The organism is Nonomuraea gerenzanensis, assembly GCF_020215645.1.
Classification (GTDB): domain Bacteria; phylum Actinomycetota; class Actinomycetes; order Streptosporangiales; family Streptosporangiaceae; genus Nonomuraea; species Nonomuraea gerenzanensis.
Genome location: NZ_CP084058.1, coordinates 8434806 through 8490555 on the forward strand (window position 1 = coordinate 8434806; position 55750 = coordinate 8490555).

The following is a 55750-nucleotide window of genomic DNA, read 5'->3' on the forward strand; positions in this document are numbered from 1 at the left end:
TCACGGAATTCGAGGGTCCCGGGGCCGGGCGGGAGGGTGCGGGTGCCGTACCGGACGGGTGGCAGGTCGAGCACCTCGGCCACCCGTCCGGCGGCGGCGCGCGCCCTGGCCAGGCCGCCGATGTGGCCCAGCGCCGTGCTGAGTGAGGCCCCGAGCACGGCATAGCGCGCGGCGGCGTAGAGCTCGCCGATGGTGAGGTCGCCGGCGGCGAGCAGGAGCCCGCCCACGGCGAGCACGGCGACCTCCAGCAGCGGCACGACCACCCCGGACCGGACGGTGGCCGAGGCGTTGGCCCGCCACAGCGCCATCCCGTGCGCGCGCAGCCGGGGCAGCGGCGCGAGCACGCGGCGCGACTCGCGCTCGGCCGTGCCGGCGGCGGCGATCGTGCGGGCGCCGCCCAGCGCCTCCACGAGGCGGGCGGCCAGCTCGCCCTGCACCTCCTGGTAGCCGCCCGCGATCGTGGTCGTGGTGCGCAGGAAGGCACGCAGGACGAGGAGGATGACGACGATGCCCGCCCCGAGCGTCAGCGTCAGGACGGGAGCGATGAGGGTGAGCGCGACCAGCGCGCCCGCCGTCGGTACGAGAAGGGCGAGCGCGCTGGTCACGGTCTCGGGCGCCCTGCCGACCTCCTCGGCGTTCAGGCCGGCCCGGGTGACGAGCTCGCCTTCCGGGAAGCGGCGGGTGGCCGCCGAGCCGGAGCCGAGGACGTGGCGCAGCACGCCGGAGCGCAGGGTGGCGGCGGCGTGGGCGCCGCTGGCGCCGCGCGCCCACACGCCGAGGCTCTCGCAGAGCATGACGGCGGCGACCGCGCCCGCGCAGAGCGCCAGCCAGGGGGTGCCTGCCGGCTGGCGCGTCACAAAGGCGTCCACGGTGGCGTCCACGGTGCGGCCGATCAGGTACGGGATGGCCAGCTCGGCGGCCGCTCCGACGATGGCCGTGCCGGCCAGCACGGCGGGCCACGGGCCGCTGCGCCGAACGGCGGCGATCACCAGCCGGTCTCCTGCCCGCACGTGACGCCTCCTTGTCGTTCATGTCCCCGCGGTCGTTCATGTCCTCGCGGTCGTTCATGTCCCCGCGGTCATTCATGTCCCCGCGCCGTCGGTGGACGGCGCGGGGACTTTTATGCGCATATCAGTGGCAGAGAGCGACACTGAGGTTGCTGGGCGCGCCAGAGTGGCAGGAGAGAACGGTCAGCGTGCTGCCGCCGCTGGCCACGTCGCTGGCCGCGGGAGCCTCAAGACCCTGCAGGTCGAGAAGTACCATGTCGTACACCTCCTTCCGTGGTGTCGTCGGGGAGAGGCCGCTCGGGTGCGGCCCCGAGGAACGGCAGATGGCAGGGTTTTTCGCCCAGTACCACACCGAGGGCGAAGAGCACGCCGGCCGTTCCGGTCGCGAAATCCATGGACAGGCGCAGGAGCTGGTCGCCGGGGAAAGCCAGGCCCCCGGCGTACGGCAGCGCGTGCCACCGCAGCCCCCTCACCAGTTCGGGCACGTTCCCGGCGCCCGCCGCGATGATCCCGGCGCGTCCGGTGAACAGCCCCGCTTGCACGAAGTAGCCCGCGCGACCGGCGAGCCGCAGCTCGGCCAGCGCCGTCGCGAACGCCTCGTCGTGCCGGTGCCGCAGGTAGCGCGCCAGCACGAGGGCGATCCCCGCGGACCCCTCGTCGAGGTACGGCAGCAGCCGCCACCCCTGGTTGACCTGCAGCGAGCCGTCCTCGGCGTGGCGGCAGCGCCGCAGGTCCTGCCGGAGCGCGGTGGCCGCCAGGTCGAGCAGCGCCGGGTCGCCGGTGTGCTCGTAGGCGTGCAGGAACAACAGCGCGGGCCCGGAGGAGCCGTGCATGAGCCCGGCGCGCGGGTTGGTGCCGCCGCTGATCTCGGACACGGAGGCGTCGAGCCGCCCGGCGCAGATGTCCACCGCGCGCAAGGCGAGGTCGGTGTGCCCGAAATGGAGGAGGTTCAGCCCGATGCCCGACAGGCCGGAGATGAGCGCCGATTCCAGGCTGTCCCATCTCTCGCGCAGGCAGACGTCGATGAGGTCGTGCGCGTCCTCCCGGTGTCCGAGCAGGTCGAGCACGTACGCGATGCCGTGCAGCCCGTCGTACAGGCCGAGCCCCGAGCCCTGGACGGGGCGGCGGACCCGCTCGCGCAGCCAGCGCTCGTACTCGGGGAAGGGCCCGAGGCCGGTGCTGTGCAGGGCGAACAGCACTCCTGCGGCGCCGTGCGCGAGGTCGAGCCCGCCGCCGGGCCTGAACTGGGCCACGTCGCCGGGGAAGAGCCGGTCGTCCCGGCCGGGCGTGGCGGCGGCCGTGATCGCCTTGGCCAGCCGTCCTCGCAGGTCGGGCCAGTCGATGTCGTGCGGCTCCGGCCAGATCGCCGCGGCCGTCGCGGTGTCGTGCCCGCCGCCGGCGATGGTCGCCACGGCGTCGTCGATCACGCGGTGCGGCACGGGGAACGTCTCCTTGACGATCTCCCCGAGGTGGGCCACCTTCGGCCGATGCAGCGGCAGCATGATCGTGCATTGCGGCGCGAACAGCCCCAGGCGCAGGCAGGCCAGCGCGTACCGGTCCACGTCCACGCCCTGGCGGTCGGCCGGGGCGGCGAAGGCGGGGTGGGCGAGCGCGGCGCGCGCCCTGTCGTCGGCGAGCGTGGCGACCTCGTAGTCGATCAGCGCCACCCGGCCGTCGTCGGTCAGCAGGATGTTGTCGGGGTGCAGGTCGCCGAAGACGACGCCGCGCTCGTGCAGCGAGCGGACCGCGCGCGCCACCTCCTCCAGCGTCTCGACCGCCCACTCGGTGTACTCGGCCAGGTCCTGCTCGGTGCAGGTGGCGCGGGTCAGCGGGTAGCGGTGCACGAGCCGCCGCTGCAGCGGCGTGCCGTCCACGAACTCCTGGACGAGGAAGTGGTGCTCGCCGAGCGTGAAGTAACCGAGCAGCGCGGGGGCGGCTGGCAGGCCCGCGAGGCGTTCGAGGATGTCGCGCTCGTGCTCGATCCTGGCCACCGCGTCGCGGCCGGCCGCGTCGAGCCCGGCGTGCGGCCTGGCCTCCTTGAGCACCACGCGCTCGCCGGTCCGCTTGTCGCGGCCCAGGTAGACGCCGCCGCCGTTGGAGAAGTGCAGGACGCTCTCGATGGTGTACGGCAGCTCGTTCGTCGTCACCGAGTTGCGGGCGGCGAGCTGCGGCTCCAGGAACGCGGGCAGCGTCGTCCACGGCGGCACCGAGAACGTGGCGCCCCGCACGTCCGGCACCAGCGTGCCGTCCTCGTCCGCGACGGCCAGCACGCGCTCGCCCGCCGGGGTCAGGCAGTGGCGCTCGGCGAAGCCGCCGTACCGGACGAACAGCGGGCCGTCGTTGTAACGCAGATCGCTGAGGATGTACGGGCCGCGCACGTCGCGCAGCAGCTCGTCGAGCTCTTTGAGCACCAGCTCCAGCTGCGCCTCGTCCCGCGGGTAAATGGTGACGAGCTTGCCGCTGGAGGCGCGGGAGGCGGCCTTGGAGTTCACCATCACGAGCACCGGCATGCCACGCAGGAACTTGAACGCGATACCGCGCGGCAAACAGTATTCCCAAACGGCGGCAATGGCCTTCTCGGCGTCCTCGACGCGGGCGGAAACGTGAATCTTCCAGCCTTGGGAGGGCAGCGGCGGCTCATTCTCCGGAGCCAGGTAGCACCACGTCTCGGTGCGCGCCGTGGCCCAGCCGGCGGGCAGTGACCTGCGCAGAATGGGAAAGTCGGCGTCTGCTGCCGTGCTGTGCTCAAGAGTGTCGTAGAAACACGGATCCACTAGGCAATAGAGCTCGTACTTGTCCATCTGGCCGGGACCTCCAGGGCGGTGTGCTCAGTAGCTTCCCGCCGTGGGGCGTCATCCGGCTAGTCACATTTTTCAGCACCCGTACATGGCTATTTAAATCGCATTCGTGAGATCCACATCATTGACCGGTAGACGATTATTTCTTTCGTGGCACGTACACGCTGAAGGTGAATTGACCGGTCCTGGAGGAGGTCGCCTCCAGCCAGCCGCCGAGGCTGGAGACGCGGTCGGCCAGGTTCAGCAGGCCCTGGCCCGCGTCGCCGGGGCGGCGGGGCGGGCGGACGCCGTCGTTCCTGATCGTCAGCCGCACCATCTGGTCACGTTCCAAAAGATGCACCGAGCACTGGCGGGCCTCCGCGTGACGCAGCACGTTCGTGACGCCCTCGCGTAGGGCGTGCGTGAGCGCCTCCTCCACGTCGCCGGGCAGGTCGCGGCAGGACACCCTGATCTGGCAGCGCACCCGCGCCGACTCCAGCAGCGACCGCGCCGAGCCCAGCTCGGCCGCCAGTGAGGAGCTGCGCAGGCCGTGCGCGACCGCCCGCACGTCGGTCGACAGGTTGCGCAGCAGCTCCAGCGTCTCGCTGATCTCGGTCCGGGCCTTCTCGTCCCCTTCTGCGACCAGCCGCTCCAGGAGCTGCACCTTCAGCACCAGCACCGTCAGCCGGTGGCCGACCAGGTCGTGCAGGTCGCGGGTGAAGCGGCGGCGCTCCAGCGCGACGGCCCTGCGCATGACCTCGGTCCGCGCCTCGCCCAGCTGCCTGGCCCGTCTGGTCAGCGTGACGAGGGCGTACTCCGACATGCCGACCAGCGAGGCGGCCAGCGCCCAGAGCGGGTCGATCATCGACCGGTCGGGGGACGCCAGCACCACCGGCCCGCACGCCAGGGCCAGCAGCACCAGCACGATCGAGCGGATCCGGCCCGCCATCACCAGCAGCGCGCCCGCCAGCAGGCCGCAGACCGGGGTCCACGCGGCGCCGAACACGGTCAGCGGCAGGTACGTCAGCCACGCCTGCACGGCCACGATCCACCACGCGCCCGCACGGCGCACCGGAGTCTCGGTGATGAACCTGACGTGCAGCGCCACCAGCACGAGCAGCGTCACGGCGCCCCCGGCGAGCGCCCCCGACCCCGACAGCCCGAGCAGGACCGGCACCGACAGGCCGGCGATCCCGGCCGCCACCCCGAGCCCGCCCACCCACGAGGGGGACGAGAGGTCCTTCAGCCTGGCGCGCAGCCCCTTCGGCCCGGCACGCAGGCTCGCCCGCCTGGCCCGCATGCTCTTCCGCCGCCGGGCACGCTGCTCCTTGCGCCCGGCGAGCGCCCTGGACAGGCGTCCACGGAGTGTGTCCTTCACCTCACCCCCGGTATGCGTTCGGGTTCTTCTCAAACGAGCACGTCGCCAGGGCGCCCACCGTTTTGCAACGTTCCTCTAATCGACCCGATCAGCGTCACCCGTGTAAAGGTCATTTCCGCTTTTGGACAAGCCTGACTTCCCGTCCACCCGACCAGTAACTAGTGCATATCTGGTCATATGGTGTGCTCCATGGAGTACACGCGACTGGGCAACTCAGGCTTGAAGGTCTCCCGGCTGTGCCTGGGCATGATGAGCTACGGCGACCCCGCCACGCAGCAGTGGGCGCTGGCACAGGACGAGGCGGAGCCCCTCGTCCGCAGGGCCGCCGACGCCGGGGTGACGTTCTTCGACACCGCCGACGTCTACAGCGAGGGCGCGAGCGAGGTCGTGACCGGCAACGCGCTGCGGGCGATCTTCCCCCGGCGTGAGGACTACGTGCTTGCCACGAAGGTGTACTTCCCGATGGGCCGCGGCCGGTCGGTGGGGCCGTCCGGCCCGTCGAGCCTGATCACGGCGTGGAAGTGGACCAGGCCGCGTGCTTGGTACTCGGCGACCTTGGCATAGGAGAGGCGGACCGTCCGGCGCAGTTCCTTCCGGGTGAGGCCGAGCAGGCGGGCGAGCACGCTCGGCATGGTCTTGGTGAACTCCCGCCAGAGTGCCCCGCGTGAGCGTTCCACAGGACGGCTCCGGTGTAGTCGTAACAGTCCACGCACAAGGGTTGCCCGACCTGAGGATCCTCACGGTCGTGCCGCAGCCCGCAACCCGCCGGCCGCCCGTGCGCGCAGACAGGGCGGTCGCGTCGCGGGCGGCAGGGCAGAGTGCGGCCGGCATTCTGCCGGTGAGCATGAACGGCACCGAAAGACGGCGCGGTGAAGGTGACGAACACGCGGGGATGCTGACTGACCTCCTCCGGAACGCCCTTGCCACCACGGAGGCCAGCGATGATCAGGTGGTAGGTGTCGTCCTTGTAGACCGCCGAGCAGGCCGGACATCTGGACGCGCGCCGGTTGCCGCATGCGGTGAGCAGGAAGCCGGTCGGCTCGTCGGCGGTCCGGTACACGTCGAGCACCTCACCCGTCCTGCTGTCGAGCGTGTACCTCTCACCGTGTAGCCGGACCGGTTGGGCGCAGCCGCCCGTGGCGTAGACCATGCTCTGCCAGCGGGTGAAGTCGGGCATGGCCGCGCGTTGGACGGCGGCCAGCATGTCGGGTGACAGGGATGGGAGGTCGTTCATGCGGCGTCTCTCCCGTCCGCACGAGACATGGTGGTGTCCGGGTCAGAGACGACCTCCATGTGGAAGACGGCGGCGACGCGCCGCCACTTGTCGGCTTGCCACCGGGGAGACTCGGCGGCCTTGCGCTTGCCCCACTCCTGGGCTTGTGCGAACAAAGGTGTCAGGGGGACTCCTCTCCTCGGAGGGAAGTCACCGTCCATGAGCACGGTCCAGGTCAGCGAGAGTTATTTGGAGTGTTTTCTGTTTTTAGCGCGACTTCTTGTATACCGGATGGCGTGGTACGGATTGCCCGTTTGTTGTCATGCCTGCACGGGTCGCGTTCCGGTCCTCGCTGCCCTTGCCGTCGGTCATGTCCGATGACCGTCTATGGCACCAGTAGTACCACTAGAACAACGGATCCATGCAGGTCATAGGTTCCACACCATGACAACGAAGATGTGCCACCAGATGTCCGGCGAGGTCCAGCAGAGTCCATAGACGTCCGGCCGTGTGCAGCCATTCCCAGACAAAGGAAAGGGGACCATCCCCTGAAAGTAAGGGGTGGCCCCTCTCCTGAGCAGGAAGACGTCTCGGACGTCCTGAATCAGTTTTCCCGCCAAATAGGGTCGAGCTTGTCGGGGTCGAACTTCTTGTTTCCTTTGCCTGCCGGATACATGATCACGGCGTGCAACGCCTCCCGAATGTAGGCCCGCTTGGTCGAGATCGGCAGGCCGCCCTCGTCCTCGGGCAGGTACCACCTCTTCCGGATCTTCTCGAAGTCGGTCACCGTTCGTGACTGCCGGAGCTTGGCAGAGGCGTCGCGCTTGCTCTTCTCGGCGCGGTAGTCGGCGATCTCCTTCTCCAAGCCGGGTGCGAGCGAGAAGAACAGTTCGTTACCGATCGCCTTCGCCTGCCACTGCCTGGTCAGTTCCTCCAAGCGGCTGACCGAGTCCTTCAACAGCTCTTCCTTGCCCCACCCCCCATCGTCCGACGCATCGACCAGCGTGCCCTCTTCGAGCTTCGCCAGGACCGCCTCGGAGACGAAGAGGTCCACCAGATCACCGCGCCTGGAAACGCCCCCGCAACCTCCTTCGGCCTTGCTCAGGCACGTGTACACGTGGTGGAGCGCGTCCTTGCCCCGGTTGACCCTCAGAGGCGTGTTGCAGAGATTGCCGTCTGGCAGTGTGTTGCCGCAGCGCAGGATGCCTGACAGCAGGTAGGTGGGGTCCCGGTAGTCGGTGGGATGCCGCTTCCCGATCTTCCCGTCCCTCCCTATGAAGTGTCCCCTGCGTGCGCCGAACACGGCTCGGATCGCGTTCCACTCGTCGCCCGTGATGATCGGAGCCCATTTGCCTTGCACAGGTTCGCCGCTCGCGTCCCGAACCAGTTCCCCATCCAGTTCGCGCCAGCCGCAGATACGAGGGCTCAGCAACGCCACCTTCAAGGACCGCACGCTCCAGTCGTTCCCGAGCGAGGTCTTGATGCCCTTGCCCTGCCACTCCATGACGATCGAGTGCAGAGAGCGCCCGGTGAGGAAGTCGGCAGCCGCCCGCCGCAGAAGATCGGCCTCCACCTTGTCGAGGGTCAACCGGTCGGACTTCCAGCCGAACGGACGCGGCCCGCCCGAGGGCCTGCCCTCTTCCGCCCGAGCCCGGTGTGAGCGGCGCATGCGGCGCTGCATCTTGCGGACCTCCATCTTGGAGATGACGGCCCCGAACAGGCCCATGCTCTCCACGTCCTCGCTGTACAGGTCCTTGGTGCCCCGTGCGTCGGCGAACACGCGACCGTCCCGGTACGTGAACGCCTCCACGAACCGTTCGTAATCGCCTGGACGGCGGGTCAGCCGATCGTCGGCCAGCACCACGACGCCTGAGACCGTCCTACCGTCGGGCAGCTTGCCCGCCTTCAGCGCCTTCAGCATGGCTTCGAAACCGTCGCGCACGACGTCGGCCTTCGCCGCCGACTTGTCGTTGTCGGTGAACTCGTGGACGACCGTCCATCCGTACCTCGTGGCGGTCTCACCGTTGACCTTGTGTTGGTCGCGTACTCCGTGTTCGTCGCCCCTGCCGTCCGCTGAGATGCGAGCGTAGGAGACGACGGAGATGGGGGATGCTGTCGGGCTCATGGACAACATCCTGCATGAAATACAGAGCTAGAACCTCCTCTACCGCGAGGAGGAGCGCGAGATGTTGCCGCTCTGCGCCGACCAGGGCGTGGGCGTGATCCCGTGGAACCCGCTGGCCCGGGGCGTGCTGGCCAGGGCCGGCTCCGTCACCGCGACGGCCAGGACGGGCTCGGACGAGCGGATCGACTATCTGTACGACCCGGAGAACGACAAGCTGATCATCGACCGGGTGGCGCAGGTGGCGGCGGAGCGGGGGTTGCCCGCGGCGCAGGTCGCGTTGGCGTGGGTGCTGCATCGGGCCGAGATCACCGCGCCGATCGTGGGGGCCACCAAGGAGCGGCATGTGGATGATGCGGTGGCGGCCGTTTCGGTGAGGTTGTCCGCGGAGGAGGACCTCGCCTCATGGGACCTCGCCTTATGAGGACCTCGCCTCATGGAACCTCTCCTCATGAGGACCTCGCCGGAGTACGGCGGCGGCGACGGGACGGGGGCCAGGCCGGAATGTCGGTCCCGGCCCCTAAGGTATGGACCATGCGGGCAAACGAGGAAGCGGCGGCGGCGCTGCAGGAATACGCGGAGCTGTTCGCGCTCTGCGGCGGTGACGCGTTCCGGGTGCGGAGCTACCAGAAGGCGGCCAAGGCCATCGCCGGGTACCCCGAGGACATCTCGGTCGTCGACGTACGTTCCGTGCCCGGCGTGGGCGAGGCCATCGCCAAGAAGATGGAGGAGTTCCTGCAGCGCGGCAGCTTCCGGCAGCTCGACGACCTGCGGGGCCGCGTCCCCGACGGCGTGCGGCGGCTGACCAGGGTGCCGTCCCTGGGCCCCAAGACAGCGATCATGCTGTTCGAGGACTACGGCATCGACTCCACCGCGGCGCTGGGCGAGGCGATCACCTCCGGCCGGCTCGACGGCGTCAAGGGCCTGGGCCCGAAGACCCTGGCCAACCTGCTCAAGGGCATCGAGCAGCTGGAGCAGTCGGGCCGCCGGGTGCACATCGGGGTCGCGATGTCCCTGGCCGAGCAGGTGATGGGCTCGCTGAAGGCCGAGCGCATCGCCTACGCGGGCTCGCTGCGCCGGATGCGCGACACGATCGGCGACATCGACATCCTCGCCGTGGCGCCCGAGTCCATCATGGAGGGCTTCCGCGCCCAGCCGTACGTCGCCGAGGTCATCGCCGCCGGCGACAAGAAGACCTCGATCCGCACGACGTCCGGCATCCAGGTGGACCTGCGCGTGGTGCCGGCCGGCTCGTGGGGCGCGGCCATGCAGTACTTCACCGGCTCCAAGGAGCACAACGTCGCCATCAGGGAGATGGCGGTCAAGAAGGGCTGGAAGCTGTCCGAGTACGGGCTGTTCGAGGGCGAGCGGGTGATCGCCGCCGAGTCCGAGGAGGACATCTACGACGCGCTCGGCATGCAGTACGTACCGCCGCCGATGCGCGAGGACGGCGGCGAGGTGAAGGCGGCGCTCGCCGGCGAGCTGCCCGTCCTGGTGGAGCTGACCGACCTCAAGGGCGACCTGCACACCCACACCGACCTGACCGACGGCATCGCCTCGCTGGAGGATATGGTGGCGGCCGGGCATGCCCGCGGCTACGCCTACTACGCGGTCACCGACCACGCGCCCGACCTGGCGATGCAGCGCATGACCCTGGACAAGGCCCTCGAACAGCGGGGCCGGGTGGCCGAGCTGCAAGCGAAATATCCCGACATGCGGCTCCTGCACGGCACGGAGCTCAACATCGCCCCCGACGGCTCGGTCGACTGGCCCGGCGAGATCCTGCGGGAGTTCGACGTGTGCGTGGCCTCGGTGCACTCACACTTCGGCATGTCACGCGACGAGATGACCCGCCGCTTCATCACCGCCTGCGAGAACCCGTACGTCGACATCATCGGCCACCCCACCACCCGCAAGATCGGCAAGCGCGAGCCCGTGGACGCCGATTGGGACGCCGTCTTCCGCGCCGCCGCCCGCACCGGCACGGCCATGGAGATCGACTCCTTCCCGGACCGGTCCGACCTGCCGTCCGACCTGGTGCGGCTGGCCAGGCATCACGGGGTGAAGTTCTCGATCGACAGCGACTCGCACGCGATCCCGCACCTGGCCAACCAGCGGTTCGGGGTGGGGATCGCGCAGCGCGCCTGGCTGACGACGGACGACGTCATCAACACGTGGCCGCTGGAGCGGCTGCTTGCCTTCCTGGGGCGGTGATCACTCCCCCGTCCAGGCCTGGAGGCGGTCGCGCCAGATCCAGTGGCCCTTCTGGTCGCCGGCCTTGATGCGCACCCAGTGCTCGGGGCCGCGGCCTCTGGCGGCGCAGGTCGCCTTGATGGGGGTGCCGGACGGGGGAAGGTCGGCCGCCTTGCGGTGTTTCTTGCCCGGGCCGAGCCTGATGGGGGCGGTGTCCTTCGTCTGGTTGACGTAGTGGCAGGTCGGGGAGCGGTGCCCGGCCTCCGCGGCGGCCGGGGTCGCGGCGGCCGGGGTCGCGGCGGCCGGGGTCGCGGCGGCCGGGGTCGCGGCGGCCGGGGTCGCGGCGGCGGGAGTCAGCGGGGTGACGGCGAGTGCGGCGCCCACCAGGAGGCGGGTTGCGGCTCCCATGAGTGATCCCCTTTCGACGGGACGGTTGTGTCCGTGGCCCCCTGCTCTCTAATCACGACTTAACGCCATATAAGCGGATATTTTGGGACAGTTTTGGCAGGCGCCCGGCGTCATCGCCCGCTCCTCCCACCCGGCCAATCCACCCATGCCAATCCACCCAGGGAATGACAGACCCTGAGCCGATGTGCCCACCCCCACAAGTACGAGAGAGTGTCCTCACCCCCGCTCCCCCACCACCGAGGAGGCCCCCAGGATGCACTCCGCCCGCAAGAACCCCCGCAAGCTGTGGGCACGCATCCTCGCCGTCCTGACGGCACTGCTCACCGCCGCCCTCGCCGGAGTCGTCCTGGCCTACCCCTCCCTGGCCGCGACCACCTGCCCCGGCTGCTACGGCCTGACGGAGCTGGAAGCCTCCGTCCACACGGAAGCCGACCTGTCCCAGGCGCAGAAGGCCCAGATCCAGCGGACGGTCACCGAGGCCCGCCGCCGGATCACCACCTTCTACGGCTCCCGGACCAGCTCCCCCACCCTCCTCGCCTGCGCGACGGAGAGCTGCTACCAGCGGATCGGCGGCGGCCGGGAGCGCGGCATCGCCGTGCTCAACCGAGCGGTGATGTTGTCCCCGAAGGGCCTCGACGCGGTGATCGCCTCGCACGAGATGTCCCACGTCGAGCTGCACACCAGGCTCACCTCGGGTGAGGAGGTGCCACAGTGGTTCGACGAGGGCCTCGCGGTCGTGGTCTCCGACGACCGCCGCTACCTCGCCCCCGCGACGTCCGCCGACCGCTGCCTGACGTCCCCGACGGGCCCGCTCCCGGTGACTCTGGACGAATGGTTGAGCGCCGCGAGCAAGGACGCTGGCACCTACGCCAAGTCGGCCTGCCAGGTGAGCCGCTGGCTCCGCGACAACGGCGGGCGCACGGGCCTGCTCTCCTTGATCGACCACCTCAACGCCGGCACCCCTTTCACCACCCTCGTCCCATCCCCCTGAGCCTTAGCCGTAACGCCGCCTGCACACCGGGCTCCACCTACGCACCTGCGCCACCTCGAGGGGTCCCGGTAGCAATGAAGAAATTTCCAACGAAGTAGCACCTGACCTGCGATAACGGAGCGTCGTCCGACTGACGTCTCGGTTCGATCACGGCGTTGGATCATCCTGCGCGATGCTGGGTTGGTGGAGTTCAGCGACCCCGGACTCGGGTTCGTGGTGGAGGGCGACGCGATGGCAGCGTCCTAAGCCCCACTCGAGTCCACGTCACCCAGCCGCAAAGTCGCGCTGCGTAATCGCCGCTACTTTTTGTGATTATGAGATTGATCGTCTCAGTGTCGAGTAACGACCGTCTTTCGACACTTGCCGAGTCGATCGCGGAACCGCAGGTGGATCCTGTCGACAACTCGTGTCGAAAATCAATGTCGGTGAACGGTGCGTGGAGTAGATTTCGACAGTGCTCTTCGGCTACGCGCGGATCAGTACCGCCGACCAGAACCCCGACCACCAGATCGACGCGCTGCTGCGCGCGGGCGTCAACCGCAACGACATCCATCTGGACAAAGCCAGTGGCGCCAAGGACTCCCGGCCCAGCCTCGACCTGGTCCTCAAGCTGCTGCGCGAGGGCGACACGCTGAAGGTCACCCGGCTGGACCGGCTGTCGCGCTCACTGGTGCACCATCTTCTTGTCGGTAGTTGAGAGACTGCTGATGCACCCGAGGTGCCGCCGGGTCACCGCCCCGCTCGCTCGACCGATCAAAGGTCCAGACTGAGTTCTGCGGGATCCGGCGGCTGCTCGGGACGTGCCGACCGTCGACAGGGCTGAGCGCCACCGAGCGCCGAACAGTGAACTGACTGGCTGCCGCGTCCCGACACCGGCAAAGGGTGCCTCCCCACTGGGTCTAGCAGCGGAGAGGCTGTCATGCAGTATGCCCCCACCACGTCCCTGCCCGCCACCGCGCCGAACGGCGTCACCGCCGGCCTCGACTGGGCCAGCACCGACCACGTGGTCTGTGTGGTCGATGCGGCCGGAAAGGTGACCGGCCGCTTCACCGTCGAACACACCGGCACCGGGCTCAAGAGCCTCACCCGCCGCCTGGCCGAGACCGGCGCATACGAGGTCGCCATCGAACGCGGCGACGGCCCGGTCGCCGAGGCCCTGCTCGCCGCCGGTCTGACCGTCGTGGTGATCAGCCCGAACCAGATCAAGCACCTGCGCAAGCGCTACGGTTCGGCCGGCAACAAAGACGACCGGTTCGACTCCTACGTGCTGGCCGACACCCTGCGCACCGACCGGGCCCGGCTGCGTCCCCTCACGCCTGACCACCCGGCCACCGCCACGCTGCGGGCCACCGTCCGCGCCCGACGTGACCTGGTCGCCCACCGCGTCGCGCTGTGCAACCAGCTGCGCGCGCACCTGGCCACCGCCTTCCCGGGCGCCGTCGGCCTGTTCGCCGCCCTGGACAGCCCGATCAGCCTGGCCTTCCTGGCCCGCTTCGACTGCCAAGACCGCGCCGACTGGCTGTCCGAACGCCGCCTGACGGCCTGGCTCAAAAGCGCCGGCTACTCCGGCCACAAGGACCCCGCCGTGCTGCTGGCTCATCTCAAGGACGCACCACGCGGCGCGAGCGGCGACGACGGTGCGGCCCGCGCACACTCCACCCGCGCCATGCTCACCGTCCTGGCCAGCCTGGCCGAGCAGATCAAGGCGCTGGAGGCGCAGATCAGCGAGCAGCTCGCGCTGCATGCCGACGCGCACGTCTTCACCTCGCTGCCACGCTCCGGCACCGTGCGCGCAGCCCGGCTGCTGGCCGAGATCGGCGACTGCCGGGCCCGCTTCCCCGATCCGGCTGCGCTGGCCTGCCTGGCCGGTGTCGCGCCCTCCACCCGCCAATCAGGCAAGCACAAGAGCGTGGCCTTCCGCTGGGCGGTCAACAAGCACCTGCGCGACGCGGTCTGCGACTTCGCTGCCGATTCCCGCCGCGCCAATCCCTGGGCCGCCCAGCTCTACAACGCCGCGATCGCCCGCGGCAAGGATCATCCACACGCCACCCGCATCCTGGCCCGTGCTTGGCTGTATGTGATCTGGCACTGCTGGCAGGAGAGGGCCGCCTACGACCCAGCCAAGCATGGAGCCCTTCAGGCCCTCCTCAACCAAGATCCACCGACAGCGGCTTGACACAGGGCTACTCAGTCCTGCACTTGGTCACCCTCGGGGCGGACCTGCGCGAACGCGGGGTGGGACTGCATGTGATCGAGCAGGGCATCGACACCGACACGATGGAGGGTCGCGCGATGTTCGGCATGCTGTCGGTTCTGGCCGAGCTGCAGCGCGAGCTGATCGTCGCCAACACGATGGACGGCCTGGCCTCCGCCCGCGCCCGCGGCCGGGTCGGCGGCCGCCGACCTAAGCTCACCGCCGACCAGGCTGCCCTCGCCCAGGAGCTGTACGACGCGCGAGTCAAGACCGTCCAGCAAATCGCTGACCTGTTCGGTGTGCCGCGCTCGACGGTGTACGGGCATCTGAAGGGCGACACCGTGCTCCGCCAAGTGAAGGAGGCCCGGGTAAGGTTGTAGTCGGGATGCGGGATTGGCCCACCGGTCCCGAGTGACTGCCCGCCTTGCGTTCAGGCGAAGCCAAGACACTTGGCCGCATGCCCCTTCGGCGAATGCGCGCGATGCCTGCGCCCTGGGTTTGACCTTGACCCTAGGTCAGGGTGCACGCTGAACGGGTGAGCAACATCAACTCCTCCTGGACCGGCATGGTGCCGATCGACGACACCGCGCTGGCCGTGACCGACACCGGCGGGCCCGGCCACCCCGTGATCTACCTTAATGGCCAGTTCGCCAGTCAGGCGTACTGGCGGCAGGTCATCGCCGAACTCGGCAGCGACTACCGGCACATCACCTACGACATGCGGGCCCGCGGCCGATCGAAGCGTTCGGCCGCAGCCGCTTCGTTCGAGACGCACGTCCGTGACATCGACACCGTCCTCGCGGCCAGGGGCGTGGACCGGCCGCTTGTGGTCGGCTGGTCCTACGGCGCGGCGGTCGCGGTCCACTGGGCCGCCCGCAATCCGGACCGCGCCCTAGGCGTGGTGCCCGTGGACGGCGCCTACCCGCACGACTACCCCGACGCACCCCCGGAACAGGTTCGGCAGTTCTGGAGCCGGATGCGCCTGCTGCTGCCGGTGCTCGCCCGGCTGGGCATGGCCGCGAAGATGTCCGCCGAGCAGCATGCCCAAAGCAACATCGAGCTCATCGAGATCAGCGCCGCCCTCGGCCCGATCCTGGACGGTGTGACGGTCCCGGTCCGGTACGTGGTCGCCACGGGTGCCAACCTCGGGGGCGGCCATGATGAAATGGAAAGCGCGCGCGCCACCCTCACCCCGGTGCTCGCCCGCAACCCGAACATCAAGGTGAGTGCGAAGGTCGCCAGCAACCACAGCAAGATCGTGCGCAAGGACTTCCGCGCGATCGCGGACGCGGTTCGCGAACTCACCGGCGCCCCACGATCACGGGGCCGGCAGAGCAGATGACGGACGGCGTCACGATCGGCCAGGCGGCGGCATTCGCCGACGTCACGGTGAAGGCCATCCGGCACTACCACCGGCACAGGCTGATCGACGAACCCGCGCGCGACAGCTCCGGCTATCGGCGCTACGAATCGGCCGACCTGCTGCGGCTGGTCCAGATCCGGACACTGGCCGGCGCCGGCGTGCCGCTGGCCGAGATCGGGGCGATCCTCGACGCCGATCCCGACCGGTTCGCCACCGCACTCCTCGACGCCGAACGGCGCCTCACCGACCGGATCGACGATCTGATCGCGCGGCGTGAGACGCTGCGCCGGCTCGCCACCGGCGACCGGGCGCTGCTGCCCGATCGGGCTCTCGCCCTCCTGGACAGGGCCGCCGATCTCGGCTTGACCCCGGCTGACGTGACGATGGCCCGGGAGGGCTTGGTGTTGATCAAAGCCCTGGTGCCGGAGGGTTTTGATGACTACATCTCCCGGATCGAGCGCGCCCTCGACGACCCTCGGTACATGTCCTTGATCGAGCGCATGTGGTGTGCCGCCGAGTGGGAGGCGAACGACCCGCGCATCGACGAGCTCGCCACGGCCATCGCCGACCACTTCCTCGCCCATCCCGCACTGCTGCCCATCCCGGCCGGACTCCAGGACCGCACCGACAGTGCGAGCCGGTACAGCCTGCTCACCCACCACGGACACGAGCAGAAGCCGGGCTGGACCAGGCTGACCGCGTTGATCGAAGCGCGCCTGCGCTCGGCCGGCATCGACATCGCGGACCAGACTCCCCTTCACTGAACTCTGAAATCGCACCCCCGGTTTCCACCGCGTAGGTCGGGCCCACTCCGGCCTTCTGAGCCAGGGGCACTCTGGCAGCCCACGGCGCCGCCGTCGGCTTTCGGATCCATACCAGCGGCCTCTTCCTGGTCAGTCACCGGGTCATGAGCGTGTGCGCTTCGCCGTGCGTGGAGCGCACAGATACTCATGCTCGAGGGGGCCGGTCCCGATCAGCCAGGGCCGCCCCCGCCCGGGGCCGGGCTCGTCGCCGTCGAAGCGGCCGCTCGCACCCGCCAGGCCCAGCCCAGCCTCACTCTGGCGGACACGGCGCCCAAGATCACCGATGTCCTCGACGCCGCTTGACGGGCTTGTCCCGAGGTTCTCGCCGGACCCCCGTACTGCGGCGCTTCATCGAGAGCTGTCACCAGCCCAAAGGAGGGCACATGTCCAGTTTGAAACGGCGAGGGTTCCTCGCCGTGGTCGCACTCGCGATTCCGCTCGTAGTCGCCGCTGCTCCCGCCGCGTCCGCGACGGCGAAACCGAACATCAAAGTCTCCGGCGGGCGCACGCAGCCCGTTTTCTCCTACAAGGACGCCATCCGTGAGCACGTCCGGGTGCCGTCGACGGTCGACAGTGACGGCGACGGTAAGAAGGATCTGATCCGGGTGGACATCATCCGGCCGAAGGAGTCCGGTCCCGGGCTCAAGGTTCCGGTGATCATGCACCAGAGCCCGTACTTCGGTGAACCGGGTGTCGGCTTCGAGGTCGAAAAGAAGAAGTACGGCGCGGACGGGAACCTGACGAAGTTTCCGATGTTCTACGACAACTACTTCGTGCCGCGCGGGTACGCGTTGGTGTCCGTCGACATGACCGGCACCCGCTTGTCGGACGGCTGCCCGGCAAGCGGCGGTCCGTCCGACGTGGTGGGCGGCAAGGCGGTCGTCGACTGGCTCAACGGCCGCGCGGCCGCCTACGACGCCAAGGGCGCTGCGGTCAAGGCATCCTGGACCACCGGGCGTACCGGGATGATCGGCCACTCCTATGAGGGTGCCCTCGCCATGGCGGTCGCCGGCACCGGGGTGCGGGGGCTGGAGACGATCGTGCCGATCGCGGGGCCAAGCAGCTGGTACGACATGTGGCGCGCGAACGGCACCCTCACCGATATCAAGGACGGGCAGGCCTGGATGGCCGCACGGATTGACGAGGATCCGGACGAGAAGTGCGCGGCGGTGCGCCGGCGCATGACCGAGGGCTCTGACGACGCCACCGGCAACGACAACGCCTACTGGCAGGAGCTCGACTACCGGACCGGTCCGATCTCGAAAGCGCGCAACGTGCGCGCCAGCGTCTTTTCGGTGATGGGGATGCAGGACCGGAACGTGATGGCCGACCAGTTCTCCACCTGGTGGGGCAGGCTGCCCCGCGACGTGCAGCGCAAGGCGTGGGTGACGCAGTACGGGCATCTCGACCCGTTCTGGGCCCGCCGCGACGTGTGGGTCGACACCCTGCACCAGTGGTTCGACCACGAACTCATGGGCGTCTCCAACGACATCATGCGCCGACCGCGCGTCGACGTGCAGCTCGGTCCGGACCGCTGGATCACCCAGGCCGACTGGCCCGCACCCGCGGCGCGGACGACGACCCTGCGGCCGCACCAGGACGGTTCCCTGGGCCGCAAACCCTCGACCGGTACCGGCAGCTACCTCGACACCGCCCAGACCGAGATCGCGATGGCCGACAACCCCGACACCGCCAACCCCAACCGGCTGCCCTTCCTGAGCCCGCCGTTAAAGAAGGCGATGCGGCTGTCCGGGACGCCGTCGGTGAGCCTGCGGGTCACCCTGAACGAGCCGACCGCCAACCTGGGTGTCGTACTCGTCGACTACGGCACCGACACCCGCATCGACTACCGCGAACGCAGCGCGACGTCCGCAGAAGGCCTGAAGTTCATCGGCGGCGAAGACTGCGTCGGCCAGAGCACAGCCGATGACGACGGCTGCTACCTCAAGGCCGGCGACAACAAGGCGACTTCCGACTTCCACGTGGTCACCCGGGGAATCCTGGACGCGCAGAACCACGAGTCGCTGAGCCGCCAGGCACCACTGACGCCCGGCAAGGCCTACCAGATCACCTGGAAGATGCTGCCGCTGGACTACGAGTTCCAGGCCGGTCACCGGCTGGGCCTGATACTGACCGGAACCAACGACGACCTCAACCTCGACGAGAGCAGCAACGTCGAACCCGGCACCGGGACCAAGGTCACCGTCGACTTGGCCGACACGTCTATCTCGCTGCCGCTGGTCAACGGCACCCCCAGCAAGTAACAGCAAGATCGACACTCGCGAACTTCACTGCGGTGGTGCTCTCCGGCACCACCGCAGTGTCACAGATCCCTTCTCCCCACGCCAGCTGCGCGCCTTGCCCGGCGCGTAGCCCACCCTTGCCGACGTCGGCACCCGATGCGACTCCGCCGTCCACGGCGAGGCATACACCGGCATGACATCCTCACCCAGCTCCAGGCAGCGCCGTGCGAGGTGCCACCACACCGGCGGCACCTCGCAGGCCTTGCAGCATGCGGCCTACGGCATGCACCCCCGAAGAAGCGCACGAGCGTCTGCAGCGCGACGCAAGCCAGGCGATACGCTTGCACGCCAGCAGCCCGCCGGCCTCGGTGCCGCAGCCGCTCCGTATCGAGGTCGACCTGCATCAGCCCGCGCATGGCGGATCTGGCCGCGCTCATGCCCGGCGTCACCCGGAGCGGGTACACCGTCGCCTTCGACGCCGAGACCATGACGGCCGCCTACGGCATTACTCCAAGTCATCGTCGCGCTCACCCAAACGGGCCGTGGCCACGGCGGGGGGACCGCGCCCTGCACGGGCCACCCCTGTCATCAACCACCTGCGCCACCTGTCTGCAGGGAGCGCGGCGCCGATACCGTCAGGGCATCAGCCCCAGCTCACGCAGCTGTGCGGGCCGCAGCGGCCGCCAGCCGCTGGTGTCGAGCTTGGCCAGCTCCGCCTCGACGTCCACATTGATCACGCCGAAGAAATTGATATTGTCGCTGTGCCCGGGCGAGATGTGCGACAAGATCTCATCACTCACCTCCCGGCCCTGCGAACGCAGCTCCAACACCGCCCTGGAATAATATTCGGTCGTCCACGCGACCACTGAATTGGTCAGCAGGGTCAGGCACCACGCCTGCTCGGTCTGCTGCTCCAAATGCGGCCGGGTGATGGTGCCCTGCTGCGCGTAGTGCAGGTCCCGGCGCAGCGCGTGCAGGCTCTCCCCCTTGTTCAATTGCCGCGAGATCTTCCTCCTGAAGGCTGGGTCCGACAGGTATTTGGCCAGGTGGACGGTCCTGCGTAGCATGCCCCACTCCTTCAGCGCGGCGGCCAGGGTGTTCTGCCGGGAGGCGGCCGACCACTTGCCGACGATCAGCGAGGCGGTGGCCTGGCCGTACTTCAGCGAGCCGGCCATCCGCAGCAGGTCCGGCCAGCAGCCGGCCACCAGATCCTCGTTCCAGCGCGCGCCCAGCAGCGGCCCGGCATGCGGGTAGCGCTTGGCGATCTCGGTCGGGGTCTCATCCCGTACCAAGGTGACCCGGGTCAGATCCCGCAACCGCGGGGTCAGCGCCTTGCCGACGAGGTCGAACAACGCAAAGTTGATCAACGTGGCGCCGTGCGTATCGGTCGCATGCTCGGCGATCGGAAGATCGGTCGCGTTGCCCAGGAAGTCGTCCAGTCCGACCGGTCACGGTCTTGCCCCGGACGGGGAAGCGCTGGCCGTCGGAGGAGCTCATGGTGCCGCCGCCGAACACCTTGGCCAGCTCCAGGCCGTAATGGTGGTCGACGATGACCGTGTTGGCCTCGCGCAGCGTCTCCTCCCGCACATACCACTCCATCGTCCAGGCCAGCACGTCGTAGGACACCCCGCAGGCCTCCGACATCCGGGCCAGGCCCAGGTTCGTGGACATCGCGATGAGCACCGCCAGAATGTTGCGCTTGGTCTCGGTCGAGGTGCTCAGCTTGCGCCCGCCGGCGTGGGTGAAGCAGTCCAGGAAGTGCGTGCGCGCGTCCAGCTCGATCAGCAGCGAGGCGATCGGCGCGAACGGCAGCATCCCGGCCAGCTCGTCCTTCAGCGCCTTGGCCTCGGCCGGCACGTCCTCGGCCGGCAGCGGCGGCACCACCAAATGCTCGTCCTCATCCAGCCGGACCCTGCCGGTATCATCCGGCAGCGCTTGGACCAGCGTCTTCTCCAGCTCCTGCAGGGCCGTGTGCAGTTCCTCCTTGCCCTGCTCCAACGCCTGGGCCGCATTCGGCGGCTTGCCCACCAGCCGGCAGTACTCGGCGCGCCGAGGCGCCCACTGCTCGGGCGTGTACAGGTAGGTGGCCGGGTCGGCGTAGCGGCGCGAGCGCGGCACGAACACGTCCCCGCTGCGCAGCCCGTCCCGCAGGGACAAGATCACGTACAGCTCCCAGAAGTGCCGGTAGGCGGTGTCCTCCCCGGACTTGCGGGCCCTGGCCAGGTAGTCGGCGTACTTGGCGGGCACGAAGCCGACCGGCGCCCCCGCGGGCACCTTCCGGCCGCCGAGCCGGTTCATCTCCTTCAAGATGGCCACCGCCTCCATCAGCTCGCCCGTGCCCGGCCCGCCCTGGAAGTCGATCGCCGCCAGCACGTTCGGGGTGAACTGGCGCAGGTAGGTGTAGGAGGACTCCAGCTCCGACAGCCGGCCGTGGTCGCGGGGCAGCGGCTTCCACGCATCAGAGGTGATCTCCCGCAGCCGCTGCATGCCGATCCGCTCGCGCAGCATCCCGCCCACCTCATCGTCGGGGATCGACGGGTCAGCCAACACCGGCAGGATCAGCTCCATCACCAGTTGCCGGGCCTCGCCCTTCTTGGCCCGCTCGACCAGGGCCTCATCCGTCTTGGACTTCGCCCGCGACTCCCGCGCGCTGACGGCCTGGTCGAACAGGGCCACCACCTCATCGAGTTGGTCGACGGCGGCCTGGGCGACGAACGCCAGCAGGATCGGGAACTTGCGTTCCTTGCGCCGCTCCAGTCCCTGGTTGGTCGAGCGGCGCGCGACCTGGGCCAGGAACCGGCGGCGCTCGTTCGGCAGCACCGAGACGTCCATCTGGTGCGCGTCGATCGCGCGTAACCAGGTCAGCTTGTCGATCGCGGTCTTGACCGACGTCGCCGAGGCGTCCCGAGCCGGGCTGACCAGCCACTCCAGCTGGGTCATCCCCAACCCCGCATCCACCACCAGCATCCGTTCCAGGTCGGCGCGGAGCTCCTTCGTCAGCAGGTGTCCCACCAGCTGCGAGGTCAGATCGGAGGCCGCCCTGCGGGCGGTGCCGACCATCTTGGCCAAGATGAGCGCGCCGGGCCGGATCACCTTGGCGGCCATCAGGTACTCGCGCGCCAGGTTGAACAGCAGCGTGGGCGAGTCGTGTTCCATCGCCCGGTCCAGCAGAAACTGCTCCAGCTCCTTCATCGCCTGGCTGCCCGCCGGGGCGCTCTGCCAGTCCAGATACTTGGCCACCTGGCCCATGTGGTCCGAGCGGGTCTGCTCGCGCTTGCCGTACAACCGCAGCGCCGCCGGCGCCACGCTCAGCCGCTCCGCGACCCGGGCCACGGCCGCCGACGGAGCCGAGCCCACGTCGTCGGGCACGAACCCCAGCTAGGGCAGCGTGCAGAGCTGGACCAGCATGCCCAGCCGGTCGACAGGGCCCCGCCCGCTGGGACTCACGAACGCCACGTCAGCCGACGTCGGCGTGAAATACCGGATCAACTCATCCGCGCTGATCTCCGGGAACGAGCGCAGCTGCGCCAACTGCTCCTCGGAGAACATCTTCTCTGACAATGCACCGCTCCACGTGCCGTACCGGACAAAACCGGAACGACCGTAGCGGCAGTGATCACCAGCCCGCCACAGAAGGTCAACTCCACCGTTACCGCAGATCAGGTGCTACTTCGTTGAAAATTTCTTCATTGCTACCGGGACCCCCGGTCATACCGGGAGACGGGTGACGGCTGAAGCGCACCGCAGAGGGCTCGACGTGGTGGTCTCCGGCAGGGACGCGTCCCGGCTGCGGGAGGTCGCCGAAGGAGCCGAGGTCAGAGTGGCCGACGTGAACGACACTCCGGCGCTGGCCCGCGCGTTCGACGGCTGCGATGTGGTCATCGGCTGTGCCGGGCCGTTCTCCCGTGTCGGCGACCCGGTCGTGCGGGCGGCCATCACGACCGGCGTCCACAACGTCGACACCTACGCCGAGCAGCCCTTCCTGCGGCGCGTCTTCGACACCTACACCGAGCAGGCGGAGCAGGCCGGGGTGAGAGTCGTTCCGGCGGTGGGCTTCGACATCCTGCTGGGCGACATGATCGCGCATCTCGCGGGGGCGCGGGTCGAGCCGCTCGAAGAGCTGACGATCGCCTACCAGACCAACGACTTCGACATGACCCAGGGCACCATCCGCTCGTCGCTGCAGGTGCTGCTGGACGGCGACCTCGCCTACGAGGACGACCAGTGGCGGCCCGCCGAGGGCCTGGCCGTCAGGCGCACGTCGTTCACTTTACCCGGCCACAGCACGGAGAGGATGACCGCGCGGTGGCCGGGCGCGGAGATCGTGACCGTACTCCGCCACGTGCGAGCCCGGCGCGTCGAGATCATCACCGACGCGGCCGTGTTCACTCCAGAGCTGATCTCCCTCATGCGGCTGCCCGCCGACCAGTGGGACGCCGTCATCGGCCAGTTGCCCGAGGGCCCCTCTGAGGAACGCCGTGCCGTCGCCGACTTCACCATCGTGGCCGAGGCCGTCGGCGTGGACGGCCGGCGTGCCACCGGCATGGCGCACGCCACCGACATCTACGGCAGCGCCGCGGTGTTCACCGTCGAGGCAGCGCGCCGCCTGGCCGCGGGGGAGGCCAAGGCCGGGGTGCTCAGCCCGGCGCAGGCGTTCGACCCGGCCGCATTCCTGGAAGGTCTCGCCTGGCACGGCATCGAATGGAACGTCGTCGCCGGCGAGAAGTGAACGCGAGCTGACTGGTCGTTTGACAGATTCGCACACGGGGTCGTGCCTCTTCGCTGATGAGTGAACCGCCCGATGTCGGCTCCGCCACGGACGGGCCCCTGGGGGAAGGCGTTGTGCACGGATCCGTGCCGGTGACCGGCGGATCAGGCCAGGCATCGAGGCCCTGACCGGCCGGCATCTCATCGTGACAAGAGCAAAGAACGGACGGTGCCGGCAGCGTGGCCGGGCAACGCCGGGCGCCTGGGGATGCTCATGCTCATGGGGCGGATCAAGGAGCAGTCGGCGATCGATCGGCTGCTCGCCACTGCCCGGGCCGGGAAGAGCGGAATCGCTGGTGCTGCGCGGGAAAGCCGGGATCGGCACGAAAGGCGGGCAGCTCAAGCCGATGACCCGAGTGCTGACCGGCATGGGCGGCCTGGCCTGGCTGCGCGAGATGATCGAGGGCCTGCGTGACCGGTCCGAGCCCGGTGAAGCTGCAGGAACCGCCCAGCTCGCCATCTGGGACCCGGTGATCGGCGATGACACGATGCCTATGACAGAGCCGTGGCCATCGAGCGCCAACGCCGGGCGCAAGGCGCGATCGGGCTCCTGCCGCTGGCGCTGGCCCTGGTGGCCCGCTCGCAGCTGTTCCTCGACCCGCACCGCGAGGCGCTGGCCAGCGCCGAGGAAGGGCTGCGCATCGGCGTCCTGACGCATCCGGCCGCGATCGAGGGCGACGAGGAGCGGTGCCTGAAATTCGCCGAACAGATCGCCGACGTGCACGACGCCGCCACTGGCGGCATGTGCTGCGTCTTCGCTGAACCCGCTCGACCTGTCGCTGGGCCGGCCCGAGACCGCTGTGCGCAGAGCCGAGGAGTTCGGCGCGTTCGGGCCCGCCACCCGTACCGTCATGGTCATGCACCGCACGCCGGACCTGGTGGAGGCCACGCTGCGAGCCGGCCGCACCACCTTCGCCGCCGCCGCTTCCGAACGGGTGCAGATATGGGCGGCGCAGACCCCGTCGCCCTGGGCCGGGGCGGTGGCGCTGCGCTGCAACGCGCTGGGGGCCTCCGACGAGGACGCCGAACGGTACTACGAGCAGGCACTGCACCTGCACCAGCGGGGTGGCCGGCCGTTCGAGCGGGCTCGCACGGAGCTTCTGTACGGCTAGTGGCTGCACCGGCGTGTCGACGCGCGCCAGCAGTTGCGCTCGACCCTGGTCATCTTCGAACGGCTCGGCTCACGTTCCTGGGCCGACCGGGCCCGCGCGGAGCCGCGCGCGGCGGGGGAGCGGCAGACCGGCGAGGGGCGTCCGTCCGAGGGCGTGCTGGACCGGCTCACCCCGCAGGAGCTGCAGATCATCCGCATGGCGGCACGGGCCTGAGCAACAGGGACATCGCGGCCCAGCTCTTCCTGAGTGCGCGCACGATCGGCTACCACCTGTACAAGGCTTATCCGAAGCTGGGCGTGGCCTCGCGAGCGGAGCTGGCCAGGCTCGGCCTCGACGAGGGCGGCCGGCTCACCGGCCGACGCCGGTCCTTCCGGATAATCCACGCGACACTCGCCGTGACAACCCAGCGTAAGTGGTTGATTTTTTCCGGCCAGTCACCCGACAGATTCGATCCCTTGAATCCCGGGAGATCGTTTCCCGAGTCGCCGGCGACGGCACGGCGATGTAGCCCGGAAGGAAATGAATGACCGACAGCGACGCGAGAATATTCAAGGGTGCCCGCTGGGCGCCGGTGGTGGGGACCTTGTGCCTGGTGGCACTGGGAATCACCGGTGCCGGCTCGGCATCCACGGCGCTCGCCGACGCACAGGACCCTCCGTCGATGTGCTTCGACTCCCCTGCCGACTGTACGCCAGGGGATTTCGACAACATGTTTCCCACGAAGAACACTCCGTGGAAGTGCCGCGACGGTGTGCGGCTGTACTGCCAGACCGACAACAGCACTCTCACGGTCTGGCACAGCCCGACAATCGCACCTGACGGATGGGTCCGGATCAAGGCCGTTCTCAAGAAGGACTTCGACCGTACGACGGACCTGAAGGTCAAGTTCGTCAAGAAACCGGTCTATTCGGGCCCTGCGGAAACAGACATCATTTACAAGAAGCCGAAGAGGTGGCCGGCCGGTATCTACGGGCTCACCTGGTGCAACGACGCGGTCGACGAAGTGAAGTGCGACCAGCACCTCGTCCTGTACAAGTCAGCCACTCCCGGCAAGATATACGCCTGTCACGAGACCGGGCACGCGGTCGGCCTCACCCACGGCAACAACGCCTACCCCCGGGTCAGCAACACGGACAGCCGGTTGGGATGCATGCGAACCCCTCCCCTGACGGGAGTGGACACGCTCGGCGGCCACAACCGCAAGATGATCAACAAGACCTACTGAGCCCGGGGGCATCGAATGAGAACTCGTACAAGTGTCACGGCCGGTGTACTCCTGCTCGCACTGGCCGGGACGATCGGGGTGGCCTCCGCCGCCACCGGCGACCTCCCCACCGCCGGCCCCCTCGCCTCCGCCGCCGGAGCCGGTGTCGCCGCGGACGACAGCGACGTGGCCGACCTGATCGTCGCCCATGGGTCGCCCCGCCTGCCGTACAGCAGGCTCGCGGACTGGGCGGGGTACGCCGACCATGTGGTGGCGGCCACAGCCTCGCAAGAGACCGGGGACACGCCGGACGAAGAGGACATCGCCGCCGGAGAAGGCTACATCGGGCGGAGCGTACGCCTGACGGTGAACAAGACCTTCTGGTCCCGGACGTCGGCCGACGGCTGGACGCCGGCGCCACCGACGAGCTTCCCGCTCAACGTGGTGGGATGGCAGTTCACCGGTGAGACCCGGACGGAGCTCGTCGTCGAGGGTGCGCCGCGGGTCGAGGCCGGTCACACCTACCTCATTCCGATCGCGCATGAGGCGGACGGAACATGGGCTCCGATCGCCGCCCAGGCGATCCTTCCCTACGATCGCGGGGTGATCGGCCGAGGGGAGGCCAAGGGCGTCGTCCCCGGGGAGGAGACCCCTGCCCAACTCGCGCTGCAGTCCAAGGACGAGACTGCTCTGGCCGCGACGCTCGCCTCCGCCCGTCCTGATCCTCTGGTGGCCCAGTACGCCTCCCTGGATCCGGACGCCCGATGGGAGAAGGTCGCCGCCGAGCTCGCGGCGCTCGACCCCACGCCCGAGGAGGACACGGCCGACCACGGCGAGGACGAGATCAACGTGGACCCGTGGAACGGCGCGGAGGACAACGTCGAGGAGAACCCGGAAGACGTGGGCGACTGACGGGCGGACAGCTCCGCTGATCGATTCAGGCTTCACGCAACAGGGTGCCGCCGAGAGGTGAAGGCGGCGGCACCCTACCCCCTGGCCGCCCAGCGGAGCCGGTCCACCGGCTCGAACACGCCATTGCCGTTGCTCCAGCCGTCGTAGTGCTCGTACGCCTCCTGCGCGCTCGGACCCCCGGCGCATCATGGTCCGCGCGACCATCCGGTTCAGCTCGTCGGAGCTGGCGGCGATCTCGCCCTCGCCGGTAACCGGCTCCGTACCTTGGCGGACCAGTCGGCGCGGCCGAGCGCTTCGAAGGCGGGCCGCGTCGAGCGGATCTGGCCGGCCAGCCGTGCCGCGTCCGCCTGGTCGAGCTCGTTGGGGAAGCTCTGGATGAGCAGCCCCGCCCACGTTCTCGCCCCCGGCATGGACCAGCCAGGGCGACACCCCCGGGCGACGCGGCGGAAGGTGATCGGCTGCCTGTCGGCCTTGAGCTCCTCCAGCGCGGCCATCACTTCGCCGCGTTTGACCTGGCTGTCCTTGTGCCGCGAGGCCCGCAACACCTCGCCCGACGTGCGGCCTGAGACGGGCCCGGAGGCGGTGAGGGCCGGCCCAAGACCGAGACTGCGGCCCAGGCCACCAACTCGAACGCGCCCAGCAGCCGAAGCTCCACTGTGCATCCCCGTCGGCGCGAAACCCGGCAAAGTTCAGCGGCAAAAGCCGCCGAATCACGATTACCGATGGCCGTTCAAGAAAGGCGAAAGATTTCTGAAGGCGATCCCATTTACCTTTGTCCCGTCCGCGCTCATGGTGAAACCGGCGAGGCGCGACGTGACGAAAGACGCGCCTAGCCTACGTGGCCGGTGAGTGGTCGATCGTCTACACGGGAGAAGATGAGATGCGCCTCCGGGAGGTGATTGGTGTTCTGATCGTGGGCCGCCGACGAGGAAGAATCGCGGACGTGGGATCACAGGTCCGCGCGCCTCACGCAATCATCTCTTGTCGAATCCGCCGCGACTTCTCGCAACCAAGTCAAACGCAGGAGAAACTCCGACGAACCTCGGAGAAGAGCGTCCCATCTTGAACGCCCACTAACGACGTCCGCATGCCTCGCCTTTGAGGGTGTCTGATGAAGCAGCGCCGTGTTGCCGGCAAGAGGCTTTTATGAGAGGAGCTTTCTTGAAGAGTCACGCAGCGAAGCTGTCAGTTTTCTTCACTACTGCCGCCACCGCATCCGTCCTGCTCGGATCGAGTCCCGCGCAGGCTGCACCGACGAACTGCCGCTTCGACTTCTACAATACTAATCTATCGAGCTACGCGACCTGCAGCTCAGGTACCGGACAGTTCCGGGCCAAATTGCGGTGCGATATCCCCTGGCTGCCGGACACGACTGTGTACGGCAACTGGCTGGGCGTCACTTCCCCGCCCAGTAACAGTATCGCCAGCTGCCCGTCGAACGCACGCCGTGGCTTCAATCCGGGCATCGAAACGCGGTAACAGACCCCCGACAGATGCTGCGACCTGGCCAAGGACAGGTCGCAGCGTATCCATCCCTGCTCTGTTGTGATCGTTGATCGTTGCTGACGTTCTCGCGGTGGGTGCGGGGTCGATGCAGCCCCTACCCCCTCTGCCTGGGAGATCGCCATGACGGACTGCGGTCGGATCCCAGCCTGATTCAGCGTGGGGGCCGCCGGGCCGCCGTCCTGGAGCTGGCCTTCGTCCGCCTGGCGCGTTGGAGGCGCGCAACTCCTCCACGGACGGCAACACAGCTTCGGAGCGGGTGTCGCGCAAGCTCGGCTACGTCGGGAACGGGTGCCGTGCCTACGCCGAAGACGGGAACAGGGTTGCCGAGCACCGGATGCTGCTCGACAACGTCCTCATGGGAGAACCTCCGAATGTCCGGCATCACGGTCGACGGCACGAGTGAGTGCTCGGAGCTGTTCGGGCTCCAGGCCGAAGCGCTCGACCCGTGACGCAAGGCCGCGCCTCGACACGCTGAACGTTCGGCCGCGCTCGTCCCTACGATCCTGGTCGCCGTGACGCCTTGGGCCAAGGGATTGGGGCGAGGTTGTTTCTTGGGAGCGTACGGGCGAAGCCCGTTCCCCTATGGGTGAAGAGTGAATCATTGTGCATTCCGGACGCCTTTACAAAGTAGATTTCGGTAGCAGGTGTTTCGGACGGATTGGCGAGGTCCTCCTTCGCTGAGCCGAAGCACGGTAGCGGTCACATAGGCAGGCTTGAAGCCACCTGTGACTGTGCGATCGGATCGACCAGAGCTCCGGTGCAGGTCATGACCTTGATGGTGCCCGCTCTGCAGGCTCCGGGCGCCGTGTCAAGGAGCACGAGGAGATCGTCCCGGTGCAGCGCTTGCTCCATTTGCGGATCATCCATGGGTGTTGCGGATGCGAGCCGGGGTGACAGGTGCCTTGCCTTTATCGGTGACAACAACCATGCCTCAATGGTCCTTCTTGCCGATGGTGATGACCCCAAGCGAGTCCGGCCCGGCGGAGCTCACATCCGCCTCAAATCTCCCATGATCGCCCCGAAACCCACTGGGAACACAGAGACGAAGGGTTGGCAACAAGGCACCCCGAGACTCACCTCCGACGAGACCATGGAGGTGGATGTTGGGGTACAGCAGACGCGACTTCCTGTCCGCCGTCGGGGTATCCGGCGGCGCGGGAGCGCTCTTGTCGACCATGGGGGCGCTCGGGCTTGCGCCGTCCGCCGAGGCGTCCGTGAAAACCGCCTTCAACCCGCCGCAGCCGTCCGACTTCTCGCTCACCGGACGGTCCGCGAAGAAGGTCGTGATCCTCGGCGCGGGGATGGCCGGCCTCGCCACGGCGTACGAGCTGGGCAAGGCGGGTTACGACTGCACGATCCTGGAGGCGCTCGACCGGGTGGGCGGGCGGAACTGGACCATCCGCGGCGGCGACCGGCTGACCGAGCTGGACGGCTCCACGCAGGTCGCGCAGTTCCGGGACGGCGTCTACCTGAACGCGGGCCCGGCGCGGCTGGCGCAGTGGATGGTGACCATGGACTACTGCCGCGAACTGGGCGTGGACCTGGAGGTCTTCACCAACTCCAACGCCCAGGCCTACATCTATCACCAGAACATGCCGGCCCCCGTCCGCTGGCGTACGGCCAAGGCCGACGTCTACGGGTACGTCTCCGAGCTGCTGTCGCGCGCCACCGACGCGGGCGCGTTGGACGCCGCGCTGACCACGCAGGACAAGGAGCGGCTGATCGCCTTCCTGTCGGGCTTCGGGGCGGTGGGCAACAAGGCGAGCGGGTTCAAGTACACCGGGGGCTCCCGCCGCGGCTACAGCGTGAACCCGGGCGCGGGCGAGCAGCCGGGAACGGTGCTCGGGCCGGTGCCCTCGCTGTCGGAGGTGCTGGCGAGCGGCATCGGACAGCGGTTCTCGTTCGAGTTCGGTTACGACCAGGCCATGCTGATGTTCCAGCCGGTCGGCGGCATGGACGCGATCCCGCGAGCCCTCGCAGGCAAGATCGGGCGGCAACGGATCCGGCTGCGCTCCACGGTCACCAAGATCACCGACCTGCCGGACGGTGTCGAGGTGGAGTACCGGGACCGCCACGGCCGCACCCAGATGATCAGGGCGGACCTGTGCGTCGCGGCGATGCCCCCGCACCTCCTCGCCAGAACCCCGCACAACCTGGGCGCGGAGATCCAGGCCGCCCTGTCCACTCCGACCGTCGCCAACGCGGGCAAGATCGGGCTGGAGTACCGCCGCCGCTGGTGGGAGATCGACGAGGACATCTACGGCGGCATCACCAGCACCGACCTCGACCTCGCCACCATCTGGTACCCCTCCTACGGGTACGGCGCGGCCCGTGGTTTGGTCGTCGGCTACTACAACTTCGGAGCTCAGGCCGACGGGTACGCCGCGCTCAAGCACGCCGATCGCGAGCGCCGCGCGGTCGAGCAGGGGATGCGGATCCACGGCGCGAAGTACCGCGACGAGCTGGCCTCGTCGGTGTCCGTCGCCTGGAACCTCCAGCCGCACATCGAGGGCGCATGGGTGAGCTGGCCGTCGCGCCAGGGCGCCTACCAACTGCTCAACAAGCCCGCCGGCCGCGTGTACTTCGCGGGCGACTGGCTGAGCCACATGATCGCCTGGCAGTCGGGCGCCCTGGAATCCGCCCGCAAGGTCGTCACCGAGCTGCACCAGCGCGCGCTGAGCGCCGCCTGAGAGGACGCCGTCGCATGAAGATCCGCACCACTGTCAGCCTCGCCGCGGCCACCGTCCTCCTCCTGGGCACGGGTACGGCCGCCGCCACCGCCGGCTGGTCACCCCATCCCCACGAGATCAAGCCCTTCCTTCCGGCGGGCAGCACCAATCCCGCGATCGCCGACGGCGTGGCGCTCGGGAAGCAGGTCGCCACGTACACCGCCAGCGGCCTGGGCCCGGCTGCGGCCAATCCCGCGGCCCCCGCCGACTCTCCCGAGCGCTACGTCGACTTCCCCGGCGGCGCCCTGCCCCCGGGCGTCACGGTCACCGAGGCCCAGGCCATCAACACGCTCAAGCGCATCAAGGCCAACCTCGCCGCGGCTGGGCTGGCTCTTGAGGATGTCGTCTCCATGCGCGCGTACCTGGAGAAGCCCCCGGGCGCCACGGCGGCCGACTTCGCCGGCTGGAACCGCGCCTACCGCCAGTTCTTCGCCAACACGGACCTGGCCTCGGGTCAGCCCGTCCCCGTCCCGCTGGGCACCGCGCCGCCCGCCCCGCCCTTGGAGGTCAACCGCGCCCGCCCGGCCCGCGTGACGATCGAAATCGCCAATCTCCCGGTCGCGGGCTGGCTTGTCGAGGTCGAGGTCGCCGCCGCGTACAAGCGCTGACAGGGGGCCTGGCAGCCTCGTGCTCACCAGAGAGGTGATCACCAAGAGAAGTTCGTCCTCCAGCCGGGTCGCGGTGCGTTCGACGCGCCGGCGCACCGCGGTGGCCTGCAGGGGACGTGGCGGACAAGGTATACAGCACGATCTTCCGGGTGTCCTTGCGGACGCGGTCGTTTCCGCAAGATGGGCAGGCGCGAGCGGCTTCGGCGGCCATCTGTGCCTGGGCGGTGAGCAGGTACTGCTTGATGGTAGCCGTGAACTGGTGGGCCTCGGCCAGACGCAGGCCGGCTTGGTCGGGGGTGAGACCGTCGCGCTGGAGGTGCCGGCCCGACAGACGGCGGGCCGGCTGCCGTCTTGATGGTCGATGACGATCTGAACCGTGATCTTCGCGTGGTGACGTCTCCGGTCCCGATCAGCCTCTGCAGGGTGTGGTTGAGGTGGAACGGTCGAATGCGTCCAGGCGCGCCAGCCTCAGCAGATGGCCACGGCGCCGCGCCAGGAGCGCCTCGGTTCCGTGGCAGTCCTCGGGCGGGGCGCTGCGAGCGCACGTACGCGCCCACCGCCCCTCCCGCTCCTCATCCAGCTCCTGATCCGCCCGCTGGTCACGCATCTGCTCCTCCAGCCGATCCTCGAACCCGCGCTGGCCGCGGCCATGCCGGAGGTGGAGCGGGTCCGCGCGGAGTTCAGCGCGGAGTTCCCGCGGGCCGCTCTGGATGAGCCCGCACCTTGGCCGGCACAGCCGAAGCCACGCCCCGTCGGTCAGAAAACGAGAGCGATCTTTCCTGTCAACTGGCCGCGACGGAAGCGCTCGTGTGCTTCACGCACGTCTCGCAGGCTGTATTCGGAGTCGAGCCGCACCTTCACCTGGCCCGCATCCACGATCTTGGCCAGTTCGGCGAGCCCCGCACCGTCCTCGCGTACTTGGTGGACCGTGGTGCGAACCGCGCGGTGGGAGAGATCGGGAACGGGTCCGGCCTGGGTGGCGATGGAGGCGTAGCGGCCTTCGTCGACGACAGCGTCGGTAACGAACGCGCCGAAGGTGTCGAAAACGGCGTCATAGGCGGCTGCGGGCAGAGCCGCGCGGTCGGTCGTGGCCCATTCGGCTCCGAGTTCCTGGACCACGTCAACCTGGGCCGGCCTGGACACCAGCGCGTCGACCCGCGCACCACGCGCCCGGGCGAGTTGGACGGCCAGGCCGCCTACGGCGCCGGCCGCTCCTGCCACCAGCAAGCGTTCTCCTGCGCCGATGTCCAGCCAGTCCAGCGTTTGTGCGGCGGTGAGCCCGGGCAGTGGCAGCGTCGCCGCTTCCACCAGGCTGATGGCCGAGGGTGCGACGGCGAGAGCGCCGGCCGGCACGGCTACCAGATCGGCCCAGGTCCCTCTGCCGGTGTCAAGCTGGTGAGACAGCCCGAAGACTCTTTCACCCACGGGCAGTTCGCTGGTGCCGCTGTCGACGACGATGCCCGCCAGTTCCCAGCCCATGATCATCGGCAGAGGCGGGGTGCCTTCACCGATGGCCCCTTCACGCGTCTTGTCGTCCACGGGGTTGATGGCGGAGGCGATGACGCGTACCAGCACCTGGCCGTCCCCGATGCGAGGTGCCGTCGCCTCTGCCAAGGTCAAGACGTCAGGGCCGCCGAAGTGGTCGATCCGCACGATGCGCATGCTCAGCTCCCTCAATGTTTGATCGACATCCAACAATAAGGGTCGCTGTCTCGCGCCGCGATGTCCCGCACACTCGTCCGCTTGGGCTGACCGAGCGGCGCCGGCTGTCCACACGCCCCGCTTGCCGGCCTCCCTGTAGTCCCGTGGAAATTTTGGTCGAATTTCGCCGACCTGCACTGATGCGGGCAGGTTCCGTTTGTTGATCACTTCCGTTACGGTTCGTGCTGTCCTGGCCGGTTGCGGTGTGGGGGTGGTCGATGTCGACCCGGATGTTCTCCGAGGACCAATTGGAGCGGCTGCGGTCCTATCCGGACATCGGCCGCGAGGATCTGATCCGGTACTTCACCCTGACGCCGGCCGACGTCGCCTTTATCGGCCCGGGCGGAGTCACGAGCCAAGTCCAAGACGGACGAGGCACTGATCGAGCGGGCGAAGGTTGGTGAGGCCCGTCAGCTGCTGCTGGATGTGATCTTGCCGGTGCTCGCCGACCCGTCCATCCCGGACGAGCAGATCGGCGGGCTGCTGCGCAACACGATCGGGATGAGCAAGCTGCGCGAGGTCGTCTCCGAGGGCTGGAAGAAGCTCCCCGCGACCACGGCCGCCTGTCGGCCCTGCATGCCTCCTACACCTACCTGCGCCAGTTCACCCCACAGGTGCTGGCGGCGATCGACTTCCAGGGCGGGACCGGCACCGCAGAGCTGATGGAGGCGGTGGCCCTCTTGAAGCGGCTCAATGAGAGCGGCGGACGCAAGGTGCCCGAGGGGGCGCCGACCTCGTTCGTGCCCACCCGCTACGCCGAGTACCTGGCCAAGGCACGAAAAGACGGCGACGAGACCCGGGGCTGAAGGAGATGCTCTCGACCGTGGTGCCGAATCCGCGGTAAATTCCACAGGGGCCTCGCCACCCGAGACCTGCCAGAAGCGCACGGTGTCGTCCGCGCCGCCACTGGCCAGCCATTGGCCGTCCGGGCTGAAAGCTACGCCGTTCACCGCACCTTCGTGGCCACGCAACCGCCGCGCGTCTGCGACGACTGCGGTCAGCTGCGCCCGCATGCCGGTCACGGCCTGTGCTCGGCCTGCTGGCAGCGCCGCCCCGAACGGGCCTTCGTCGCCGGCCAGCACCTCATCGCTGGGCTGACTGCCCCGCCTGCCTGGCTGGGCGAGCTCATCGGCCACCTGGCCGCCGGTCACTCTCCGGCCCGAGCCTGCGTTCTGATCGGCCGGTTGGGACGGCTGCTGGGCGACGAGCACCCCAACCACCCCCAAGCCTTGCTGGAACGGGCCCGGCTGTCCGGCCGCTCAATGGGGCCCTTGGCCCGGGGACTAGAGGTCTTCTTCGTCGAACGCGGGCCGGCGCTGGCCACCGATCACGCCGAACGGCTGGCCGCCGGACGCCGTCGCCGCCGGATCGACGCCGTCCTCGAGTCGCTGCGGCCTGCGGCGGAGGTCTTCAACACCTTCCTGCTGCGCTCCCGCGAGCGCGCCCGCAGGGCCGGGACGCTGCCCCGCGCCGACGTCACACTCGACATCAAACTGTCCACCCTGCGCGATCTGGCCGAGCACGTCTGCGCGCGCGGCAAGCAGGACTGGGCCCTGGTCGACGTGCACGACATCGTGGCGTTCCTGGCCGCCCAGCCCAAGAACCGGCCCCGGCGGCTGCAGATCGCCCGGCAGTTCTTCCGCTTCGCCAAGACCCACAAGATGATCCTGATCGATCCCACCGGCGAACTGCCGGCAAAGGCGGCCAAGGGCTTCATCGGCCAGCCCCTCACCCTCGACCAGCAGCGACGCCTCTTCCGGAGATGGATCACCGACCCGGCTGTCCACCCGCACGAGGCTCTGCTGGGCGTCCTCGCCCTGCTGCACGGCGCCTCCAGCAGCGAGGTCCGCCACCTGCGCCTGGACGACATCGACTGGGCCGGCCCGTCTCGGGAAACGCCCCCATCCGGTGCCCCTGGACCCGGCCAGCTGGACCGCCGTGCAGCGGTGTCTGGCCCACTGGGAGAACCTGCGTACCGGCAACCCGCATCTGATGGTCACCAAGGGCACCAAAGCGGGCAGGAACTCGGCCTCCGTCGCCCCTGTCAGCCACGTCCTGGACCCGGCCGGCATCTCGCCACGGACGATCCGCTCCACCCGCCTGATCGATCTGGTCAACACCATGGATGCCAAACTCGTCGCCGCAGCCTTCGACATGAACCCCGAAGGCGTCATGATCTACCTCGCCGACCACGTCGACGATGGCCGCCTTGCCCATGGAAAATCAAAGGTGAGCAACCAGAAGGGGCCACGACGACTCACACCGCCGTCGCGGTTGGCGATTCGGCATTCCAGCACCCAACGGATGCTTTGGGGACGGCATTGAACTCACCCCTGCCGCTATCCATGCCGCCAGCTTCATGCCCAGGAGGATCGGCACGCTCTTCGCCGGTCACCTCCGTCATGGACAGCCCCCGTGGACCCTGCCCGACGTGCGATCGCGGCCCCAAGCGAAACGACGCCACCACAAGACCCGCTGAGCCCTCCGCGCGGTGCAACATGTGAGACTTCGACACCACCTCACACACGTTCACGCGAACATGTGCGCTTTCGAAAACGACTCATTTGAAGCGATCGCGATGGAAGTCTCGCTCGTCCCGTTCGGTGATCACTTGGAAGAGCAGTTCGGCACCACGCCGGTCCAGCTCCATGTGGCCCAGCTCGTCAAGACACAGCAGCTCGACGCGGCTGTAGCGGGCGATGGTCTTGGTGAGCATCTTCTCATCGGCGGCATCGACCAGCTCGTTGATCCAGGGGTTGAGGAGGCTTACAGGGCCTCAAGCAACTCAAGGGTTATTAGTTAGACCTCCCAGACCTGCGACAGCGCACCCCGGGTTGCGCGTCCTCCTCTCGCAGACCTGCCCGGGGCAGTGTGGCGTGGTTCAGCCGAGCTCAGCGGGCAGGTCACGCGGATTCACCTTGGCCACGATCAGCACCGGCGCGCTGGACGCCTTCGCCGTGGCGAGCGCTTGGTCGAGGGCCGCCGTGGTGGTGACGGATTGGGCGGCCTGCACGCCGAGCCCGTTGGCGAACTTGACGAAGTCCCAGCGGTTGAGCACGACGTACGGCTTGGGCTGGGTGGTGGGATCGCTGAAGTAGTCGGCGTCGAGCAGGAACTGCTCGAAGGCGTAGATGCCATTGTCGATCACGACCACGACCGGGTTGCGTGCGTAGCGGACCATGGTGGACAGCGCTTGGGCGGTCATGTGGAAACCACCGTCGCCGCAGATGACCAGCGGGCGCCGGGTCGAGCCGAACGACGCCCCGACCGCCGCCGCCACCGAGTGTCCGATCGAGGCCCACACGGCCCCGCACAGGAAACCGTCGCGGCCCTTGACCGGTAGGTGAGCGGCGGAGTGCACGCCGAGGAACGTGTCGGGAATGACCAGCCAGGACGGGTCGAGCGCGGCGCCGATGCGCTCGAACACCTGGCGGTAGGTCAGCGGGCCCGCGGCCGTGGGCGTGACCGGGTCGACGGCGGCCGGTAGCGGTCGCGGCGCCGCCTTGGCGGCCTCGGTGACGAGTGCGGTGATCAGCGCGCCGAGCTGCGCGTTCTGCTTGGCGGCGGTCTTGATTTTCACCTTGCCGTCGTAGGCGGTGATGATGCGGTTGGTGCCGGTACGGACGAGCGTGGCGTAGCTGCTGGGAAACACACAGCCGAGCATCACCAGCAGGTCGGCCTGCGCGACGGCGTTCGCGGCCGGCAGCGAGTGCGGCGGGGCGTAGACGCCGGCCCAGCCGCCGCCCTGCTCGGGCAGCACTCCCTTGGCCGGCAACTGGACCGACCAGCGCACACCGAGCTTGGCGATCAGGTCGGCGACCTTGTCGGCGAGCCCGTGGCGCTGGATCTCGATGCCGACCAGGATCAACGGCGACGTCGCGGCGCGTACCAGGCCGACGATCGTGCCGGCGAGTTGCTCCTCGGTACCCGCAGGCGGTTCGGTGACCGGCAGGGATCCGGACGGGGCCGGGCAGGTCGCCGTCCAGATGTCCCGGTTGATCTCGATGTAGACGGGTCGCTTGCGTTTGAGCGCGGTGGCGATCGCGGCGTCGACCGCGCCCGGCACCGCGGCGGCCGTCGCGGCGCGCGCCGCGCTCGCGGTGACCAGCTTGTAGGTGCTCAGGTCGTGGTCAGGCTGCCCGGTCGAGTGCGAGAACAGGACGTCGAAGTCCGTCAGGTTGGCGAGGTTGGCCGCGTTGGGGCCGCCGTTGACGACGACGACCGGGCTGCGCTCGACGAAGGCGCCGGCGATGGCGTTGAGCATGCTGAGCGTGCCCGCGCCGTTGGCGACGGCTACCGCGGCGAGCCCTCTGGTCCGGGCGTAGCCGTCGGCCGCGTAGCCGGCCTCGAGGTCGCTCGCCGTGACGACCGGCTTGACGCCGTTACGGCCGGCCGCGTCGAACAGCCCGGCGCAGTAGGCGGCGGGCACGCCGAACAGCGTGTCGACCCCCTGCTGGGTCAGCCGTTTGAGCACGTAGTCGGCGACGGTGAAAGCCACGATGACGCTCCAGTGCAGGCCCGCCGGGGCGGGGATCGGTCAGTCGGAGACGGAGAGCCTGGGGTCGACCAGCCGCCTGTTGCGCGGGTGGTCGATGTGATCGATGGGCATCGGCACGGGTGCCAGCTGACCGAACGCGGCGGCGATGACGTCCACCAGTTCCTTGCACTTGGCGGGGTTGAGGTCCTCGTCCTCCTTGCCCCGGTCGGTGGTGCCGCCGATGACGACGTGGTCGGAGCGCGGGAACAGGTAGCCGTTGCGGCTGTAGAGGTACTGCAGGGCCGGCTGCGCCGGCAGCATCGCGAGGTAGCCTCTGACTCCGACCATCTCGGTGTCGTTCCACAGCTTCTTGGCGCCCATCCCCGTACAGTTGATGATGATCTTTTGCGGCACCGTCGCGAAGATGTCGGCCTTGGAGGCGAACTTCTTGTCCACGAAGGTGACGCCGCGCGCCTCCAGATCGCTCTTCAGCCGCGGCAGGAAGATGGGCGGCTCGATCAGCAGCGTCTGGTACAGGAATCCGAGCTGGGTGTGGTTCTGGAACGGCAGGCGGTCCAGCCGCCGGCGAGCCGGCAGCAGGCCGGGAAGGAGGTTCAGCACCATCTCCAGGCCGTCAGCCGGCTTGGGGCAGTAGTTGGGCCTCTCGCAGACGCCGAAGCCCTTGCCGATGCTGTCCTTGAAGGTGGTGTAGGACGTTTTGATGATCGCCTTGAGATCCTGCTGGTTCATGGCCGTCTCGACGACGGACACCGCCCACTGGCCGCCTGCCTTGAACGACGTGGTGTCCGTCAGCTTGCGGTCAGAGAAAATCCTGATCTTGAGCCCCAGGTCGAGCAGCATCGTGGCGGCGGTCAGGCCCATGACGCCGGCGCCGAGCACCGCGGCCTCTGTCTGAGGGGAGGTGGTCAGGAACTGCCGGACCATGTCCTTCACCTTGGCCGCGCAACCCCAGCTCAACGAGATGCCGGCGCCACCGTGACCGTAGTTGTGGACGATGAACCGGCCGGACGTCTGCTCGTAGTTCAGCCGGAAGGTTCCCTTGCGATACGGACGCACTCCGGTGACGCACGCCCCGGGCACGCTCGGATCGAAGGAGAAGTCCGGTGTCGGCAGATTGATGAGCTCCCGAACGTGCATCGCGCCAGCCCCCGACTGATCGTCTTTGCGTGCAATCGGGGGCTGCCGGCTCCCATACCCCGGCAAGGGCAGGGCCGGCCCACTGCCGCCAAGCCTTGACCCTGGCCAGGGCAGTTGTTTCTCGGGCTACCTGATGCGTGTGCGCACGTGCGCAATATCGGCTCGCTGGGGGTACGCAGTCGCGCCACGCGATGTTGGTGCTGGACACGAGCCGGTTTCACCGGCTAGCCACTTCAGACAAAACTCTCATCAAGCAGATGAACACCCAAAACCTGCCATACGAGTCAGAGTCCGGGGATCCGGCAGGCCGTCTCCCTCGTCGTGGCCCGCCCCGACGCAGCCGAGCGCCTCACCGACCCACACCAGCAGGCAAAGCGTGCTGAATATCAAAGTCAACCGCCTGGACTGGCGGCTGAGCCGAAATACCCTGGTAGAACGCGTCGCCCCACGGCGGTACGCGGTCGGAGGCAGCGCCGACGAGCCGGGACAGAAAATCGGCAGCCCACCGGCACAACACCCTCATCCGAGAGGGTGTGGCAAGCAGAACTCCAGGTTCGCCTTCGTGAGGGGTCGCCCTACCAGGCCATCCAGGGTGCCGTCCCGACGTCCATCGGGAACCGGCTGCCTTCATGAGGAAGGAACGAGGATGCACCCAAACCATCTGCTCATCACCAGTCCACTGATCACCACCCTGGTCTTCGGGTCGATCGGCATCTCGCACGCCTCAGCCATCTCAACACCTGTCAGCTCCGGCGAGACTCACGCCGCGACTGCCTCGAATGCCGTGCCACCCATTTGCAGGAAGATTCACAAGGACGAGAAGCCGTTCTGCGTAGACGGTTACGCGGACGGATTCGAGGCGGGGGCGAAATGCGGCCCGCCCCGCCAGACCGGAAGATATTCCGACGACGAGGCCTACGACGTTGGCTACGCCGCCGGCTACAAGTCGGGAAAGAAGACCTGCCCGCCGTCGTAGTCGGACACCAGAACGGGCCTGTCCGGGCAGTTACCGCCGGGCAGGCCTGCCGATGCCGTCACCTCGTCTGCGTCCTGGCCGGGCGCGGGTCAAGGTCCCCGGCACTCGCGGGAAGCCCGGAGCAGTCGAAGGCGGCGGGCCCGGCCGCCTTGTACCGGTAGGGGTCGCCAAGCTGGTGCTTGGCGACGGTGACCGCGGCGGCCGCGCGGGCCTGCTGGGTGATGGCCGCCGCGTGCGCGGCCGCCGCGTCCGCGGCCGGCGCGTCCGCGGCCGGCGCGTCCGCGGCCGGCGCGGTGGCGCCGACGATGATGGTCATGGCGGTGCCGTGCAGGGCCAGCGTGCGATGAATCATGGGTTCCGCCTTTCTGCGCGAAGGTGTCGGGTGTCGTGGCGCCGGCGCTCATGTGCGCTCGGGGGTGCTGGGTTCGGCGGCGAGCTCGGCGACCAGCTCGGCGACGCGGCGGGCGTGCTCGCGGCTGTGCACCTGGAGGTCGATCACGGTCAGCCGGCTGGAGCTGTCAGTGATCCGGAAGTCCGCGGAGACCTTGCCGCCCGGCTCGTAGGAGGTGCGGACCCGGCGGGTCGCTGCCGAACAGCCGGCTGCGGGCGCCGGGAATGGCGGCCGCCACCGCCGCGGCGGTGGCGGCCTGCTCGTCCAGGGCGGTCAGATGATCGGCGATCGCCCGCAGCACCTTGTCCAGTTCGGCGTGGTAGTCGGGCAGCAGGCGCCGGCTGATGTCGGCGGCGATCGCCTGGGCGCCGCGGGCTGCGGCGCAGGTGATGCTGTAGCGGCAGGCCCACCAGGTGACCCGGGAGTAGTCACCGGGATAGCATCCGGCGAACTCGACCCGGCCGGGGCGTGCGGCCATGGCGCAGGGCGAGCTCTCGGGTGCCGCGGCGGATCCAGAAGCCGCCATGTCCGTCGTGGAGGTCGAGGGCATAGCCGCCGAGCAGGTTGGCGATCTGGCAGGTCAGGATGCGGGCGTCATCGATCTGAGCGTGGGTAAGGATCATGTGCTGCTCTCCGCAGGCGAGATGAAGACGGCCCCGCCGTACGGGCGGGGCCGGACCGGCGGCGAACCGGGTGTCAGCCGGGCTGCGCGGTACCACGCAGCAGGGCCAGGACCAAGGTCATCACCTCATCCTGGTCGACCTCGGCCGGGTCCTGGACGCCGAATGACAGGGCTGGGCACGTGGGCTCGCACTCCTCGCCGGCCTCAGCCGGGCAGGCCTGGCAGGCGATGAGAGAGCGCACGTCGGCTCGGTCGTAGACGTGCGTCAGCGGGCCGTCCGGGAGACGACGGCGAGCGGCACGGCGTCGGGCGCCGGCTCGCAGAGGTGCTCGTGGCGCCAGGTTTCCAGGTCCGCGACATGGCGGGCGCTGGGCCGCTGCGTCCAGATGGCGAAGCGGTTCCACAGGCTGAGCTGGTCACCAGAGCGCGGGCGGCCTAGGGGAATTCTTCGATCTCGCCGGGCGTGATGCGGGCGGCGACGTTCGTGACGTGCTTCGTCAGGCTGACCAGGGTGTGGCGGGTCAGGATGTGCTGTTTCTTTCGAGATGGGGTGGCGTGCTGGCGGCGGCGCGGCCGTAGTGCACGTCGACGGGGTGGTGGTAGCCGATCCCGGAGTGGAAGTGATCATGGTTGTACCAGGCGTAGAACTCCTGGCAGAAGACGCGGGCGTGTTCGATGGAGCCGAACCGGCCGGGGAAGATGGGGCAGTACTTCAGTGTCTTGAAGCTCGCTTCGACGTGCGGGTTGTCGTTGGAGGTCCGAGGCCGGGAATGAGACTTGGCCACGCCCAGGTCGATGAGGAGTTCGGCGAGGGTCTTGGAGGTCATCGAGCTGCCGCGGTCAGCGTGCAGGGTGAGGGTGCCTGCGTCGATGCCGTGCTTGCGTGCGGTCGCTTCGATGAGGTGTCGGGCCAGGTCAGCCGATTCGCGGGAGGCGACCATCCAGCCGACGACGTAGCGGCTGAACAGATCGATGATGGTGTAGAGGCAGTACCAGACGCCCTTGTCCGGGCCGCGCAGCTTGGTGATGTCCCAGGCCCAGACCTGGTTGGGGGCGTCGGCGACCAGCTCGGACACCGCCCGGGGCGGATGGGTCGCCTGCCGGCGCCGGTCGGTGCCCACCTCGCCGTGCTGGCGCAGGATGCGGTACATGGTCGACTCCGACGCCAGATACACGCCCTCGTCGAGCAGGCTGTAGTAGGCGGTGGCCGGGGAGGCGTCGGCAAAGCGCTCGTTCAGCACCGCGCGGACCTGGTCGCGCTCGGCCGGCGACAATGCGGCCGGGTGCGGCTTGCGCGGCCGGGCGGGCCGCACCGGAGCCGGGCTCTGGCGGTGGTGGCGATACCAGGTCGCCTGCGACACCCCGGCCGCCGTGCAGGCGTTGCGCCGCCCCAGCAGCGGCACCAGTTCCTCGATCGCCTCGGCCTGGGCAGCCTGGAAGGTCTCGGTCACTGCTCGCCCCGGCCCGGCGGTGTCTCGCTGCTGGTGGCGAGCTGATCCAGCAGCGCGAAGAGCTTTCCCTGCACCTCGATCACCTGACGGGTCTGGCCAAGCTCGGCACGCAGCCGCTCGACCTCCGCCTGCAGCTTGTCGATCTCCTTGTCACGCGGGTCGGCCTTCGGCCGTCCGACCGGACGGGCCAGCGCCTGCTCCGCACCGTGATCCCGCGCGGTGCGCCAGCTGGAGATCAGCGACGAGTACAGGCCCTCCCGGCGCAGCAACGCGCCCTTGCCCGCCTTGTCCAGACGGTCGTACTCCTCCAGGATCCGGGCCTTGTAAGCGGCGGAGTAGGAACGCGGACGCCCTCGTTCACGCACCTGAGGATCAGGAACCTCCGGATCCGGCTTGCTTGCTCCCACGAAGGGATGTCTCCTTCCCCACCCTCAGCACAGAGTTTCATGCCTATTTGCTACCTCTGTCCATTTTGGCAGGGAGGGCCGCGCGGCTGCACCTCACGCACGCGCGGGTCAGCCAGGTGATCAAGCAGCAGGAACGGAAGATCGGCGCCGAACTGTTCTACCGGACCAGCCGCAGCGTACGGCTGACGCGGATCGGCGAGCAGCTCAGAGACGAACTCCTCCCCCTGTACGCCGGGCTCAAGGACAGCATGCGGCGCGCCCGACTGGCCGCCCAAGGCGTCACCGGTGTGCTCCGCGTCGGCATGCTTCCCGTCAACGCCCACGACCTGCGCCCCTATTGGGACGCCTTCCGTGCCCGCCATCCGCAGTGGCGGCTGCACATCCAGAGCGTCCGCTTCGGGGAGACCTTCGCCCCGCTGCGCCGCGGAGACATCGACGTCATGGTCGCCTGGCTGCCGGTGGAGGAGCCCGACCTCACGGTGGGCCCGGTCCTGTTCACCGACCACCGGGTGCTGGCCGTCTCCGCGGACCACGAGCTCGCTCGGCGGACGTCGGTCTCGCTGGAGATGGTCGCCGACTTCCAGCACCCCGACAGCAGCGCCGTGCCTGGCTACTGGTACGACTCCTACGCGCCACGCCAGACCCGCCGCGGTCGCATGATCGAACGTGGCCCTGTCGTCCAAGACGCGGAGGACGCCCTCATCCGGACCAGCATGGCGGAGATCGTCACCCTTTTCCCCGCCCACGTGACCCGCTACTGGGTACGGCCGGGCATCGCCTATCTGCCCGTCAAGGACGTGGGCGCACTGCCGTACGCCATGGTGTGGCGCAGCGGCGACACCGACAACGAACTCATCAGGTCCCTCGCACGGGTAGCCCATGACCTCGGGAGTCTCAAGGGCTGACGGAGCAAGGGGCTGACGGAGCACGAGGCGGCCCCCGCCGGTAAGCCAGGCTTACCGGACCATGACGCGATCCCTCGTTGATCCGCACGGCCGCGAAATCCCACGATGGGCGGCATGACATCGACGATGGAAACCCTTCGCCGCGCCTTCGGCGGTGACATCCCCGAACCGGCCGCGGCCACAGGCCCACGCATGAGGGGCCTGCTCGAGGGTCTGCCGGCACGGCCGGGCGGCCGGACCGACCACTGGTCGTTCCTGTTCGGCCAGATCGCGATCCACAGCCTGATCGTGCTGCTTGTCACCGGGATCCTCCTGACCTTCTTCTACGACCCCGACACCTCCCGGGTGATCTGCCAAGGCGCCTACACCCCGCTGCGTGGCTGGAGGTGCGCGGCGGCCTGCTGATGCGGCAGTCCCTTCCACCACTGGGCCACGCTGATCACCGCTGTTTGGTGCAGGCTCGGTCACGGCTTTGCGACGCGTGACGGCCGGTTTAGACGTGGGTGAGTGCTCGGGCGGAGGCTTCGAGGATGTCACCCAGAGCGGTGCGGGCTCGGGTGAGGTCGGCTATGCGGGAGTCCAACTCGGCGTACTGGGTTCTGAGGTGGTCGAGAACGCAGGCCTGGAGCTCGGTGCCGTTGCCGACGAAGCAGGGCATGAGCTCGCGGATGACCTTGGTAGGAAGCCCTGCGGCGAGCAGGGTACGGATGCGGGCGACGGTGGCAGGGGCCTCGGGATCGTAATGGCGGTGGCCGCCTTCGCTGCGGTGGGAGGTGAGCAGCCCCTGGGCCTCGTAGTAGCGGAGGAGACGTACGGCCACGCCTGTTTCGCGGGACAACTCCCCGATCTTCATGTGACCCACCTCATAGGGCGGCGGCTTGAATCTGACATCTATGTCACATCCTAACGTTGATCACATGACGACGACTTCGACTGCGCCAGCGCCCGTTTCGCTCTACGGATTCCTGACCCCCAAGCCCGGACACGCCGACGAGCTCAGGAAACTCCTGATGGACCTCGTCGAGCCGTCTCGAGGGCACGAGGGCAACCTTCAATACCACCTCCACGAGCAGGAGGACGGCCGATTCTTCCTCTATGAGGTCTGGCGTTCGCAGGAGGACCTCGACCGGCACAACGCGACCCCACTGCTGCACGCCTTCATGGACGAACTGCCCGAGCACATCGAAGGAGCGCCCGAGGCCTACTTTGGCGCGATGAGGAGTCCCTATCCGGCCATCGTGGCCTGACCGAGCTCGCAACGGACTCGGAAGGGTTCCTGACGGAGTCAGAGTTGGCCAGTCGGAGCCAGCAGATGAGGCCGCAGGCCAGGCTGAGAAAGGCTTCGTGGATGTCGTCGCGGATCTCCCAGCGGATGCGCAGTCGGCGGAACCAGTGCAACCCGAGTTCCGCGGTTTGTGGGCACATGAAGCTTGATCGTCTGGTGTTGGTGCTGGCTGATGGGGCTGTGGATAACTGTCTGAGCGCGAAAATGTGGGCACACGACTGTTAGCGATTCAGCTGCGCAAGCTGTGCTATGTGCCGGATGATGCGGGCATGTATCTGCGGAAGACGCAGCGACGCAACGGCGACGGCAGCGTGGCGCGGTATCCGCAGCTGGCCAACAACCGGCGGACTTTGGCGGCATTGCGACGTCGCAGTCCTTGAACAGCTGGGCCTGGGCGGGAGTGAGGGGCCCTACCACACCTTCCCCGACACGGACAGCGCCGTGGCAGCATCGACAGATCCAGCAGATGCGCGTCCAACGCGCGCAGGTACATCAGCTTGTCGATCGCCAGCTTGATCGACGCCGGTGTCGCCTCCACCGCCGGCGTCGTCAGCCACGCCAGCCGGGTCGCCCCGATCTCCGGATCGTGCACCAGCAGCCGGTCCAGATCCGCCCGCATCGGCCTGGCCAGCAAATGATCAACCCTCTCCGACGTCAACGCGCCCGCGCCGGTCCGAGCGGTCGCGACCATCTCCATCAGCGTGACCACGCCCGGCCGCACCATGCGCGCGCTGATCAGGAACTCCGCCGCCTGATGAAACAGCAGCGACGGTGAGTCGTGCTCCATCGCCCGGTCCAGCAGGAACTGTTCCAGCTCTTTCAGCGTCTCGCCCCTGGTCGGAACCGGTTTCCAGTCCAGATACTTCAGCACCAGCTTCAGATGATCACTGCGGGTCTGCGCCCGCCGCCCGTACTGCTCCAGCATCCCCGGATACACCGCCAACTGGTTCGCCAGCCGAAGCACCGTCGCCTGCGGCACCGCCCAGATGCCATGGGGAACGAAACCCAGCCACGGTAACGTGCACAGCTGGACGGCAAGCCCCAAACGCGCCGCGGATGCTCATAGGAGAAGAACTGGGTCGCCAACCCCATCAACCTCCACGGAAGCACTACAACCAGTACGAACCGTAGCGGCAAAGATCGTTAACCGTCCCAGAAAGGCGAATAACTGCAGGTCATAGATAGGTTCGTTGGATTATCCGCGATTGCTACCGGAACCCCCTCGAACCGGCGACAGGTGGCACAGACGGCTGCTCCGCGCAGGCCCGTGGCAGCCGCACCGGTGTTGAGGCGGGCCCGGCCCCGGGTAGGGCTAGGACAAGCGCCAATGGAACGTTCCCGCAGCGCCGAGACAGATTTTGGCAATGAGGGCGCGCGCAGGAGCCACGAGGAGATTAAATGGTTTCCTGGTAGGAAATAGGTACTACGAGGTGATGCTCCATGAAGCAAGCCGTCGCGGCGATCGTCAAGCCGCTGCCCGACCACCTGTTCAGGGTCCACGGCAACAGCGCCGAGACGCGCTGGGAAGCCATGGCGGGTCTCGGCTACCACACGCCGAACGACCGGTTCTTCGTCCGGAACCACACCTTCACCCCGCTCATCGACGTCACCACCTGGCGGCTGAGCATCCACGGGGAAGGCGTGCGATGTCCGCGCGAGTTCAGCTACGAGGAGTTGCGCGCCATGCCGTCGCGCACGTACGACGTGGCGATCGAATGCGCGGGCAACGGGCGGCGCTTCTACCGGACGCAGCAGCACGACGGCGCTCCGGGCACCCAGTGGGGGCTGGGCGCGATCGGGGTGGCGCGGTGGCGCGGGGTGCCGCTGAAGTACCTGCTCAGCCAGGCCGGAGTGCGGCCGGAGGCGGTGGACGTGCTGCCCGTCGGGCTCGACGCGCCGTTCGAGGAGCATGGTCACGTACGCCGGCCGCTGCCCGTCGGCAAGGCCATGGACGACGTGCTCGTCGCGTATGAAATGAACGGCGTTCCGCTGCCGCCCGACCATGGATTTCCGGCACGCCTGGTGGTGCCGGGATGGGTGGGAATCGCGTCGATCAAATGGCTCGGCGAGCTGGAAGTCGCCACGCAGCCGCTCTTCACGGCGTGGAACACGGTCTTTTATCGGGACGTCACGACGCAGCCGGTCAAGAGCGCTTTCGAGCTGCCCTGGAATGCCCGCCTGCCCGTCGGTCGCCCGCACATCCTGCGCGGCAGGTCCTGGTCCGGGCGGGGCAGGATCGTCCGGGTGGAAGTCAGCTTCGACGGCGGGCTTCACTGGCGACCGGCCGAGCATCACGGACAGCACCTGGTCAAGGCCTGGTTGCCGTGGCACGTCGCGTGGGCTCCGCAACGTACGGGCACGCGCATGCTGATGGCGCGCGCCACCGACGAGACCGGCGCCACACAGCCGCTCACCACGCCGCGTCACCCGTTCGGATACCACTTCGACGCGGTCGTGCAACATCCCATTCACGTCGTCAATGGATAGGCAATTGTCACCGATCCGGGCTGAGCTGGCCATTTCTTTACCGTGCGTACGACCCACGCGAATTCATCTGAAAGACTCGCGCAGAAACCTTCCAGAAATCCCGTGATGTGATGCTGTCCGCACCCGGGAAAAGGAGAGCCGATGCGCCAGTTGACCGCACTCGACGCCCAGTTCCTCAATGTCGAGACGCCGACGACCGCCGCACACGTGGCCGGGCTGGCGATCCTCGACTCGGCGGACGGCGCGGTCACCAGAAGGGCCCTGGCAGAGCTCCTCCTCGACCGCGTCCACCTCTCCCCCGCGCTCAGCCTGCGCCTGGCCGAGGTGCCGCTCGGCCTCGACCACCCCTACTGGGCGGCCGACCCCCACTTCGACATCGACAACCACCTCTTCGAGCTCACCCTGCCCCTGCCCGGGGACGACTGGCAGCTCGCCGAAGCCGTCGCCCAGGTCCACGCCCGCCGGCTCGACCGGGCGCATCCGCTGTGGGAGATGCACCTGATCCATGGGCTGGGCGATGGGAAGGTGGCCGTCTACACGAAGGTGCACCATGCCGCGATCGACGGGGTCTCGGGCGCCGAGACCCTCGCCACGCTGCTCGACCTGACCCCGGACGGGCACCTGACGTCGAGGAGGTGCCGCCCGACAGCCAGGAACGGGTCCCCCGCGCAAGCCGCTGGTGCCGGCTCGGCCCGCATACACGGCCCCGACCCGGCCCACACGCGTGCGACCGAGCCGTCGGGCTCACGTGACACCGACCCCGCCACCACCTCCCACGACCTCGCCCCAGCCCACCCCCGCACCCACGACGCCCCCACCCTCATCGGCATGCTGACCGGCGCCGCCCTCCGCACCGCCACCCACCCCGTCCGCGCCATCCAATCGGCCGTGAAAGCCGCAGGCGACCTCGACGCCATCCCCGTGATAGGAGCCATCCCCGGCGCCAACCTGGTGGCCAAAGCCGCCCGCATGGTGGCACGCGACCAGCACCGCCGCCCCGACCTGCCCGCCTTGGTCGTCCCCCGCACCCCGCTCAACGGCCCGATCAGCGCCCGCCGCCACCTCTCGTTCGGCTCGCTCCCGCTCAAGGACGTCAAGAAGGTCGCCAAGGCCAACGGCATGAGCGTGAACGACGTCGTCATGACCCTGTGCACCTCCGCCCTGCGCTCCTGGCTGCGCGAGCGGAACGCGCTCCCCGAGGCGCCGCTGGTGGTGGCCGTGCCCGTGGCGGTCCGCAGGGCGAAGGCGCAGGACCTGATGGGCAACCAGATCTCGGCCATGGTCGCCCCCATGCCCACGAACCTCCCCGACCCGAGGGAACGCCTGCAGGCCGTGGGCACCGCCATGGGCAGGGCCAAGCGGCGCTTCGCGCTGGCGCCGGCGACGTGGCTGAACGAGCTGTGCTCGCTGCTGCCCGCGCCGGTCACGACCCTCGTGACCCCGGCGATCTTCCGGCTGGCGGGCATGGCGTGCCCGCCGATCAACCTCATCGTCAGCAACGTGCCGGGCCCGCAGTTCCCGCTGTACCTGTGCGGCGGCCGGGTGCTGTCGTACTATCCGCTGTCCGTCCTGACCGACATGAGCGGCGGCCTGAACATCACCTGCTTCTCCTACGACGGCATGCTCGACTTCGGCATCGTGGCCTGCCCCGAGCGGGCGGACGACGTGTGGGGCCTGCTGGAGCACCTGCGCACGGCGCTGGACGAGCTGCTAGACGAGCGAGTGAGCGATGAGTTCCGCGACGGCGTCGGGGTCGATCTGGTGGCCCGTTAGCTGGCAGAGGTTCTCCTGGTAGATCAGGACTGCGGCGAACGTGGCCGCCGCCACCTCCAGCCGGGCCGCGTCCCCGCGCGCCCCCGGCAGAGCCAGCCCCAGGGCGAACCTGGCGCGCCTGACCAGCTCGCCGTTGAGCCGTCCGAGGCGTTCCTTGACGGAGCCGTGCGTGTCGGCCTCGCGGAACAGGATGCGCCGCATCGCCGGCGAGGCGCGCAGCGGCAGCACGCGCGCCAGCCGGGAGAGGGTGCCGGCCGGATCGCCGGGCACCGCGTCGACCTGGGTGTCCTCTTCGACGTGCGTGCGCTCGTTCACGAGGGCGACCAGCACGTCGATCTTACGCGGGAAGTAGTCGAAGACGAGTTCCTTGGGGACTTTCGCGAACTTCGCGATGACCGCGGTCGGGGTGGCCTCGTAACCGCCACCCGCGAAGAGCTCTTCGGCCGCGTCCAGGATGCGCGTACGCGCGTCACCGATCACCACAGCTCCGAACCATAGCCCCACCTGCGACTCCATCGCCATCACGGCAGAGCGAGAGGCGTCTGCCGAGCCGTGCTCGGTCCCGCCCCGGCGCACTCGGAACGCGAGTGACGCACACCGCGACGTTCGCGTACGATATGAGACATAGATGTCTCAAATGATACGCAGGTGTGCATATGGCAGCGACGCGTGACCAGATCATGAAGCTGGCGATCCAGCACCTCAACGAGAGCCCCACCGCCTCCATGGCGCAGCTCGCCGAGGCTGCCGGGATCAGCAGGGCCACCCTGCACCGCCACTTCAGCAACCGCGACGACCTGATGCTGGCCCTCGCCCACCGCGCCCACGACCAGTGGGAACGTCTCCAGCTGAGCAGCGGCATCGTGGCCGCGACCGCGTCCGGCGACCGCGCGGCGCTGGAGCGGGCCATGGACGCGCTGCTGGTGGGGCTGATCGAGGTGGCCGACGAGTACGGGTTCGGCCTGACGGACGACCGTCTGGCGACCCATCCGGAGCTGAAGCGGCGGGCCGACGAGCTGGAGGAGCGGGAGGTCGCCTTCTACGCCGCCGCTCAACGCGCGGGCCTGCTGCGGCCCGGCCCGCCGGCCCGCTGGATCAGCAACGTGGTCTTCGGCCTGCTCGTGGCCGTACGGGAAAGCCTGCGCAACGGCGACGTCGCCCGCCGGGACGTCCCTGAGCTGCTCATCGGCACGTTCCAGCACGGCGCCGCACCTCAGCAGGGGGAACGATGACGATCACCACGCCGCCCGTCTCGGCACGCAGGCGGTGGGCGGGCCTGGCGGTCCTGTCGGCGAGCGTGCTGCTGGTGGTCATGGACATGACCGTGCTGAACGTCGCCCTGCCCGCCATCTCGGCGGATCTGCGGCCCGAGTCGATCGAGCTGCTGTGGATGGTGGACGCGTACGCGCTGGTCCTGTCCGGACTGCTGGTCACGGTCAGCGCGCTGGGCGATCGGTGGGGTCGCAAGCGGATGCTGATGACGGGGTTCGCGGTGTTCGGGCTGGCCTCGCTGGCCGTGCTGACGGCCGACAGCCCGCTGGAGGTGATCGCCGTACGGGCGCTGCTCGGGGTCGGCGGCGCGATGATCATGCCGTCCACCCTGTCCATGATCCGGAACCTGTTCGCCGACCCCGGCGAACGCGCCAAGGCCCTCGGCGTGTGGTCGGCGATGGCCGCGGTCGGCGCCGCCCTGGGGCCCGTCGTGGCCGGGGTGCTGCTGGAGCACTTCAGCTGGCACGCCGCGTTCCTGGTGAACGTGCCCGTCATGGTCCTGGCGATCGGCTTCGGCCTGTTCCTGCTGCCCGAGTCCAGGAACCCGTCGCCCGGCCGCTGGGACGCCCTGGCCACGCTGCTGTCGATGACGGGCATGGTGGCCCTGGTCTACGCGATCAAGAACTTCGGCAAGTACGGGCTCACCTCCCCCGGCGCCCTGGTGGCGGCCGTGGTGGCGGTGGTGGCGCTGGGCTGGTTCGCGGTGCGGTGTCTGCGCAGGACGGATCCGCTGCTGGAGCTCCGGCTGTTCCGCAGCCCGCCCTTCTCGGCTGGGGTGCTGACGGCGCTGATCACCTCCATCGCGATGGCGGCGGTGCTGCTGCTGCTCGCGCAGTGGATGCAGCTCGTGCAGGGGTACGGCCCGCTGGAGACGGGCGTGCGCCTGCTGCCCGCCGCACTGGCCGCCGTCGTCGCCTCGCCCCTGGCCCCGTCGCTGGCGGCGCGGGTCGGCGCCCGGGTGGTGCTGGCCGGGGGGCTGGCTCTGACGGGGCTGGCGTTCCTGCTGCTGTTCGTGGCGCCCAGCCCGCTGGGGTACTGGCCGGTCGCCGTCGCGCTGACGCTCATCGGGCTCGGGAACGGGTCGCTGGCGATCGCCTCCGCCGCCATCATGTCCGGCTCGCCACCGGCCAAGTCGGGCAGCGCGGCCGCCATCGAGGAGACCAGCTACGAGCTGGGCGGGGCACTCGGCGTGGCCGTCCTCGGCAGCGTCGCGGCCGCCGTGTACCGGGGTGATGTGGTGTATTCGGGGCCGGGGGCTGAGGTTGCGCGGGAGTCGTTGGGCGGAGCGCTGGATGTGGCGAAGGAGTCGGGGGCGGCTGGTGGGCGGCTCGTCGAGCAGGCGACGGCTGCGTTCACCGACTCCCTCGTGCTGACCAGCGGGGTGGCGGCGCTGGTGTTGGCGGTGGGCACGGTGGCGGTGTGGTGGCTCACGCCTCGCGACCTCGACGTGTCGTCGGGCGATCACCACTGATTCGGCCGCGGGCGGGCACGTGCTGGGCGGCGCGTGCTGGGCCGCGTGCGCTGGGCGGCGCGTGCTGGGCCGCGTGCGCTGCGCCGCGCGATGAGCGATTGGTGGTGGCGGGGGGCGTGCGGTGGGTGGCTGTCGAGCGCGCGAGAAGCAGGCAGGCGCGCGGCGGACCACGGGCGTGTAGACGGACGTGCGGTGGGCAGACGTGCGGGCGATGGGCGATGAGAAGTGGGCGGACGCGCGGGTGGCGTGGTGCGGGTGAGGGTTACAGGTCCGGGCCGGCGACCTGCTCGGCGACTCGGCCGATGCGGGCGAGGCGGGCCAGGGCTGGACGGGCGAGGACCTCGCCGATGTCGTGCAGGGCCACGATGAGCTCCTCCACCCCGTCGAGCGGCATGTCCGGCTCTCGGCTCAGCAGAAGGCCGCGATAGTCCTCCGGGGATACGGCCCCGCCCGGCAGCTCGATGCGCTCGTGCTCGACTCGGAAGAGCACCGGCACGGACGTGTCGAGGACCAGGGCGAGGGCGGTGAGCTCCGCGGCCGTGAAGGAGCGTTGGCCGCGCTCGGCCTGGTGGACGGCCTGGCGGCTCCACGGTCTGTCGAGGTAGCGGCCCAGGGCTTCGCCCAGCTCCGTCAGCGACATGCGGCGCTCTGCGCGCAGCCGGGCGATCTGCCTCCCGATTGCCTCTTCTACCCGCATCCCTCACCCCTTAACGCCGGTTGTCATTGTGCACCATGACACCGACAGGTAGCCATTGACAAGCGCGCGCTCGCCGCAGTACCGTGTAAATGCACAGAGTTCCCCGTCAATGTAGTCGATGACACGAGCGATGGTGAGGCGCGAAATGCAGGACATCGTCATTGAGGTGGTCGGACCGGTCGGCGACTGCGCCGTGCTCAAGGTCGCCGGCGAAGTCGACGTGTTCACCGCGCCCAAGCTACGCGAGCAGATCATCGACCTGGCGGCCAAGGGCACGGTGCACGTCATCGTCGACCTGGGCGCGGTGCAGTTCCTCGACTCGACCGGGCTGGGCGTGCTCGTCGGCGGTCTCAAGCGGCTGCGCACGCAGGACGGGTCGCTCGCGCTCGTCATGACGACCGACCGCATCTCGCGCATCTTCAAGATCACCGGGCTGACGGCGGTGTTCGCCTCCTACTCCTCCGTTCAGGAGGCGATCGAGGCCGACCCGCACTGGGCTCAGGCCGTCGCGGGCGAGGCGGGCGGCGCCGGCGAGTGGTGCGCACAGCACGGGCTGGCCGGCTGACGCTCCGGCGCCCGCAGCACGCCTGGCCGGCTGACTGTCGATGCCTGAGCCCCTCGGCCGCGTGGTCACGAGGGGCCTCGGCCATGCCCGGTCTCAGGAAGGCCGGGAAGCCTCGTCCAGGATGGCCAGCTCCTCCTGGCTCAACATCAGCCCGGCCGCGTCCATGATCGGCCGGAGCTGCTCCAGGTTGCGCGCGCTGGCGATCGGTGCCGTGACGGTGGGCTGGGCGGCCACCCAGGCCAGCGCGATCGAGGCGGGCGCGACTCCGCGCTCCCGGGCGAGCCCGACCAGCGCCTCCACCGTCCTGGGCCCGTGGGGCGTGTCCAGGTACTCGGCGGCCCGGCCCGCGCGGGGGCTGTCCACGGTGGCGCCGGGCGCGTACTTGCCGGTCAGGAAGCCGCGCGCGAGGCCGAAGTACGGCACGCTGGACAGGCCCTCCGCGGCCACGACCTCCCGCAGATCACCCTCATAGGCCCGCTCGACCAGGTTGTACGGCTGCTGCAACGCGACATACCTGGCCAGCCCCTCGGCGTCGGAGAGCTTGAGTGCCTCCGCCAGGCGCGGCGCGGAGTAGTTGGAGGCCCCGATGTAGCGGACCTTGCCCTCCTGCACCAGCGCGTCGAAGACGGCCAGCGACTCCACCAGCGGCGTGTCGTGGTCGTCCACGTGCGCCCAGTAGAGGTCGAGGTAGTCCGTATGCAGGCGCCGCAGCGAGTCCTCGACCGCGGTCCTGATCGTCGCCGGCGCCAGCCCCTCCAAGCCCTCCAGCATGCCGACCTTGGTGGCCAGCACGATCGAGTCGCGGTTGCGGCGCGCGGCCAGCCACTCGCCGATGATCGTCTCGGAGGTCGACTCGCCGGTGGCCCAGTACGGGTAGACGTCCGCCGTGTCGAGGAAGTTGCCGCCGCCCTCGACGTAGGCGTCGAGGATCGCGAACGACGTCTCCTTGTCGGCCGTCCAGCCGAAGACGTTGGTGCCGAGCGATATCGGGAACACGGACAGGTCCGTGGTGCCTATTGATCTCATCCCGCTATTATCCGCACATCCAACAAGGAGACTGCGATGCGGCCCCTGTTACGAGGATGCCTGGTCAGCGTGGTGGTCGCCGCCGGTCTGTGCGTGGCGGTCGTGGTGGTGCCGTGGCGCGGCGGGGACGAGGAGCCGCCCGCTCCCGAGCCCTCCCCGACGCGGACCGAGATCGTCCGCGAGCACCGGCTGGACGATCGCAGGATGGAGCTGACGATCAGGTCGCGGGCGCTCGACGCCACCACGAAGGTACGCCTGCTGCTGCCCCGCGGCTGGGAGTCCCGTACCGGCTGGCCGGTGTTGTGGCTGCTGCACGGCGGGCTCGACGACCACACCTCGTGGACCGCGAAGACCGACGTCGAGGCGCTCACCCGCGACACCGGCGTGCTCGTGGTGATGCCGGACGGCGGCAGGTGCGGCAGCTACTCCGACTGGTGGAACGGCGGCGAGGGCGGCCCGCCGCGCTGGGAGACCTACCACCTGAAGGAGCTGCTGCCGCTGCTCGAAGCGCGGTACCGGGCGGGCTCGCGGCAGGCGGTCGCCGGGTACTCGATGGGCGGGCAGGGCGCCATGCTGTACGCGGCCAAGGGTCACTTCGAGGCGGCGGCCTCGTTCAGCGGCGCCCTGCACCTCCTGGGCCCCGGCGTCCCGCAGGCCGTGATGGCGGGGACGGCGATCGGCTGTTTCGGCACCGACTGGAAGCGCATCTGGGGCGACCCGGAGGAGCAGCGCGAGGTGTGGCGGGCGCACAACCCCTACGACCTCGCCGACAGGCTCAAGGGCGTCCGGCTGTACGTGGCCGCCGGCGAGGGCGACCTGGTGGAGGACCTGGCGAACCGGGCGGGCAGGGCGTTCGCCGGCCGCCTGGAGGAGCTGGGCATCCCGGTGCGCACGCACTTCTCCCAGGGCGGGCACAACCACACGTCCTGGCAGCGGGAGCTGCACCGGGCCTACCCCATGCTGATGTCCGCCATCGGCGCGCGGCCCGCGTAAGAACTGCCATCAGCGCGCGGCCCGCGTAAGGACTGCCATCGGCGCGCGGCCCGCGTAAAGGCGCGGCCTGAGCAAGAGACCGTCAGCTCACTCGGTCCACCAGGGAGTGGCACAGGTCGCGCAGCTCGCCCGCCTCCGGCAGGCACTCGTCGAGCACCCCGAGCGCCGACGTCAGGTATCGGTCCGCCAGCGCCCGCGCCGCCTCGCGCCCCCCGGCCTCCTCCACGAGGTGGGCGGCGTGCCGTACGGACTCCTCGTCCACCGCCCCCGAGGCCAGGACGGCGGCCAGCTCGCGGGCGGCGGGGCCGCCGGTGGCGAGGGCGGCGAGCACGGGCAGGGTCTTCTTGTCGCGCCGCAGGTCGTTGTGGACGGGCTTGCCGGTCAGGCGCGGATCGCCCCAGATGCCGAGCATGTCGTCCACGATCTGGAAGGCCACCCCGAGGTCGCGCCCCATGCCCCACATGCGGTCGGCCAGCCCGGGCGCCCCGCCCAGGGCCACGCCCGCCGCCGCGGCGGCCCCCAGCAGGCCCCCGGTCTTGCCCGCGGCCATCTCGGCGTACTCC

At 69.0% G+C, this 55750-nt stretch carries 54 protein-coding genes and 7 pseudogenes (2 of these 61 only partly in view); 32 read left to right on the forward strand and 29 right to left on the reverse strand.

The window, feature by feature from the left end:
- From LCN96_RS39230 to LCN96_RS39245, 4 genes are all read right to left on the reverse strand, one after another.
- Nucleotides 1-1010, reverse strand: the 5' portion of a protein-coding gene (locus tag LCN96_RS39230) for an ABC transporter ATP-binding protein (RefSeq protein WP_225267479.1). 748 nt of this gene lie to the left of the window's left edge; only the first 1010 of its 1758 coding nucleotides appear in the window; the start codon lies at nt 1008-1010; its stop codon lies off the left edge, out of view.
- Nucleotides 1011-1131: 121 nt separating this feature from the next.
- Nucleotides 1132-1263, reverse strand: a complete 132-nt coding sequence (locus LCN96_RS39235; RefSeq protein ID WP_148433900.1) for a SapB/AmfS family lanthipeptide — start codon at nt 1261-1263, stop codon at nt 1132-1134.
- Nucleotides 1235-3808 (reverse strand): class III lanthionine synthetase LanKC, encoded by a 2574-nt coding sequence (gene lanKC / locus LCN96_RS39240; RefSeq protein WP_225267480.1) that lies wholly within the window; start codon nt 3806-3808, stop codon nt 1235-1237. Before lanKC ends, LCN96_RS39235 begins: the two co-directional genes overlap by 29 nt.
- A 136-nt stretch (nt 3809-3944) precedes the next feature.
- A complete protein-coding gene (locus tag LCN96_RS39245; RefSeq protein WP_225267481.1) occupies nt 3945-5162 on the reverse strand; it encodes a sensor histidine kinase in 1218 nt (405 codons plus the stop codon).
- 189 nt (nt 5163-5351) lie between these two features.
- On the opposite strand from LCN96_RS39245, the gene LCN96_RS39250 reads away from it, so the two are divergent.
- Complete coding sequence (locus LCN96_RS39250) at nt 5352-5726, forward strand: aldo/keto reductase (protein ID WP_225267482.1); 375 nt, start codon at nt 5352-5354, stop codon at nt 5724-5726.
- Here the strand turns inward: LCN96_RS39250 and LCN96_RS57215 are convergent.
- Nucleotides 5693-6396 (reverse strand): annotated as a pseudogene (locus LCN96_RS57215) (replication initiator); the annotation flags it as partial. The gene LCN96_RS39250 and the pseudogene LCN96_RS57215 sit on opposite strands and share 34 nt — an antisense overlap.
- A gap of 583 nt (nt 6397-6979) precedes the next feature.
- Complete coding sequence (locus tag LCN96_RS39255) at nt 6980-8500, reverse strand: recombinase family protein (protein WP_225267483.1); 1521 nt, start codon at nt 8498-8500, stop codon at nt 6980-6982.
- 46 nt (nt 8501-8546) lie between these two features.
- On the opposite strand from LCN96_RS39255, the pseudogene LCN96_RS39260 reads away from it, so the two are divergent.
- Nucleotides 8547-8921, forward strand: a pseudogene (locus tag LCN96_RS39260) (aldo/keto reductase); the annotation flags it as partial.
- A gap of 110 nt (nt 8922-9031) precedes the next feature.
- Nucleotides 9032-10711 carry a DNA polymerase/3'-5' exonuclease PolX gene (gene polX / locus LCN96_RS39265; RefSeq protein ID WP_225267485.1) on the forward strand — a complete coding sequence of 560 codons (1680 nt, stop codon included), beginning with the start codon at nt 9032-9034 and terminating at the stop codon, nt 10709-10711.
- Here polX and LCN96_RS39270 read toward each other — a convergent pair whose 3' ends face one another.
- Nucleotides 10712-11098, reverse strand: a complete 387-nt coding sequence (locus tag LCN96_RS39270) for a hypothetical protein (RefSeq protein WP_225267486.1) — start codon at nt 11096-11098, stop codon at nt 10712-10714. It abuts the gene before it with no gap.
- Between the two features lie 253 nt (nt 11099-11351).
- Between LCN96_RS39270 and LCN96_RS39275 the strand changes: the two genes are divergently transcribed.
- The 7 genes from LCN96_RS39275 to LCN96_RS39305 all read left to right on the forward strand — a co-directional run bounded on the left by LCN96_RS39275 (nt 11352) and on the right by LCN96_RS39305 (nt 18713).
- The gene (locus tag LCN96_RS39275) at nt 11352-12089 is read left to right on the forward strand and encodes a hypothetical protein (RefSeq protein ID WP_225267487.1); all 738 of its coding nucleotides are present in this window, start codon (nt 11352-11354) and stop codon (nt 12087-12089) included.
- 454 nt (nt 12090-12543) lie between these two features.
- Entirely contained in the window at nt 12544-12786 is a 243-nt protein-coding gene (locus tag LCN96_RS39280) for a recombinase family protein (RefSeq protein ID WP_225267488.1), read from the forward strand.
- A gap of 222 nt (nt 12787-13008) precedes the next feature.
- Nucleotides 13009-14265 carry an IS110 family RNA-guided transposase gene (locus LCN96_RS39285; protein ID WP_225267489.1) on the forward strand — a complete coding sequence of 419 codons (1257 nt, stop codon included), beginning with the start codon at nt 13009-13011 and terminating at the stop codon, nt 14263-14265.
- A gap of 23 nt (nt 14266-14288) precedes the next feature.
- Nucleotides 14289-14663: a recombinase family protein gene (locus LCN96_RS39290; RefSeq protein ID WP_225267490.1), complete on the forward strand. Its 375-nt coding sequence runs from the start codon at nt 14289-14291 to the stop codon at nt 14661-14663.
- A gap of 155 nt (nt 14664-14818) precedes the next feature.
- The gene (locus LCN96_RS39295; RefSeq protein ID WP_225267491.1) at nt 14819-15625 is read left to right on the forward strand and encodes an alpha/beta fold hydrolase; all 807 of its coding nucleotides are present in this window, start codon (nt 14819-14821) and stop codon (nt 15623-15625) included.
- Entirely contained in the window at nt 15622-16410 is a 789-nt protein-coding gene (locus LCN96_RS39300) for a MerR family transcriptional regulator (RefSeq protein WP_225267492.1), read from the forward strand. The genes LCN96_RS39295 and LCN96_RS39300 overlap by 4 nt, the downstream gene beginning before the upstream one ends.
- A gap of 422 nt (nt 16411-16832) precedes the next feature.
- Nucleotides 16833-18713: a CocE/NonD family hydrolase gene (locus LCN96_RS39305; RefSeq protein WP_225267493.1), complete on the forward strand. Its 1881-nt coding sequence runs from the start codon at nt 16833-16835 to the stop codon at nt 18711-18713.
- A 614-nt stretch (nt 18714-19327) separates the two neighbouring features.
- On the opposite strand, the gene LCN96_RS56900 is transcribed toward LCN96_RS39305, so the two are convergent.
- Entirely contained in the window at nt 19328-20131 is an 804-nt protein-coding gene (locus LCN96_RS56900) for a Tn3 family transposase (protein WP_318528368.1), read from the reverse strand.
- Nucleotides 20132-20144: 13 nt separating this feature from the next.
- Nucleotides 20145-22241 (reverse strand): annotated as a pseudogene (locus LCN96_RS39310) (DUF4158 domain-containing protein); the annotation flags it as partial.
- Between the two features lie 139 nt (nt 22242-22380).
- On the opposite strand from LCN96_RS39310, the gene LCN96_RS39315 reads away from it, so the two are divergent.
- The 7 genes from LCN96_RS39315 to LCN96_RS39345 all read left to right on the forward strand — a co-directional run bounded on the left by LCN96_RS39315 (nt 22381) and on the right by LCN96_RS39345 (nt 26687).
- Nucleotides 22381-23421, forward strand: coding sequence for a saccharopine dehydrogenase family protein (locus tag LCN96_RS39315; RefSeq protein ID WP_225276152.1), 1041 nt, complete (start codon nt 22381-22383; stop codon nt 23419-23421).
- Nucleotides 23422-23755: 334 nt separating this feature from the next.
- On the forward strand, nt 23756-24112 hold the full coding sequence (locus LCN96_RS39320) for a hypothetical protein (RefSeq protein ID WP_225267494.1): 357 nt from the start codon (nt 23756-23758) through the stop codon (nt 24110-24112).
- Nucleotides 24113-24259: 147 nt separating this feature from the next.
- A complete protein-coding gene (locus tag LCN96_RS39325) occupies nt 24260-24571 on the forward strand; it encodes a hypothetical protein (RefSeq protein ID WP_225267495.1) in 312 nt (103 codons plus the stop codon).
- A 33-nt stretch (nt 24572-24604) separates the two neighbouring features.
- Nucleotides 24605-24784, forward strand: coding sequence for a hypothetical protein (locus LCN96_RS39330; RefSeq protein WP_225276282.1), 180 nt, complete (start codon nt 24605-24607; stop codon nt 24782-24784).
- A gap of 44 nt (nt 24785-24828) precedes the next feature.
- A complete protein-coding gene (locus tag LCN96_RS57530) occupies nt 24829-25098 on the forward strand; it encodes a hypothetical protein (RefSeq protein ID WP_225276153.1) in 270 nt (89 codons plus the stop codon).
- On the forward strand, nt 25095-25796 hold the full coding sequence (locus LCN96_RS39340; protein WP_225267496.1) for a hypothetical protein: 702 nt from the start codon (nt 25095-25097) through the stop codon (nt 25794-25796). Before LCN96_RS57530 ends, LCN96_RS39340 begins: the two co-directional genes overlap by 4 nt.
- 15 nt (nt 25797-25811) lie before the next feature.
- Nucleotides 25812-26687 carry a hypothetical protein gene (locus tag LCN96_RS39345; RefSeq protein WP_225267497.1) on the forward strand — a complete coding sequence of 292 codons (876 nt, stop codon included), beginning with the start codon at nt 25812-25814 and terminating at the stop codon, nt 26685-26687.
- A gap of 209 nt (nt 26688-26896) precedes the next feature.
- Here the strand turns inward: LCN96_RS39345 and LCN96_RS39350 are convergent, their stop codons facing one another.
- Entirely contained in the window at nt 26897-27232 is a 336-nt protein-coding gene (locus tag LCN96_RS39350; RefSeq protein ID WP_225267498.1) for a hypothetical protein, read from the reverse strand.
- Between the two features lie 2061 nt (nt 27233-29293).
- On the opposite strand from LCN96_RS39350, the gene LCN96_RS39355 reads away from it, so the two are divergent.
- Nucleotides 29294-30883 carry a flavin monoamine oxidase family protein gene (locus LCN96_RS39355; RefSeq protein WP_225267499.1) on the forward strand — a complete coding sequence of 530 codons (1590 nt, stop codon included), beginning with the start codon at nt 29294-29296 and terminating at the stop codon, nt 30881-30883.
- Between the two features lie 14 nt (nt 30884-30897).
- Nucleotides 30898-31530 (forward strand): Rid family hydrolase, encoded by a 633-nt coding sequence (locus tag LCN96_RS39360; RefSeq protein ID WP_225267500.1) that lies wholly within the window; start codon nt 30898-30900, stop codon nt 31528-31530.
- A 756-nt stretch (nt 31531-32286) separates the two neighbouring features.
- Here LCN96_RS39360 and LCN96_RS39365 read toward each other — a convergent pair.
- Nucleotides 32287-33192: an NADP-dependent oxidoreductase gene (locus LCN96_RS39365; protein WP_225267501.1), complete on the reverse strand. Its 906-nt coding sequence runs from the start codon at nt 33190-33192 to the stop codon at nt 32287-32289.
- Between the two features lie 221 nt (nt 33193-33413).
- On the opposite strand from LCN96_RS39365, the gene LCN96_RS39370 reads away from it, so the two are divergent.
- Complete coding sequence (locus LCN96_RS39370) at nt 33414-33635, forward strand: DUF4158 domain-containing protein (protein ID WP_225267502.1); 222 nt, start codon at nt 33414-33416, stop codon at nt 33633-33635.
- Between the two features lie 6 nt (nt 33636-33641).
- Here the strand turns inward: LCN96_RS39370 and LCN96_RS39375 are convergent, their stop codons facing one another.
- The gene (locus LCN96_RS39375) at nt 33642-33809 is read right to left on the reverse strand and encodes a hypothetical protein (RefSeq protein WP_225276283.1); all 168 of its coding nucleotides are present in this window, start codon (nt 33807-33809) and stop codon (nt 33642-33644) included.
- Nucleotides 33810-33845: 36 nt separating this feature from the next.
- Here LCN96_RS39375 and LCN96_RS39380 point away from each other — a divergent pair, with 36 nt between their 5' ends.
- A complete protein-coding gene (locus LCN96_RS39380) occupies nt 33846-34037 on the forward strand; it encodes a hypothetical protein (protein WP_225276284.1) in 192 nt (63 codons plus the stop codon).
- Nucleotides 34038-34118: 81 nt separating this feature from the next.
- On the opposite strand, the pseudogene LCN96_RS57535 reads toward LCN96_RS39380, so the two are convergent.
- Nucleotides 34119-34244, reverse strand: a pseudogene (locus LCN96_RS57535) (WD40 repeat domain-containing protein); the annotation flags it as partial.
- Nucleotides 34245-34514: 270 nt separating this feature from the next.
- A complete protein-coding gene (locus LCN96_RS39390) occupies nt 34515-35057 on the reverse strand; it encodes a hypothetical protein (RefSeq protein WP_225267503.1) in 543 nt (180 codons plus the stop codon).
- An 82-nt stretch (nt 35058-35139) separates the two neighbouring features.
- Here LCN96_RS39390 and LCN96_RS39395 point away from each other — a divergent pair, with 82 nt between their 5' ends.
- Nucleotides 35140-35556, forward strand: a complete 417-nt coding sequence (locus LCN96_RS39395) for a hypothetical protein (RefSeq protein WP_225267504.1) — start codon at nt 35140-35142, stop codon at nt 35554-35556.
- 235 nt (nt 35557-35791) lie between these two features.
- Here LCN96_RS39395 and LCN96_RS39400 read toward each other — a convergent pair whose 3' ends face one another.
- The 3 genes from LCN96_RS39400 to LCN96_RS39410 all read right to left on the reverse strand — a co-directional run bounded on the left by LCN96_RS39400 (nt 35792) and on the right by LCN96_RS39410 (nt 38866).
- Nucleotides 35792-35980, reverse strand: a complete 189-nt coding sequence (locus tag LCN96_RS39400; RefSeq protein WP_449867118.1) for an ATP-binding protein — start codon at nt 35978-35980, stop codon at nt 35792-35794.
- A 132-nt stretch (nt 35981-36112) separates the two neighbouring features.
- Nucleotides 36113-37729 (reverse strand): thiamine pyrophosphate-dependent enzyme, encoded by a 1617-nt coding sequence (locus tag LCN96_RS39405; protein ID WP_225267505.1) that lies wholly within the window; start codon nt 37727-37729, stop codon nt 36113-36115.
- 39 nt (nt 37730-37768) lie between these two features.
- A complete protein-coding gene (locus LCN96_RS39410) occupies nt 37769-38866 on the reverse strand; it encodes an FAD-binding oxidoreductase (RefSeq protein ID WP_225267506.1) in 1098 nt (365 codons plus the stop codon).
- 646 nt (nt 38867-39512) lie between these two features.
- Here LCN96_RS39410 and LCN96_RS39415 point away from each other — a divergent pair.
- The gene (locus LCN96_RS39415; RefSeq protein WP_225267507.1) at nt 39513-39842 is read left to right on the forward strand and encodes a hypothetical protein; all 330 of its coding nucleotides are present in this window, start codon (nt 39513-39515) and stop codon (nt 39840-39842) included.
- A gap of 58 nt (nt 39843-39900) precedes the next feature.
- On the opposite strand, the gene LCN96_RS39420 is transcribed toward LCN96_RS39415, so the two are convergent.
- The 6 genes and pseudogenes from LCN96_RS39420 to LCN96_RS39445 form a co-directional block, all read right to left on the reverse strand.
- Entirely contained in the window at nt 39901-40194 is a 294-nt protein-coding gene (locus tag LCN96_RS39420; protein ID WP_225267508.1) for a hypothetical protein, read from the reverse strand.
- 166 nt (nt 40195-40360) lie between these two features.
- Nucleotides 40361-40711, reverse strand: a complete 351-nt coding sequence (locus LCN96_RS39425) for a hypothetical protein (RefSeq protein ID WP_225267509.1) — start codon at nt 40709-40711, stop codon at nt 40361-40363.
- Complete coding sequence (locus tag LCN96_RS39430) at nt 40662-40856, reverse strand: hypothetical protein (RefSeq protein WP_225267510.1); 195 nt, start codon at nt 40854-40856, stop codon at nt 40662-40664. Before LCN96_RS39430 ends, LCN96_RS39425 begins: the two co-directional genes overlap by 50 nt.
- Nucleotides 40857-40929: 73 nt before the next feature.
- Nucleotides 40930-41097, reverse strand: a complete 168-nt coding sequence (locus LCN96_RS39435) for a hypothetical protein (RefSeq protein ID WP_225267511.1) — start codon at nt 41095-41097, stop codon at nt 40930-40932.
- A gap of 318 nt (nt 41098-41415) precedes the next feature.
- Nucleotides 41416-42306: pseudogene (locus tag LCN96_RS39440) on the reverse strand (IS3 family transposase); the annotation flags it as partial.
- Nucleotides 42303-42671, reverse strand: a complete 369-nt coding sequence (locus LCN96_RS39445; RefSeq protein WP_225267512.1) for a hypothetical protein — start codon at nt 42669-42671, stop codon at nt 42303-42305. The gene LCN96_RS39445 and the pseudogene LCN96_RS39440, both read right to left, overlap by 4 nt.
- A gap of 107 nt (nt 42672-42778) precedes the next feature.
- On the opposite strand from LCN96_RS39445, the gene LCN96_RS39450 reads away from it, so the two are divergent.
- Nucleotides 42779-43618: a LysR family transcriptional regulator gene (locus LCN96_RS39450; RefSeq protein ID WP_225267513.1), complete on the forward strand. Its 840-nt coding sequence runs from the start codon at nt 42779-42781 to the stop codon at nt 43616-43618.
- Between the two features lie 192 nt (nt 43619-43810).
- On the forward strand, nt 43811-44023 hold the full coding sequence (locus LCN96_RS39455) for a hypothetical protein (RefSeq protein ID WP_225267514.1): 213 nt from the start codon (nt 43811-43813) through the stop codon (nt 44021-44023).
- 88 nt (nt 44024-44111) lie between these two features.
- Here the strand turns inward: LCN96_RS39455 and LCN96_RS39460 are convergent, their stop codons facing one another.
- Nucleotides 44112-44471 (reverse strand): MerR family transcriptional regulator, encoded by a 360-nt coding sequence (locus LCN96_RS39460; protein WP_225267515.1) that lies wholly within the window; start codon nt 44469-44471, stop codon nt 44112-44114.
- 64 nt (nt 44472-44535) lie between these two features.
- Here LCN96_RS39460 and LCN96_RS39465 point away from each other — a divergent pair, with 64 nt between their 5' ends.
- Complete coding sequence (locus LCN96_RS39465; protein ID WP_225267516.1) at nt 44536-44865, forward strand: putative quinol monooxygenase; 330 nt, start codon at nt 44536-44538, stop codon at nt 44863-44865.
- Between the two features lie 726 nt (nt 44866-45591).
- Here the strand turns inward: LCN96_RS39465 and LCN96_RS57670 are convergent.
- Nucleotides 45592-45948, reverse strand: a pseudogene (locus tag LCN96_RS57670) (DUF4158 domain-containing protein); the annotation flags it as partial.
- Nucleotides 45949-46343: 395 nt separating this feature from the next.
- Here LCN96_RS57670 and LCN96_RS39480 point away from each other — a divergent pair.
- Both LCN96_RS39480 and LCN96_RS39485 read left to right on the forward strand, forming a co-directional pair.
- Complete coding sequence (locus tag LCN96_RS39480) at nt 46344-47390, forward strand: sulfite oxidase (protein WP_225267518.1); 1047 nt, start codon at nt 46344-46346, stop codon at nt 47388-47390.
- Nucleotides 47391-47531: 141 nt separating this feature from the next.
- A complete protein-coding gene (locus LCN96_RS39485; RefSeq protein ID WP_225267519.1) occupies nt 47532-49163 on the forward strand; it encodes a wax ester/triacylglycerol synthase domain-containing protein in 1632 nt (543 codons plus the stop codon).
- Here LCN96_RS39485 and LCN96_RS39490 read toward each other — a convergent pair.
- Nucleotides 49101-49646: a TetR/AcrR family transcriptional regulator gene (locus LCN96_RS39490; protein ID WP_225267520.1), complete on the reverse strand. Its 546-nt coding sequence runs from the start codon at nt 49644-49646 to the stop codon at nt 49101-49103. The genes LCN96_RS39485 and LCN96_RS39490 overlap by 63 nt on opposite strands.
- Before the next feature lie 173 nt (nt 49647-49819).
- Between LCN96_RS39490 and LCN96_RS39495 the strand changes: the two genes are divergently transcribed.
- Together LCN96_RS39495 and LCN96_RS39500 are read left to right on the forward strand one after the other, a co-directional pair.
- Nucleotides 49820-50395: a TetR/AcrR family transcriptional regulator gene (locus tag LCN96_RS39495; protein ID WP_225267521.1), complete on the forward strand. Its 576-nt coding sequence runs from the start codon at nt 49820-49822 to the stop codon at nt 50393-50395.
- Complete coding sequence (locus LCN96_RS39500; RefSeq protein WP_225267522.1) at nt 50392-51906, forward strand: MFS transporter; 1515 nt, start codon at nt 50392-50394, stop codon at nt 51904-51906. Before LCN96_RS39495 ends, LCN96_RS39500 begins: the two co-directional genes overlap by 4 nt.
- 262 nt (nt 51907-52168) lie before the next feature.
- Here the strand turns inward: LCN96_RS39500 and LCN96_RS39505 are convergent, their stop codons facing one another.
- Nucleotides 52169-52603 (reverse strand): helix-turn-helix domain-containing protein, encoded by a 435-nt coding sequence (locus LCN96_RS39505; RefSeq protein WP_225267523.1) that lies wholly within the window; start codon nt 52601-52603, stop codon nt 52169-52171.
- A 145-nt stretch (nt 52604-52748) separates the two neighbouring features.
- Here LCN96_RS39505 and LCN96_RS39510 point away from each other — a divergent pair.
- Nucleotides 52749-53084 (forward strand): annotated as a pseudogene (locus LCN96_RS39510) (STAS domain-containing protein); the annotation flags it as partial.
- Nucleotides 53085-53261: 177 nt separating this feature from the next.
- On the opposite strand, the gene LCN96_RS39515 reads toward LCN96_RS39510, so the two are convergent.
- Nucleotides 53262-54194, reverse strand: a complete 933-nt coding sequence (locus LCN96_RS39515) for an aldo/keto reductase (protein ID WP_225267524.1) — start codon at nt 54192-54194, stop codon at nt 53262-53264.
- 36 nt (nt 54195-54230) lie between these two features.
- On the opposite strand from LCN96_RS39515, the gene LCN96_RS39520 reads away from it, so the two are divergent.
- Entirely contained in the window at nt 54231-55187 is a 957-nt protein-coding gene (locus tag LCN96_RS39520; protein ID WP_225267525.1) for an alpha/beta hydrolase, read from the forward strand.
- 82 nt (nt 55188-55269) lie between these two features.
- Here LCN96_RS39520 and LCN96_RS39525 read toward each other — a convergent pair whose 3' ends face one another.
- Nucleotides 55270-55750, reverse strand: the final stretch of a protein-coding gene (locus LCN96_RS39525) for a polyprenyl synthetase family protein (protein WP_225267526.1). Its footprint extends 530 nt past the window's final position; 481 of the gene's 1011 nt are visible here — the last part of the coding sequence; its start codon lies off the right edge, out of view; the stop codon is at nt 55270-55272.

Excerpts from the sequence above, each read along its gene's own strand:
- LCN96_RS39360 (WP_225267500.1), top strand. The coding sequence starts at position 30,898 with ATGAAGATCCGCACCACTGTCAGCCTCGCCGCGGCCACCGTCCTCCTC.
- polX (WP_225267485.1), top strand. The coding sequence starts at position 9,032 with ATGCGGGCAAACGAGGAAGCGGCGGCGGCGCTGCAGGAATACGCGGAG.
- LCN96_RS39275 (WP_225267487.1), top strand. The coding sequence starts at position 11,352 with ATGCACTCCGCCCGCAAGAACCCCCGCAAGCTGTGGGCACGCATCCTC.
- LCN96_RS39515 (WP_225267524.1), bottom strand. The coding sequence starts at position 54,194 with ATGAGATCAATAGGCACCACGGACCTGTCCGTGTTCCCGATATCGCTC.
- LCN96_RS39375 (WP_225276283.1), bottom strand. The coding sequence starts at position 33,809 with ATGCAGGGCCGACAGGCGGCCGTGGTCGCGGGGAGCTTCTTCCAGCCC.
- LCN96_RS39255 (WP_225267483.1), bottom strand. The coding sequence starts at position 8,500 with ATGAGCCCGACAGCATCCCCCATCTCCGTCGTCTCCTACGCTCGCATC.
- LCN96_RS39505 (WP_225267523.1), bottom strand. The coding sequence starts at position 52,603 with ATGCGGGTAGAAGAGGCAATCGGGAGGCAGATCGCCCGGCTGCGCGCA.
- LCN96_RS39455 (WP_225267514.1), top strand. The coding sequence starts at position 43,811 with ATGAGGGGCCTGCTCGAGGGTCTGCCGGCACGGCCGGGCGGCCGGACC.
- LCN96_RS39465 (WP_225267516.1), top strand. The coding sequence starts at position 44,536 with ATGACGACGACTTCGACTGCGCCAGCGCCCGTTTCGCTCTACGGATTC.
- LCN96_RS39345 (WP_225267497.1), top strand. The coding sequence starts at position 25,812 with ATGAGAACTCGTACAAGTGTCACGGCCGGTGTACTCCTGCTCGCACTG.
- LCN96_RS39420 (WP_225267508.1), bottom strand. The coding sequence starts at position 40,194 with ATGATTCATCGCACGCTGGCCCTGCACGGCACCGCCATGACCATCATC.
- LCN96_RS39355 (WP_225267499.1), top strand. The coding sequence starts at position 29,294 with ATGTTGGGGTACAGCAGACGCGACTTCCTGTCCGCCGTCGGGGTATCC.
- LCN96_RS39300 (WP_225267492.1), top strand. The coding sequence starts at position 15,622 with ATGACGGACGGCGTCACGATCGGCCAGGCGGCGGCATTCGCCGACGTC.
- LCN96_RS39415 (WP_225267507.1), top strand. The coding sequence starts at position 39,513 with ATGCACCCAAACCATCTGCTCATCACCAGTCCACTGATCACCACCCTG.
- LCN96_RS39235 (WP_148433900.1), bottom strand. The coding sequence starts at position 1,263 with ATGGTACTTCTCGACCTGCAGGGTCTTGAGGCTCCCGCGGCCAGCGAC.
- LCN96_RS39305 (WP_225267493.1), top strand. The coding sequence starts at position 16,833 with ATGTCCAGTTTGAAACGGCGAGGGTTCCTCGCCGTGGTCGCACTCGCG.
- LCN96_RS39270 (WP_225267486.1), bottom strand. The coding sequence starts at position 11,098 with ATGGGAGCCGCAACCCGCCTCCTGGTGGGCGCCGCACTCGCCGTCACC.
- LCN96_RS39365 (WP_225267501.1), bottom strand. The coding sequence starts at position 33,192 with ATGCGCATCGTGCGGATCGACCACTTCGGCGGCCCTGACGTCTTGACC.
- LCN96_RS39485 (WP_225267519.1), top strand. The coding sequence starts at position 47,532 with ATGCGCCAGTTGACCGCACTCGACGCCCAGTTCCTCAATGTCGAGACG.
- lanKC (WP_225267480.1), bottom strand. The coding sequence starts at position 3,808 with ATGGACAAGTACGAGCTCTATTGCCTAGTGGATCCGTGTTTCTACGAC.
- LCN96_RS39285 (WP_225267489.1), top strand. The coding sequence starts at position 13,009 with ATGCAGTATGCCCCCACCACGTCCCTGCCCGCCACCGCGCCGAACGGC.
- LCN96_RS39480 (WP_225267518.1), top strand. The coding sequence starts at position 46,344 with ATGAAGCAAGCCGTCGCGGCGATCGTCAAGCCGCTGCCCGACCACCTG.
- LCN96_RS39430 (WP_225267510.1), bottom strand. The coding sequence starts at position 40,856 with ATGATCCTTACCCACGCTCAGATCGATGACGCCCGCATCCTGACCTGC.
- LCN96_RS39500 (WP_225267522.1), top strand. The coding sequence starts at position 50,392 with ATGACGATCACCACGCCGCCCGTCTCGGCACGCAGGCGGTGGGCGGGC.
- LCN96_RS39495 (WP_225267521.1), top strand. The coding sequence starts at position 49,820 with ATGGCAGCGACGCGTGACCAGATCATGAAGCTGGCGATCCAGCACCTC.
- LCN96_RS39410 (WP_225267506.1), bottom strand. The coding sequence starts at position 38,866 with ATGCACGTTCGGGAGCTCATCAATCTGCCGACACCGGACTTCTCCTTC.
- LCN96_RS39460 (WP_225267515.1), bottom strand. The coding sequence starts at position 44,471 with ATGAAGATCGGGGAGTTGTCCCGCGAAACAGGCGTGGCCGTACGTCTC.
- LCN96_RS39250 (WP_225267482.1), top strand. The coding sequence starts at position 5,352 with ATGGAGTACACGCGACTGGGCAACTCAGGCTTGAAGGTCTCCCGGCTG.
- LCN96_RS39340 (WP_225267496.1), top strand. The coding sequence starts at position 25,095 with ATGACCGACAGCGACGCGAGAATATTCAAGGGTGCCCGCTGGGCGCCG.
- LCN96_RS39425 (WP_225267509.1), bottom strand. The coding sequence starts at position 40,711 with ATGGCCGCACGCCCCGGCCGGGTCGAGTTCGCCGGATGCTATCCCGGT.
- LCN96_RS39520 (WP_225267525.1), top strand. The coding sequence starts at position 54,231 with ATGCGGCCCCTGTTACGAGGATGCCTGGTCAGCGTGGTGGTCGCCGCC.